Origin of the sequence: Phytoactinopolyspora mesophila (assembly GCF_010122465.1) — a bacterium.
Classification (GTDB): Bacteria; Actinomycetota; Actinomycetes; order Jiangellales; family Jiangellaceae; genus Phytoactinopolyspora; species Phytoactinopolyspora mesophila.
In genome coordinates this window covers 338419-395289 of the sequence record NZ_WLZY01000006.1, presented here as the reverse complement: position 1 = coordinate 395289, position 56871 = coordinate 338419, and the positions used below count along the sequence as shown (strand labels likewise).

Annotated in this window: 55 protein-coding genes and 1 pseudogene (1 of these 56 only partly in view); 12 read left to right on the top strand and 44 right to left on the bottom strand. The window is 66.3% G+C overall.

Annotated elements, in window-relative coordinates:
* The 4 genes from F7O44_RS18930 to F7O44_RS18915 form a co-directional block, all read right to left on the bottom strand.
* On the bottom strand, positions 1-415 hold the 5' end (the start) of the coding sequence (locus F7O44_RS18930; protein ID WP_162451816.1) for a RecQ family ATP-dependent DNA helicase. Its footprint begins 1691 nt before the window's first position; the window shows 415 of its 2106 coding nt (coding positions 1-415); its start codon is at positions 413-415; the stop codon falls past the left edge of the window.
* Positions 416-506: 91 nt separating this feature from the next.
* Positions 507-1634: a CapA family protein gene (locus F7O44_RS18925; RefSeq protein ID WP_162451815.1), complete on the bottom strand. Its 1128-nt coding sequence runs from the start codon at positions 1632-1634 to the stop codon at positions 507-509.
* Positions 1635-1710: 76 nt separating this feature from the next.
* On the bottom strand, positions 1711-4047 hold the full coding sequence (ligA, locus tag F7O44_RS18920) for an NAD-dependent DNA ligase LigA (RefSeq protein WP_343073893.1): 2337 nt from the start codon (positions 4045-4047) through the stop codon (positions 1711-1713).
* An 11-nt stretch (positions 4048-4058) separates the two neighbouring features.
* Positions 4059-5069, bottom strand: a complete 1011-nt coding sequence (locus tag F7O44_RS18915) for a uroporphyrinogen decarboxylase/cobalamine-independent methonine synthase family protein (RefSeq protein ID WP_222851495.1) — start codon at positions 5067-5069, stop codon at positions 4059-4061.
* Between the two features lie 123 nt (positions 5070-5192).
* Between F7O44_RS18915 and F7O44_RS18910 the strand changes: the two genes are divergently transcribed.
* Positions 5193-5816 (top strand): TetR/AcrR family transcriptional regulator, encoded by a 624-nt coding sequence (locus F7O44_RS18910; protein WP_162451812.1) that lies wholly within the window; start codon positions 5193-5195, stop codon positions 5814-5816.
* A gap of 78 nt (positions 5817-5894) precedes the next feature.
* Positions 5895-6755, top strand: coding sequence for an alpha/beta hydrolase (locus F7O44_RS18905; RefSeq protein ID WP_162451811.1), 861 nt, complete (start codon positions 5895-5897; stop codon positions 6753-6755).
* Positions 6756-6835: 80 nt separating this feature from the next.
* Here the strand turns inward: F7O44_RS18905 and F7O44_RS18900 are convergent.
* The 4 genes and pseudogenes from F7O44_RS18900 to F7O44_RS18885 all read right to left on the bottom strand — a co-directional run.
* A pseudogene (locus F7O44_RS18900) lies at positions 6836-7252 on the bottom strand (arsenate reductase ArsC); the annotation flags it as partial.
* A 40-nt stretch (positions 7253-7292) separates the two neighbouring features.
* Positions 7293-8039, bottom strand: a complete 747-nt coding sequence (locus F7O44_RS18895) for an arsenate reductase/protein-tyrosine-phosphatase family protein (protein WP_162451809.1) — start codon at positions 8037-8039, stop codon at positions 7293-7295.
* Between the two features lie 72 nt (positions 8040-8111).
* Positions 8112-8681 (bottom strand): GNAT family N-acetyltransferase, encoded by a 570-nt coding sequence (locus F7O44_RS18890; RefSeq protein WP_162451808.1) that lies wholly within the window; start codon positions 8679-8681, stop codon positions 8112-8114.
* A gap of 15 nt (positions 8682-8696) precedes the next feature.
* Positions 8697-9125: a nuclear transport factor 2 family protein gene (locus F7O44_RS18885; protein ID WP_162451807.1), complete on the bottom strand. Its 429-nt coding sequence runs from the start codon at positions 9123-9125 to the stop codon at positions 8697-8699.
* Positions 9126-9206: 81 nt separating this feature from the next.
* Between F7O44_RS18885 and F7O44_RS18880 the strand changes: the two genes are divergently transcribed.
* The gene (locus F7O44_RS18880; RefSeq protein ID WP_162451806.1) at positions 9207-9776 is read left to right on the top strand and encodes a hypothetical protein; all 570 of its coding nucleotides are present in this window, start codon (positions 9207-9209) and stop codon (positions 9774-9776) included.
* Positions 9777-9853: 77 nt separating this feature from the next.
* On the opposite strand, the gene F7O44_RS18875 is transcribed toward F7O44_RS18880, so the two are convergent.
* The 3 genes from F7O44_RS18875 to F7O44_RS18865 all read right to left on the bottom strand — a co-directional run bounded on the left by F7O44_RS18875 (position 9854) and on the right by F7O44_RS18865 (position 13164).
* Positions 9854-11548, bottom strand: a complete 1695-nt coding sequence (locus F7O44_RS18875) for an alkaline phosphatase D family protein (protein WP_162451805.1) — start codon at positions 11546-11548, stop codon at positions 9854-9856.
* Between the two features lie 105 nt (positions 11549-11653).
* Complete coding sequence (locus tag F7O44_RS18870) at positions 11654-12601, bottom strand: alpha/beta hydrolase family protein (protein WP_162451804.1); 948 nt, start codon at positions 12599-12601, stop codon at positions 11654-11656.
* A gap of 5 nt (positions 12602-12606) precedes the next feature.
* The gene (locus F7O44_RS18865; RefSeq protein ID WP_162451803.1) at positions 12607-13164 is read right to left on the bottom strand and encodes an ArsR/SmtB family transcription factor; all 558 of its coding nucleotides are present in this window, start codon (positions 13162-13164) and stop codon (positions 12607-12609) included.
* Between the two features lie 142 nt (positions 13165-13306).
* Between F7O44_RS18865 and F7O44_RS18860 the strand changes: the two genes are divergently transcribed.
* Positions 13307-14074, top strand: a complete 768-nt coding sequence (locus F7O44_RS18860; RefSeq protein WP_162451881.1) for an endonuclease/exonuclease/phosphatase family protein — start codon at positions 13307-13309, stop codon at positions 14072-14074.
* A gap of 24 nt (positions 14075-14098) precedes the next feature.
* On the opposite strand, the gene F7O44_RS18855 is transcribed toward F7O44_RS18860, so the two are convergent.
* The gene (locus F7O44_RS18855; RefSeq protein WP_162451802.1) at positions 14099-14515 is read right to left on the bottom strand and encodes a pyridoxamine 5'-phosphate oxidase family protein; all 417 of its coding nucleotides are present in this window, start codon (positions 14513-14515) and stop codon (positions 14099-14101) included.
* Positions 14516-14849: 334 nt separating this feature from the next.
* Positions 14850-16079 (bottom strand): NAD(P)/FAD-dependent oxidoreductase, encoded by a 1230-nt coding sequence (locus tag F7O44_RS18850; RefSeq protein ID WP_162451801.1) that lies wholly within the window; start codon positions 16077-16079, stop codon positions 14850-14852.
* 97 nt (positions 16080-16176) lie between these two features.
* Here F7O44_RS18850 and F7O44_RS18845 point away from each other — a divergent pair, with 97 nt between their 5' ends.
* The gene (locus F7O44_RS18845) at positions 16177-16938 is read left to right on the top strand and encodes an SGNH/GDSL hydrolase family protein (RefSeq protein WP_162451800.1); all 762 of its coding nucleotides are present in this window, start codon (positions 16177-16179) and stop codon (positions 16936-16938) included.
* A gap of 21 nt (positions 16939-16959) precedes the next feature.
* Here F7O44_RS18845 and ligD read toward each other — a convergent pair whose 3' ends face one another.
* From ligD to F7O44_RS18825, 4 genes are all read right to left on the bottom strand, one after another.
* Positions 16960-18171 (bottom strand): non-homologous end-joining DNA ligase, encoded by a 1212-nt coding sequence (gene ligD / locus F7O44_RS18840; RefSeq protein ID WP_162451799.1) that lies wholly within the window; start codon positions 18169-18171, stop codon positions 16960-16962.
* Positions 18172-18243: 72 nt separating this feature from the next.
* On the bottom strand, positions 18244-18699 hold the full coding sequence (locus tag F7O44_RS18835; protein ID WP_162451798.1) for a PIN domain-containing protein: 456 nt from the start codon (positions 18697-18699) through the stop codon (positions 18244-18246).
* Positions 18696-18917, bottom strand: coding sequence for a type II toxin-antitoxin system VapB family antitoxin (locus F7O44_RS18830; RefSeq protein WP_162451797.1), 222 nt, complete (start codon positions 18915-18917; stop codon positions 18696-18698). The genes F7O44_RS18835 and F7O44_RS18830 overlap by 4 nt, the downstream gene beginning before the upstream one ends.
* 92 nt (positions 18918-19009) lie before the next feature.
* Positions 19010-20014: an AIR synthase-related protein gene (locus tag F7O44_RS18825; RefSeq protein WP_162451796.1), complete on the bottom strand. Its 1005-nt coding sequence runs from the start codon at positions 20012-20014 to the stop codon at positions 19010-19012.
* A 35-nt stretch (positions 20015-20049) separates the two neighbouring features.
* Between F7O44_RS18825 and F7O44_RS18820 the strand changes: the two genes are divergently transcribed.
* Positions 20050-20799: a hypothetical protein gene (locus tag F7O44_RS18820; protein WP_222851492.1), complete on the top strand. Its 750-nt coding sequence runs from the start codon at positions 20050-20052 to the stop codon at positions 20797-20799.
* A gap of 5 nt (positions 20800-20804) precedes the next feature.
* Positions 20805-21236: a helix-turn-helix domain-containing protein gene (locus F7O44_RS18815; protein ID WP_162451795.1), complete on the top strand. Its 432-nt coding sequence runs from the start codon at positions 20805-20807 to the stop codon at positions 21234-21236.
* Between the two features lie 12 nt (positions 21237-21248).
* On the opposite strand, the gene F7O44_RS18810 is transcribed toward F7O44_RS18815, so the two are convergent.
* The 7 genes from F7O44_RS18810 to F7O44_RS18780 are packed head-to-tail and all read right to left on the bottom strand — an operon-like array spanning position 21249 to position 29298.
* Positions 21249-22433 carry a phenylacetate--CoA ligase family protein gene (locus tag F7O44_RS18810; protein ID WP_162451794.1) on the bottom strand — a complete coding sequence of 395 codons (1185 nt, stop codon included), beginning with the start codon at positions 22431-22433 and terminating at the stop codon, positions 21249-21251.
* 15 nt (positions 22434-22448) lie between these two features.
* On the bottom strand, positions 22449-23234 hold the full coding sequence (locus tag F7O44_RS18805; protein ID WP_162451879.1) for an ATP-binding cassette domain-containing protein: 786 nt from the start codon (positions 23232-23234) through the stop codon (positions 22449-22451).
* A 56-nt stretch (positions 23235-23290) separates the two neighbouring features.
* Positions 23291-24481, bottom strand: a complete 1191-nt coding sequence (locus tag F7O44_RS18800) for an ABC transporter substrate-binding protein (RefSeq protein WP_222851491.1) — start codon at positions 24479-24481, stop codon at positions 23291-23293.
* Between the two features lie 26 nt (positions 24482-24507).
* A complete protein-coding gene (locus F7O44_RS18795) occupies positions 24508-25560 on the bottom strand; it encodes a branched-chain amino acid ABC transporter permease (RefSeq protein WP_162451792.1) in 1053 nt (350 codons plus the stop codon).
* Entirely contained in the window at positions 25560-26432 is an 873-nt protein-coding gene (locus F7O44_RS18790; RefSeq protein WP_162451791.1) for a branched-chain amino acid ABC transporter permease, read from the bottom strand. The genes F7O44_RS18795 and F7O44_RS18790 overlap by 1 nt, the downstream gene beginning before the upstream one ends.
* On the bottom strand, positions 26429-28456 hold the full coding sequence (locus F7O44_RS18785; RefSeq protein ID WP_222851490.1) for an AMP-binding protein: 2028 nt from the start codon (positions 28454-28456) through the stop codon (positions 26429-26431). Before F7O44_RS18785 ends, F7O44_RS18790 begins: the two co-directional genes overlap by 4 nt.
* The gene (locus F7O44_RS18780; protein ID WP_162451789.1) at positions 28453-29298 is read right to left on the bottom strand and encodes an ABC transporter ATP-binding protein; all 846 of its coding nucleotides are present in this window, start codon (positions 29296-29298) and stop codon (positions 28453-28455) included. The genes F7O44_RS18785 and F7O44_RS18780 overlap by 4 nt, the downstream gene beginning before the upstream one ends.
* Before the next feature lie 144 nt (positions 29299-29442).
* Between F7O44_RS18780 and F7O44_RS18775 the strand changes: the two genes are divergently transcribed.
* Complete coding sequence (locus F7O44_RS18775; protein WP_162451788.1) at positions 29443-30186, top strand: helix-turn-helix domain-containing protein; 744 nt, start codon at positions 29443-29445, stop codon at positions 30184-30186.
* Entirely contained in the window at positions 30179-31999 is a 1821-nt protein-coding gene (locus F7O44_RS18770; RefSeq protein WP_162451787.1) for an AMP-binding protein, read from the top strand. The genes F7O44_RS18775 and F7O44_RS18770 overlap by 8 nt, the downstream gene beginning before the upstream one ends.
* Before the next feature lie 16 nt (positions 32000-32015).
* Here F7O44_RS18770 and F7O44_RS18765 read toward each other — a convergent pair whose 3' ends face one another.
* Positions 32016-32804: a thioesterase family protein gene (locus F7O44_RS18765; RefSeq protein ID WP_162451786.1), complete on the bottom strand. Its 789-nt coding sequence runs from the start codon at positions 32802-32804 to the stop codon at positions 32016-32018.
* A 268-nt stretch (positions 32805-33072) separates the two neighbouring features.
* On the opposite strand from F7O44_RS18765, the gene F7O44_RS18760 reads away from it, so the two are divergent.
* A complete protein-coding gene (locus F7O44_RS18760; RefSeq protein ID WP_162451785.1) occupies positions 33073-34407 on the top strand; it encodes a multicopper oxidase family protein in 1335 nt (444 codons plus the stop codon).
* Between the two features lie 31 nt (positions 34408-34438).
* Here F7O44_RS18760 and F7O44_RS18755 read toward each other — a convergent pair whose 3' ends face one another.
* From F7O44_RS18755 to F7O44_RS18705, 11 genes are all read right to left on the bottom strand, one after another.
* Positions 34439-35131, bottom strand: a complete 693-nt coding sequence (locus F7O44_RS18755) for a response regulator (protein WP_162451784.1) — start codon at positions 35129-35131, stop codon at positions 34439-34441.
* Positions 35128-36378, bottom strand: a complete 1251-nt coding sequence (locus F7O44_RS18750) for a sensor histidine kinase (protein ID WP_162451783.1) — start codon at positions 36376-36378, stop codon at positions 35128-35130. The genes F7O44_RS18755 and F7O44_RS18750 overlap by 4 nt, the downstream gene beginning before the upstream one ends.
* Positions 36379-36475: 97 nt before the next feature.
* Positions 36476-37567, bottom strand: a complete 1092-nt coding sequence (mnmA, locus tag F7O44_RS18745; RefSeq protein ID WP_162451782.1) for a tRNA 2-thiouridine(34) synthase MnmA — start codon at positions 37565-37567, stop codon at positions 36476-36478.
* A 10-nt stretch (positions 37568-37577) separates the two neighbouring features.
* A complete protein-coding gene (locus F7O44_RS18740; protein WP_162451781.1) occupies positions 37578-38768 on the bottom strand; it encodes a cysteine desulfurase family protein in 1191 nt (396 codons plus the stop codon).
* An 84-nt stretch (positions 38769-38852) separates the two neighbouring features.
* Positions 38853-40106 (bottom strand): phosphodiester glycosidase family protein, encoded by a 1254-nt coding sequence (locus F7O44_RS18735; RefSeq protein ID WP_162451780.1) that lies wholly within the window; start codon positions 40104-40106, stop codon positions 38853-38855.
* A 126-nt stretch (positions 40107-40232) separates the two neighbouring features.
* Entirely contained in the window at positions 40233-41177 is a 945-nt protein-coding gene (locus F7O44_RS18730; protein WP_162451779.1) for a nucleoside hydrolase, read from the bottom strand.
* Between the two features lie 2 nt (positions 41178-41179).
* Positions 41180-41926, bottom strand: a complete 747-nt coding sequence (locus tag F7O44_RS18725) for a glutamine amidotransferase (protein ID WP_162451778.1) — start codon at positions 41924-41926, stop codon at positions 41180-41182.
* The gene (locus tag F7O44_RS18720; RefSeq protein ID WP_162451777.1) at positions 41923-42969 is read right to left on the bottom strand and encodes a phosphotriesterase family protein; all 1047 of its coding nucleotides are present in this window, start codon (positions 42967-42969) and stop codon (positions 41923-41925) included. The genes F7O44_RS18725 and F7O44_RS18720 overlap by 4 nt, the downstream gene beginning before the upstream one ends.
* Positions 42970-42979: 10 nt before the next feature.
* The gene (locus F7O44_RS18715) at positions 42980-43999 is read right to left on the bottom strand and encodes an ABC transporter permease (protein ID WP_162451776.1); all 1020 of its coding nucleotides are present in this window, start codon (positions 43997-43999) and stop codon (positions 42980-42982) included.
* Positions 43996-44754, bottom strand: a complete 759-nt coding sequence (locus F7O44_RS18710; RefSeq protein ID WP_162451775.1) for an ATP-binding cassette domain-containing protein — start codon at positions 44752-44754, stop codon at positions 43996-43998. Before F7O44_RS18710 ends, F7O44_RS18715 begins: the two co-directional genes overlap by 4 nt.
* A gap of 14 nt (positions 44755-44768) precedes the next feature.
* Positions 44769-45743, bottom strand: coding sequence for a substrate-binding domain-containing protein (locus tag F7O44_RS18705; protein ID WP_162451774.1), 975 nt, complete (start codon positions 45741-45743; stop codon positions 44769-44771).
* Positions 45744-45923: 180 nt separating this feature from the next.
* Between F7O44_RS18705 and F7O44_RS18700 the strand changes: the two genes are divergently transcribed.
* Entirely contained in the window at positions 45924-46934 is a 1011-nt protein-coding gene (locus tag F7O44_RS18700; protein WP_162451773.1) for a substrate-binding domain-containing protein, read from the top strand.
* Positions 46935-46938: 4 nt separating this feature from the next.
* Entirely contained in the window at positions 46939-48036 is a 1098-nt protein-coding gene (locus tag F7O44_RS18695) for a M20 family metallopeptidase (protein WP_162451772.1), read from the top strand.
* 189 nt (positions 48037-48225) lie between these two features.
* On the opposite strand, the gene F7O44_RS18690 is transcribed toward F7O44_RS18695, so the two are convergent.
* The 8 genes from F7O44_RS18690 to F7O44_RS29685 all read right to left on the bottom strand — a co-directional run.
* Positions 48226-49173, bottom strand: coding sequence for an electron transfer flavoprotein subunit alpha/FixB family protein (locus tag F7O44_RS18690; RefSeq protein ID WP_162451771.1), 948 nt, complete (start codon positions 49171-49173; stop codon positions 48226-48228).
* A gap of 28 nt (positions 49174-49201) precedes the next feature.
* A complete protein-coding gene (locus F7O44_RS18685) occupies positions 49202-49981 on the bottom strand; it encodes an electron transfer flavoprotein subunit beta/FixA family protein (RefSeq protein ID WP_162451770.1) in 780 nt (259 codons plus the stop codon).
* A gap of 142 nt (positions 49982-50123) precedes the next feature.
* Complete coding sequence (locus tag F7O44_RS18680) at positions 50124-51170, bottom strand: HTTM domain-containing protein (protein ID WP_162451769.1); 1047 nt, start codon at positions 51168-51170, stop codon at positions 50124-50126.
* Positions 51167-51961, bottom strand: a complete 795-nt coding sequence (locus F7O44_RS18675; RefSeq protein ID WP_162451768.1) for a DUF5819 family protein — start codon at positions 51959-51961, stop codon at positions 51167-51169. Before F7O44_RS18675 ends, F7O44_RS18680 begins: the two co-directional genes overlap by 4 nt.
* Before the next feature lie 118 nt (positions 51962-52079).
* Positions 52080-53876 carry a choice-of-anchor G family protein gene (locus tag F7O44_RS18670; RefSeq protein ID WP_162451767.1) on the bottom strand — a complete coding sequence of 599 codons (1797 nt, stop codon included), beginning with the start codon at positions 53874-53876 and terminating at the stop codon, positions 52080-52082.
* Positions 53877-54262: 386 nt separating this feature from the next.
* Positions 54263-55363 (bottom strand): HTTM domain-containing protein, encoded by a 1101-nt coding sequence (locus F7O44_RS18665; RefSeq protein ID WP_162451766.1) that lies wholly within the window; start codon positions 55361-55363, stop codon positions 54263-54265.
* Positions 55360-56094, bottom strand: coding sequence for a DUF5819 family protein (locus tag F7O44_RS18660; RefSeq protein ID WP_281353601.1), 735 nt, complete (start codon positions 56092-56094; stop codon positions 55360-55362). Before F7O44_RS18660 ends, F7O44_RS18665 begins: the two co-directional genes overlap by 4 nt.
* Positions 56095-56251: 157 nt before the next feature.
* Positions 56252-56871: hypothetical protein (locus tag F7O44_RS29685; protein ID WP_222851489.1), on the bottom strand; the 620-nt coding region annotated here is incomplete at its 5' end.

Genomic DNA, 56871 nt, shown 5'->3' with positions numbered 1-56871 from the left:
GCGCCGGGAGCTGCTCCTCCCGGAACCGCGGATTGTTCAGCCGTTCCGGACTGACCAGTAGAACGTCCACGGCGTCGTCGGCAAGCTGTTGGGCGACTTCGCCCCATTGATCGGCGTTCGCGGAGTTGATGGTGACCGCTCGGACGCCAGCCTTCTCAGCAGCAGCTATCTGGTCTCGCATCAGCGCGAGCAGCGGCGATACGATCACCGTCGGGCCGCGTCCACGAGCCCGCAGCAGGCCGGTAGCGACGAAGTACACGGCAGACTTGCCCCAGCCGGTGCGCTGCACGACAAGCACACGACGCTGATGATCCACGAGATCGCGGACGGCCTCCCACTGGCCGTCGCGGAACGCCGCGGCGGGGTTACCGACCAGCCGCCGCAGAAGGGCCTCGGCCTCGTCTTTGAGATCCATGTTCTTCCATTCCGTCGCCGTTCCAAGCGACCGTAGCGCACGGCACCGACAGCACATGACCATGAGAACAATCAGGTGCGCGACGCCAGACTCATCGGGTGACGACGTCCAACGCAGGAAGCGCGCCTACCGCCATTTCCAGCGAGATCACGCGTACGTCCACACCATGAGCGGCGCTGAGCTCGCCGAGAGTCGCGGCGAGCCATGCCGTGTCCACGGCAGCGGCGTGTTCCAGCCGCATCTTGCGTGCCTGCATGATGATCATCCGTAACGTGCGCAGTGCTCCAGTTTCCGGATCGAGCGCGGCGAGGTACAGGGGCCGGAGGTCGTCGCGGTATTCGTCCCGGCCGGCGATGCCCTCGTAGTCATTGATCAGGTCGCCGCAGCCATACAGGATGAGTCTGTCCCGGTAGACCTCGATCGGGCGTGGATGGTGCGACGAGTGCCCATGCACCACGTCGGCCCCCGCATCGATCAGCCGATGAGCCAGCTCAATGTGCTCTGGTTCTATCTCGTATCCCCAGTTGCCGCCCCAGTGCACGGAGACGACGACGATATCGCCGGAGTTCTTGGCCGCTCCGATCCGCTCGCGAGGGACGTCGCTGGCATCGTCGAGCTCCCCCATCGCAATGCCCGGGTGATCGGTGCCGGCGCGCCAACCGGCTGGTATACCGCTGGTCTGGCTGCCGAACGAGAAGACTGTCACTCGCCGGCCACCTGAAGTGCGCACGACGGCGGGCCTGCTCGCCTCCCGGGCGTCGCGCCCGGCCCCGGCCGAGTGCAGCCCGGACGCGGCCAGCACCTCCAGCGTCTCCACCAGGCCGGAGCGGCCGAAATCCAGCGTGTGGTTGTTGGCCAGCGCACACACGTCCGGCTTGCCGGCGACCAGACTCGCGACGTTGCCCGGGCTCATCCGATAGTGCACGGACTTGCTGGGATCGAACTCGGAGCTAGTGGTGACGCTCGTCTCGAGGTTGACAATGCGCACATCGGGCCCCAACTCCACCAGCACCGGCAACGCCTCGCCCCACGGCCACTCGAACTCGGCAGGGCGCGGAATCGGACCGTTCACCTTCTCGGCGAGGTCGACATAGGCCCGGGCGTCGCGCACGAAAGGCTCGGCCAGTCGCGGATCACCAGCGTTGGGCAATATCTGGTCGATACCACGGCCCAGCATCACATCGCCGCTGAGAAACACGGTCAGGTCTGGCTCGCCCACAACACCACGGTAGGACGCTCGCGCAGTATCCTGCCGCGGGTGCTCATGAACACCGGCGGCGGTGATTGAGTGGCGTCTACTCGGGTTGCCGCACGTGGGCCGCCGCGGCGTCGGGACCGCCGTCGAGCAGCGCACGGAAACCTTCCTCGTCAAGTACTGGCACACCGAGTTGCAACGCTTTGTCGTGCTTGGAACCAGCGTTGTCACCGGCGACGACGAACGAGGTCTTCTTCGACACCGACCCAGACGCCTTGCCGCCGCGCACCAGGATGGCTTCCTTGGCCTCGTCACGGGAGAAACCTTCCAGCGAGCCGGTGACGACGATGGTCACCCCCTCCAGCGTGCGCGGCACGGACTCATCGCGTTCGTCTTCCATCCGCACGCCCGCCTCGCGCCACTTGCGCACGACTTCGCGGTGCCATTCGACCTGGAACCACTCCGTGATCGACGCCGCGATGGTGGGCCCGACACCGTCGACGGCCGCCAGCTCCTCCTCGGTAGCGTTCTGGATCGCTTCCATCGAGCCGAACGCCGTCGCCAGTGCACGAGCCGCGGTAGGGCCGACATGCCGGATGGACAGCGAGACAAGGACCCGCCAGAGCGGTTGATCCTTCGCCTCCTCGAGCTGGCGGAAGAGGCGCTCGGTGTTCTTGGTAGGCACCGACGGCTTTCCCGGCGTTTCCTTTGTGTAGAAGTACGGCACCAGCTCGGTCTCGCCGGTGGACTCCCCTTTACGGCGTATCTCACGGCGGATCATCACGTCACGGACGTCCTCGACGCGCAGCAAGAAGAGGTCACCTTCGTCGGTGACCGGAGGCGTATCCGGGGTGTCCGGAGCGGTCAGGGCCTGCGCGGCCTCCCAGCCCATCGCCTCGATGTCGAAACCGCCCCGCCCGGACAGGTAGAACAGCCGCTCCACCAGCTGCGCCGGGCAGGAACGAGTGTTGGGGCATCGGATATCGACATCGCCCTCCTTCGCCGGCGCGAGCGTCGTCCCGCACGACGGGCATTCGGTGGGCATGACAAAGGGCTGCTCGGTGCCATCACGAAGATCGCGCACCGGACCGAGGATCTCCGGGATGACATCACCCGCTTTGCGCAGCACCACGGTGTCACCGATGAGCACACCCTTGCGCTCCACCTCGGATGCGTTGTGCAGCGTGGCGTTCTCGACCGTGGAGCCGGCCACCTTCACCGGTTGCATCACGCCGTACGGGGTGACCCGGCCGGTGCGCCCGACGCTGACCCGGATGTCGAGCAGCTTCGTGGTGACTTCCTCCGGCGGGTACTTATAGGCGATAGCCCAGCGCGGCGCCCGCGAGGTAGAGCCGAGACGCCGCTGCAACGGGACCTGATCGACCTTGACGACCACACCGTCGAGCTCGTACTCGACGTCGTGGCGGTGCTCACCGTAATAGCCGATGTAATCCTGAACTGCGTCCAAGTCCGGCACGACTCGCACGCGATCATTGACCGGCAGGCCCCACGCCTTGAGCGCGTCGTAGGCCTCCGACTGGTACGCCACCTCGAACCCACTTCGCTGCCCCAACCCGTGGCAGATGAGGATCAGCGACGACAGCATGCGCCGGGCACGATCGAACTCCTCTTCGAGGCGTTCCAGCGCAACCTGCGAACGTCCTTCTCCGCCGGCCGCCGCGGCGCGCGCACGGGCCGCCTCGAGCTTCTCCTGCCGACGGTCGAGCCGTTGCCGGAGCACACCGGCGCCGGAGTTGCGCGCGTTGGCGAACAACGGCAGGCCAAGGCGGCCGCGTTCTTCGTTGATCGCTTCGAACGCCTCGGTGGGAAAGACCATCTCGCCGCGGATCTCGACGACTTCCGGCACTGGATACTCGGAGGTGCCGGTCAGCTCTTTGGGGATGGCATCGGCGAACTGGGCGTTGAACGTCACGTTCTCGCCGGTGCGGCCGTCGCCGCGGGTGGCGAGCGTGGAGAGACGTCCGTCGCGATAGACGATGTCGACCGCCAGCCCGTCGATCTTCGGTTCGCAGAGATAGCGTGCGCCGTCGCCGACCTCACGCTCGACGCGCGTGGCCCATTCGGTGAGCTCGTCGAAGGTGAAGGCGTTGTCGAGACTGAGCATCCGTTCCAGATGATCGATAGGTGGCCACGAGCCTTCGGCAATGGCGCCGGGCTCGGCCACCGGAGCACCGACCTTCTGGGTCGGCGAATCCGGGGTGCGCAGCACCGGGTACTGGTCTTCGATCCGTTCCAGTTCCCGCACCAACAGATCGAACTCGGCATCGCTGACGGTCGGGCTGTCCTCAATGAAGTACCGATGCCGATGGTTCTCGATCTCTTCCGCGAGGGTGACGTGACGCTCACGGACGTCGGCGGGAACCTCGGCGAGATCAACGGGCTCGGCGCTCACGGACTCAGCAGATTCGGTGCTCACAACCACAGACGTTACTGCTCCAGACCGACAATGTCCGCGAAGGCGCGGGCCGTCGTCCGCGCGAGCCGATAGGCCTGGCGCGCCCAGGTCGGACTCGATCCCGCGAGACCACATGTCGGTGTGACGACGATGCGCGGCGCCATCCGAGCCGGGTCCTGATCCAGGCGGCGGCACAGCCCGACGATCCGTTGCGCAAGTTCACGGTCCGCCGGCGGTGTCTCCGGCGCCGCCGATGGCACAATGCCCGGCCACAAGCCAAGACCAGCATCCACCGCTTCGGCAAGATCAGTCAGGTACTCGCCTTCCACCAAGTTGACGTCGATGGCCACCGCCACCGCACCAGCCCGGTGCAGCAGCGAAACCGGCACCCTGGTCGCACAGCTGTGCACGACCACCGGCGCGCCGACGGCACCGATTACCGTGCTCAATAGGGTCTCGGCCTCGCTCGGGTCCACCGAGCGCAGCCGTCCCCATCCGCTGATCGTGGGGATCTCGCCGGCCAGCACCGCGGGCAGGCTGGGCTCGTCGATCTGCACGACGAGCGATCCGCCGGGCACCCGTTTGGCGACCTCGGCGACATGTTCGGCCAGCCCTTCGGCCAACGACGCCGCGAGATCCCGACGCGCGCCATGGTCGCTGACGGCGCGATCGCCCCTCGTGCGCTGGAGCGTGGCCGCCAGCGTCAACGGCCCGCCCACCTGGATCTTGAACGGCCCGCTGTAGCCATGGGCGGCAATCTCCAGAGCGTCGAGGTCGGCCCGCAACGTGGACCGCGCCCGTCGTTCGTCAGCGCCGGCCCGGTCAATCAACCGCCATCCGGACGGCTGCAGATCGACATGGATGTCGACGAGGAGTGTGGCGGTACGACCGACGATCTCCGAACCCGCCCCACGCCACGGCAATTCCGGCAGGTGCGGCAAGTCCGGCAGCTCGCCGAACACGATACGGGCCGCCTCGTCACGATCTTCGTAAGGCAAGGACCCGACGCCTGTGGCGACGGCCGGTTTCCAGGGGAAGCTCACGCTCCAGAGACTACGACCAGCCGTCTCTTCGCCGCTGCCCCGGCATGACTCCTGCATTCGGCCCGTGATCCCCGGGTCTACACATGCCGCGACGAAGCGTACGGTCGTGCTATTCTCCCCACTATGAGCAAGGGTGCCGACACCCGGCGGATCATCCTCCGCCGTGGTGTGCAGACGGCCTATCAAGTTGGCCTCGGCGGGTTGACCATCGGCAACCTGGCGTCATCTACGGGCATGTCCAAGAGTGGACTGTTTGCCCACTTCCAGTCGAAGGAGGCTCTGCAGCTGGCCGTCCTGGCCGAGTCGCGCGCCGAGTTCATCGACTCCGTCATCCGCCCCGCCCTCGCGGCGCCCCGAGGCGAGCCCCGCGTGCGCGAACTGTTCGACCGGTGGCTCGACTGCGGGCTGTTCCGGATGCCGGGCGGCTGCCTGTTCGTGAAGGCCGCAACCGAGCTGGACGAGCAGCCCGGCCCCGTTCGCGACCAATTGGTCCAGGACCACCGAGACCTGCTCGACACCATTGCCCAGGTCTTTCGCACCGGCATCACCGAGGGCCAGTTCCGCGAGGACGCCGACGCCGAGCAGTTCGCGCACGATCTCAACGGCGTGATGCTCGGCTTCTACCATGCCCACCGCCTGCTCGACGACACCGCGGCGCAGCCCCGGGCACGGCGCGCGTTCGAAGCCCTGCTCGACGCCGCGCGAGCCCCCGATCGAGCCACCCCACCTCATTCCGCCTCCGACTGACTCGGCACCACCGCGAAAGGACCACAGATGTCGACCTCCTCCACGACCACGAAAAGCACGACCGTTCGTTCTGTTAGTATGCGGCTGTCGGCACTGCGGGCAGCCTTCACGGTGCTGGACCGAACGGCGCCACGACTAGCTGGCCGATGGGCTTTCCGGCTCTGGTGCACGCTGCCCGACACATCCGGACGCCGCCAGGACAACCGGCCGTTCCCGGGCACCAGATCCGCCGTCCGCCTGGGCGACGGACGCGAGATCGCCGTCGAAACCTGGACCCCCACCAACGATTCAGCCGCCAGGACGATCTATTTGATCCACGGCTGGGGCGGCTGGCGCGGCCAGCTAGGCGCATTCGTCGAGCCATTGCTGAACGCCGGTTGCCGTGTCATCGCCTTCGATGTGCCGAGCCACGGCGATTCCCCGGCCGGCATGATCGGCCGCGGCCGGGCAACGGCCCTGGACTTCAGCGACGCACTGACCGGAGTCGTCACCCAGCATGGCGAACCGGCCGGCATAGTCGCGCATTCCATGGGCTCTGCCGCCACCGCACTGGCAGTTCGCGATGGACTACCCGCCAAGCGCGTCGTGTTCATAGCCCCCGAGGCCAACCCGATCAGCACCGTCGAACAAGTCGAGCAGCTGCTCGGATACGGCCCCCGATCGCGGCAGTTCCTCTACGAGCGCCTAGCCCGGCTGGCCGCCCGCCCGCTGGACGACTTCAACGCTCTCAGGATCGGCAGTGACGAGGTGGTTCCGCCAGCCTTGATCATTCACGACCGTGACGACAAGAGGCTGCCCTACAAGGGCGGGGTACGGCTGGCGGAAGTCTGGCCGGAGTCGGAGATGGTGACCACCGAAGGCCTCGGCCACCAGCGCATCCTCATCGACAACGACGTCGTCAAGCTCACCGCCGACTACCTCACGTCGCCGCCTAGATGATCATGTTTGGTGGGTCTTCTCGGGCGTCACCATGCCTGCAGTCCTGTTGATGCTCGGGGAAACCCACCAAACATGATCATCTAGCTGGCGGGGGAAGCGGCGGGGACGCCGAGGCTGTCGAGCAGGCCGCGGACTCGCCGTTCGATCTCGTCGCGGATCGGGCGCACGGCCGGCAGGTCCTGCCCAGCAGGATCGGCCAGCGCCCAATCCTCGTAGCGCTTCCCCGGGAACACCGGACAGGCGTCGCCGCACCCCATGGTGACGACGACGTCGGCCTCCCGGACGATCTCGTCGGTCCACGGCTTCGGGAACTCACGCGAGATATCGATCCCACGCTCGGCCATGGCCGCTACCGCCATCGGGTTGACCTCCGCGGCGGGCTCGGAGCCGCCGGAGCGTGCAACAGCGCGACCATCGGCCAAGTGCTCGAAAAATCCCAAGGCCATCTGCGAGCGACCCGCGTTGTGCACGCACAGGAACAGCACCGTCGGCGTGCCCCCGGGGGCCACTTGGGAATCTCCTGATCCGGGCGGCGTATCAGTCATGATCTCCTCCAGCTTGACGTCCTGACGTGGCTTCCAAGCCGCTGCCGGACCGGCCGGATCCGTGCGGCTGGAGTATTCCGGCCAGCCGGGCCACTCGCCCGGCCAAGACGCTGAGAGTCTCGTCGAAGGCCGCATCCGTACCGGTACACACCGGGTCGCGGACCGACCAATGCACGTGGCGCAGTTCGCCTAGCTCCTCGCCCGCCGCATCACAGACGGTCACCAGGAGGTCGTCGGCACGCGCCACTCGGGACACGTCGCGGGGCCTCCCGGGCCGGAAGGGCATGCCGTGCCGGCGGGCCGCGGCGACGGCACCGGGATGCACCCGGTCCGCAGGATGGGTTCCAGCCGAGCCCACCGGCAACGTGCTGCATCTCCCCCACAGCGCCGCGGCGATCTGAGACCGGGCCGAGTTCCGGGTGCAGACGAACAGGACCCGGCTCGCGCTCAGGTCCGGTTCAACCGGACCGGCAGCGGTGATCGCGTCGTATGCGTCCGGCTCGAGGGTGACGTAGGAACGCCGGCGGTCCGCTTCCGAGCGGATCCGGCGCACCAGCCCCGAACTCTGCAGCACGTTGATGTGGTGCGCCAGCAGATTCGAGGGGATTCCGAGCCGGCGCGCGAGCTCCCCGGGCGCAGCGTCACCGACCAGCAGAGCGTCGACCACAGCCAGCCGGCCGGGATCACCAAGTGCGGCGTGAATCGCGGCACGACGCTCGACCGATAGCTCAATACTCATTGACTCAATGATGATTGAGCCATCCAGCTCCGTCAACCGCGGCCACACATTCGGTCTCCAGGCGCTATGCGATCAGCGCAACCGTTCCCATTCATGGCGCAGCAGGCCCATATACACGTCGTCGTGCCAGACTCCACTGCGGTAAACGGCAGCACGGCGCCGGCCTTCTTCGACGAATCCAGCCCTCGCATAGGCGGCGATCGCTCGCTCATTGAAACCGAAGACACCCAGTTCGATCCGGTGCAGACCGAGCTCGGCGAAGCCGTAGGAGACCATCAGCCGAGTGGCATCGGTGCCGTAACCGCGGTCCTGGTGTTCGGTGCCGATGATGATGGCGAACTCGGCGCATCGGTCTTTGATGTTGGCACCGAACAAAGTCACATGGCCCACGAAGGCGGCGTCACCCTTCGCCTCCACCGAGAATCCCCAGCGGCTGCCGTCGTTCTTGCTCCATCCGCGGAACATCTCGATCAGGTCCGCCGAGGGACGCGGCGTGGGAGCATGCGTCGTCTGATAGACCGCCTGGGCGGGATCCGACCACCACCGGCACAGATCCGGAAGGTCGTCGTCGCGCAATGCTCGAAGCCGCACCTTTTCGCCGGTCAGCGACGCGTGGTTGATGTCCGTGGATCTCTCTGCCATGGCCAGCAGCGTAACTCAGCCCTCTCGACCGGGTGACGCACCAGGAGCTGCGGAGATCTCAGTCCCGTCCTGCGCGGGACGTCGCTCCGCCGGCACCTCCAACCCCACTTCGGTCCACAACTCGGTCAGCGCGACGATCCGGCCACCGCGCGCGGTGGCGAACGAGGCCACCCTGTACTCCTGCCGCCCATCGCTGACCCGGACGTGCGCAGCCGCGCGTTCGCCTTGGCAGACGAGGTCAAGCACATCCGCACGCCATTGACCGGGATACTCCCGGTTGAGCCGCACGAAGGACGAGCGGTCGAGGGTTTCACCGGTATGCGTGTACTCCACAACCAGGTCGGCGTCGAGGATGGCCCCGAGAGCATCCCACGCCCGCGCGTCGATGTACTCCCAGAACGTCCGGACAACGGCGTCAGCATCATTTTCTGGCGTATCGCCCATCTTGCCTCCCGGCACTGACAAGCCTGTCGTATGATCAGTCGGCCGCGGGCTGGGGGCCCGCACTTACTCGAGGGGGACACCATGATCACGCTTGACCGCCGCCTGGCGGCCGTCTTCGCCGCCGTCGCGCTCGCCGTCGCCGCGTGCGGAGGGGACGACGCCGATACCGCCGCGACGTCCGACGACGACGCTCCCGTCATCGAAGAGACAGTCGACGACGCCGACGATGAAGACGACGCCGGCGACCCAGACCTGGACACGACCGCCGACGATGACGACGCACCTGACGCCGCCCCGGACGACCTCTTCGGCGAGGTCGATTGGGACGCCTTGTCGGGTCTCGGATTCGAGTTCTCCCGATGCATGGAACTCAGCGGCGCCGCCATGGCTGTCGCTAGCCTTCCGCTCACCATGTTCGGTGAGGAGGAAGAGGTCGACTATGCCGAGATCAACGCCGAAGTCACCGAGATCATCAACGACCTACCGGACGAGTTCCATCCGGAGCTGCTGTTCGTCCTCGACATCATCAACGAGTCGCGGGACCACAGCTGGGCTGACCCGGACCACCCCTTGCTCAGCGACGAGTACCAAGCGGCGTGGGACAGCTACTTCGACAAGCTGGACGCGGCTTGCGAGCTCGACACCGACTAAGACTCCACGACCGCACGTTCATGAAGCGGTGCCCGATCGGCCATGGCGGCGCCGGGTGGGCACCACTTGCTCCCTGCCTATCCTCCATCCACTGCAGGAGCAGCGACGGTGAAGGTATGAGACATCAGTTCGGCACCGGTCCAGTCGTAGCCGGCTAGTACGACGGCCAGGTGGCCACTTCCGTCATCTTCGACGGTGAGAGTGCCGAATTGCCCACCACCCGGTTCGGTTCCATGGCTGTAGGGATCGCCCTTGACCGATCCGCCCCGGTCAAGGGCGGCGGCATGCAGCACCGGGAAGCCCTCGCCGGAAGGCCCGTAGCCACTATTGCTGCCGTCGTCGATCGCGACCATATGGGCGTCACCGGCCAGCATGACGACGTTCTCGACCCCGGCTTCCTCGATGATTTCGGCCACCCGCTGGCGTTCCTCGGGGTAGCCGGTCCAGTTGTCACGGGACTCACCCTCGGGTCCGATCCAGGGCACGGCGTTGACCCACACGATCAGCGCGTGGTCATCGGCCGCGCCGAGCATCTCCCCCTCGAACCACTCCAGCTGCCGCGTGCCAAGCATGGAGTCGGCGGTGCGTTCCGATCGGACGTCGGTCAGGATGAAGCGCACTCGCCCGGCGGTGAACGCGTGGTAGATCGCGCCGTCCTGCGCACCGGCCGGCAGCTCGTAATGCGGCACGTTCTCGCGGTACGCGGCCCGGGCGGCGGACCGGCTCGGAGAGTGCGCGTCGGCGTCGTTGGCGCCGTAGTCGTGATCGTCCCAGACGTATGCGGTGGGCACGCTGCGATACAACGCGCTCTGTCCTGGAGAGCCGAGCGCGTCGGTGTAGCGGGCGCGGAACATGTCGACGTCGTCGAAGTCGATGTTGCCGTAGTGAAAGTCGCCGGTGTGGATGAACAACGACGGGTCAACAGCCCGGATGGCGTCGAAAACCGCACCGTTCGAGCCGGTGCGGGCGCAGGCTCCGACGGCGACGGTGAACGACGCCGGCCCGTCCGGGAAGGTACTCACCTCGCCTCGACCCCGAGTGGTGTCGGCGTGATCGTCCACTATGACGGTGTACTCGTACGACGTGTCGGGCTCCAAGCCGTCGACGGTCCATGTGACCACTCCGCTGTCGGGCACCGGATCCGGCCCGACGGCGTCCACCGGCGCCGGCAGGGCGGCTCGCTGCGGCGACGTTCGAGCATGCTCGACCACCAACGTCGCCTGCTCGGCAGCGGCGTCGTCGATTTTTGCGGTCACCCGGAACGACGTGTCGGTCACCGCCCCGCTCCAGATCCAGTTGACTCGGTCGACGGGCAGATGGAGAGCTTCCGACTCGGGGTGAGTGGCCCCGGCCAGCTGGTGATAGGCAACGCCCGCGCCCGCGCTCCAGACCGCCAGCGCCAAACCCGCCACGACGCCATGACGCACGACGGCCCGGCGGTCGCGGCCGCGCGCCCACAGCACCCAGAACGCGACCGCGGGCACGACGAAAACCACGACAATGAGTGCGACGAAGACCGGCGAGTGCAACCTACTCGACAGCCCGGCCAGCCCGGCGCCCGCGAGGACGAGAATCACGGCCGTGGCTGCCTCGCTCCATCGCGACAGAATCAGGCCCGCCAACGCGACACCCAGCAGAATCAGCTGCGCCGGCAGCTCAACGGTTCCGAGCATTCCGTGGCTGGAGAGGTCGCGCGGGAATCCCGTGGTCAGAGACACAACACCGAAGACGGCGACTACCGCCAGCGTCCATGCCCATGCTGCCCGGCGCATACGCGACACGATACAAAGCGGTCGTGGCCCGGACCACCGAATCGGCAAAGCGACCGCTCAGGACACATCGCCAGCAGCCGGCGAGAGCGCAGGACCCGGGAAGCCCTAGAGCCGGACGCCGGCCTGCCGCTGGTCCCGCAGAAACGCCGCCAGCATCTCCTCGTAGCCTGAAGCGAGCTGGGCGCGGCGGGGCACGCTCGGGTCCGGCTCCGCCGTGTACAGGCCATGATCACCACGCGGAAACACCGCCAAACCGTGGCGGCCTGGCCGCTCGGGCAGATTGGCCGCGAACGCCGCCACGCTGGCCTCGACCGGAATGAGTTCGTCGCTGCCGCCGAAGAGAGCGAGGACCGGGCAGCTCACCTTGGGCAGCACGGTCACCGGATCGAAGTCGAAGATACGGCCGGCAAATGCCAATACCGCGGCGGCGTCGTACGCGCCGGAAGCGATCGCCGGGTACCACGACCGATCGGAGTGGCGTGACTGGTCGGCCAGGATCGTCTCCGGCGCCTCGCCACTGATCAGGCGGGCGGCTCGCTCATCGACCCAGCTCATGGCCTCGGCGATCACGTCCGGGGAATGACCTGCCGCCGCAAGGTCCCGCTCGAGCCTGATCCGCTCCTGGGCGGCCGGGGTAACCCCTGGCCCGGAGTGGCTGACGACGAAATCCACCTGCCCCTCACCCAACACGGCCGCAAGCAGCGCGACCCACCCGCCCTGACTGATGCCGTAGAGCCCGACCGGCTCTCCCGATACCGCTGGATGACCGCGAAGCACCTCGACGGCGGCCAGTGTCTCCTGGGCCCGGTCGTGCAAGGTTTGTTCGGTCCAGTGCCCGGGTGAGCCCCCGCACCCAGGTTTGTCGTGCCGTAGAACCACCGCCCCAGCCTCGCTGATCCACTCCGGCCAACCGCCCCAGTCCCAGCGGTCACCATCACCGGCGCCGTCGACCAGCACGACGCCAGGCAATGGACCGGTCAGCTCAGGCACGCGGACCACGGCATTCAGCGCTCCGGCCGCACTCGGGACGCTGGTCTCCTGCTCGACAGCCATTTCACTCACCGCTCTTCGTCGAGGTTCGCGACCGGTGTGCCGGCCAGCAAGACCCGCACGAACCGGCAGTCTTCCGGCCAGTCAGAGCGCTCGGAAAGCCGCTGGATGTAGGGTTCGAGCACCGCTCTGAGCTGAACGGCAACACTGCTCAGCTCCTCAGTGGTCATCGGAATGGTCGCGCCGCTGAGGAACGACGCATCCCGCCAAGACTCCGGCTGCTGGTCCACTCCCGCCCGCCACGAGAGCATCCGCTCGGCCTCGCGCTGGATGAAGACCCGCTCCAGCTCCCGGGTGGCCGGCCCGCCGTCGCCGGACGACCAGCTCTGCTCCAGATCGGTGAGCTGCCACGGATTCTCCCGGCCGTCGCCGCTCGAGGGAGCCTTCTCGACAAACCCATATTTCGCCAGCTGTCGCAGGTGAAAAGAGCAGTTCGCCTGTGTGCTGTCGAGGTGGCGGGCGCATTGCGCGGCGGTGGCCGGCCCAACTGTGCCGAGAAGCTCGATCAGACTGAGCCGCAACGGGTGCGCGAGCGCCCGGATGGTGGTGGGATCGGTCAGCCGCATATGCCAAAGATATCTTTGACATCGGCAGAATGTCAAAGATATCTTTGGCTTCTTGGCGCTTGCTTTCCACCGGGCCGTCATATGCCCAGCACCGCAATCGCCGAGGTTGGTTCCTGCACTAGTGTGCGGCAGTGTGGAGCAGTTGCGATTCGGCACGTACAACTTGTTGAACGGTCTCATCATCACCTCCGGGACAGTCCGCGAAGGCACCCTTGCCGCGGCCGTATCCTCCCTCGAGGCCGACGTGCTGGCACTTCAGGAAGTGGACTACGACCAACGCCGTAGCGGCGAGACCAACCAGGCGGCCATCGCCGCCGAGGCCGCGGGCGCTGATTGGTGGCGTTTCGCGCCAGCACTCACCGGCGACCCAGCCGGCCGTTGGGAACCCGCCGATCCGCTGGTTCAGCCCGACGGCCCGGCCTATGGTGTCGCGCTGCTCTCCCGGTTGCCCGTTCTGACGTGGTCAGCACGCTGGTTTCCCGCTTCGCCCGTCCGGGTCCCGCTGCAGGTGCCAGGCCGGCGTGGACTAGTGCCGGTGAAAGACCACCCCCGCGTAGCGCTCGCCGCCATCGCGATCGGGCCGGCGGGGCCGTTCACCGTGGCGGCCGCGCATCTGTCATTCGTACCGGGCTGGAACATCCGCCAGCTCAGGACCATCACCCGGTGGCTGTCGGCGATGCCGGCACCGCAGATTCTGTTGGGCGACTTCAACCTGCCGGGCCGGGTGCCGCACCTCGTCACCGGCTGGAACCAGCTCGCCCGCGTGGGGACCTATCCCGCGTGGCGTCCACGTGTGCAGTGGGACCACGTGATCACCCACGGCGCCGGCCACGAGTCAGTACGGGCGGTGACCGCACACCGGCTTCCGGTCAGTGACCACGCAGCCTTGACCGTCGACATCGAACTGTGACAGCCGATCACTACGACGAGATGCTCAGACCGCCGCGGCAAACCGGCGCCCGCTGATCTGCCGCGGCGTCACCTGGACGAACCACTGCTTCGGGCGTTCGTCCCACGGAACCAGCGCCAGCTCCTCCAGTTGGTAGATCCGGTTGAAGTCGTCAACGCGTTCTGCCACGCCCTTGAGGACGACGCTCCACGCTAGACCCGTGCCACGGTCATGATCATCGGCTTCGATGACGACCTGCCTGGCCATCGTCGCGGCGGCGAGCTTCGTCCCCTCAGCTGTGCGGAAGACAACGGTGTGGCCGTCTACCACCACGTTGATCGGAAAGACTTCCAGTTCGTCACCTACTACGGCGGCCAGCCGCGCGACGTGCGCACCGCCGAGCAACTCCCAGCACTCTCCCTCGGAGAGGACCGTCATGCCGGTCTTCGGATGGGTGAACATGGACCCAGCCTAAACTCGCCGCACACGATTGCCTCTAGCCCAACGGCCACTGTGACCAGGACGTTCATCCCGAAGTGGAGGGCCCTTCGACCCACCGGAATGACGATGAGCACCACAACGCGCTGCCTGGCCTGCAACAATCGGAAGACATGCCGCTGCTCCGGATCGTCTACCCGCCCAGCCGCACTGGCCATGACGCTACCGCAGGCGCGGGGGCTCGTCGGCTGGGCTGCTGATCGCCGGCACGATCACCCTGGCTCTCCGCCACCGTGGCCGGGCGCCCGGCGGCGCGTATCACGATCATGGCTAAGAGCTCAGGTACGCTCCGCCGGCCTCACACCTCTTCCAACGGGACGGCCGGATCGGCGAGGCGGGCGGCATCGACCGCTCGTCCAGAACGGATCAGCTCCTCGATGGGGCCGATGCCGGTGTCCCACAGGTTGACGTGCATGCCGGCGAGCACGCGGTTGTCATCTGTCCAGAACGCCTGGAAAGCCCGGCCTGGAACGTCGCCGCGGAGGACGACGTCACCGTAGGCACCGGGCGGCGCGTGCCCGACGTATTCCATACCGAGGTCGTACTGGTCGGTGAAGAAGAACGGGAGACGGTCGTAGCTGACGTCGTGCCCGAGCATGGAGCGGGCCGCGGCGGTGCCGGTGTCAGCGGCGTTCGACCAATGCTCCACCCGGATCCGCGTGCCGAGCAGCGGGTGCTCGATGCCGGCGATGTCTCCGGCAGCATAGATGTCCGGGTCGGAGGTCCGCAGCGCCGCATCCACCAGCACGCCGTCGTCGACGGTCAACCCAGCGGCGGCGGCGAGATCAACGAGCGGACGCGCCCCGACGCCCACCACCACCGTGTCTGCCATGATCTCCTCGCCCCGGGTGGTGATCACGGCGACCACCCGGCCGGCGTCGCCGATCACCTCACGGACGCCGGTGCCCAAGTGCAGATCCACTCCATTCTCACGATGCAGGTCGGCGAAAACGGCCGCGACCTCGGCGCCCATGACGTCGTGCAGCGGCTGGTCGGCGATCTCGATCAGATCCACGTCGGCGCCGTGAGTACGCGCGGCGGCGGCGACCTCCAAGCCGATCCAGCCACCACCGACAACGACCACCCGGTGCCCGACGTCCAGCTGATCGAGCAGGTGATCGGCGTCGGAAAGCTCGCGCAAGTAGCGGACGTCATCCAGCTCGGCGCCGGGCACCTCCAGCCGTCGCGGCTGCGAACCGGTGGCCAGCAGCAGCTTCTCGTAGCCGACCCGTTCACCTCCGGCGATCTCGACCACGTGTTCCGCCGGGTGCACAGCCTCTACCGGTGAGCCCAGCTGCAGGTCGATCCCATGCTCGGAGTACCACTCGGACGGATGCACGAACGCCGACGCCCGCTCATCGCTGCCGAGCAGATAACCCTTGGACAACGGCGGACGCTCGTACGGCGGCTCTGTCTCCGCGGCGAACAACACCACTCGACCGTCGAACCCCTCCGCGCGCAGCGTTTCCGCGGCTTTTGCGCCAGCTAGCCCGCCACCGACGATCACGAAGGTACGCTCGGCACTCATGTCGCCGACCCTGTCCGATCGCGGCGATCATGTCAACGGGGAACACATAATTGCCCGGACCACGCCAACCGGCGCGGCCGGCACCGATAATGGGGCAATGCGACTGGTTTGCCTGGGAGACAGCTTCACCGAAGGCGTCGGCGACGAGCTCCAAGACGGCAGCATACGAGGCTGGTCGGATATCGTGGCCGCCGGTCTGGCCATCGACCAGGGCGGCCCGATCGAATACGCCAATCTCGCTGTGCGAGGCAAGCTGATGGAACAGATCGTGGCCGAGCAATTGGAGCCGGCGCTGGCACTAGAACCGACCCTGCTCACCTTCAACGGCGGTGGCAACGACATGCTGCGCCCGGGCGCGGACCTCCGCCGCATCCGGAGCCAGGCCGAATATGTAGTCACCCGCTGCCTCGACGCGGGCGTGCGGCCGGTGCTTCTGAGCGGCGGAAACCCCACCCGCAACCTGCCGATGGGACGACGCACCCAGCGCAAAGGCGACCTCCTCACCGCCGCGGTCAAGGAACTGACCGCCGAATACGACATCCCGTTCGTCAACGTGTGGGCCGACACCGAACTGGCCCGGGCGGACTACTGGGCCGACGACCGGCTGCACCTGAACGCCATAGGACATCACCGCGCCGCGGCACACGTGCTGCGAACCTTGGGGGCACAGTTCCCGCAAGAATGGCTGGCTCCAGTCCCCCGAGTGGTTTCTCCGCCGAGCCTGATGACCAACGCCGTGTACTACCGGCGCTACGTCGTCCCGTGGATCCGTCGCCGACTCACCGGGCGTTCCTCGGGCGACGGCCGCCTCCCGAAGTACGCCCGGTGGCGGGTCGTCGAGCCGTCCGCCGCGGACTGATCGTTCGCACCGGATTCAGCCCTATTCGCGGCCCCAAGGGGTGCCGGCCCAGGGGTCATAGTCGACCTCCAGCGGCTCCTGCTCCGGCCGCTCGGGTTCGGGAACGTGATGCAAGTTGATCCGGATCCGGTACCAGAGCGAACTCCTACCCCGCATCCCATCGACCAGCACGTCGGCCGGCTTCAAATGCGGAACCACCGCCGGGTGCCGGCCTTTCCACCGCTCCAAGCCGTCGAGCGCCTCTTTCTTGGTCTTGGCCCGTGCGATCTCGATGAGCGGCATCGTCTGCTGCCTCCGGCCCGCACCCTTCGGCGGCTTTTCGGCCGGGCCGAGCTGCTTCGCCAAGCCCAGCAGCGCATCCAGCGACCCCGGCGCGTCGTCGATTCCCGCCCACGGATCACCGATCTCGGCGAATCGGTTCCGAACCGAGGCCAGCGTGTAATCTTCCGGCCGGCAATCGGCGACCTCGTCCCAGCTCAGCGGCGCGGACACACGTGCATCCGGGGTGGGGCGCACCGAGTACGCCGACGCCACCGTCCGGTCCTTGGCATTCTGGTTGAAGTCGACGAACACACCTTCGCGTTCTTCTTTCCACCACCTCGCCGTGGCGATCTCCGGCGCGCGGTTCTCGACCTCCCGCGCGACCGTCTCCGCGGCCAGGCGGACCTCGCGGTATTCCCAGCTCGGCTCGATGCGGGTGCAGATGTGGAAGCCACGCGATCCCGACGTCTTGGGCCATGCCGTCAACCCGTGATCCTCCAGCACCTCTTTCGCCACGAACGCAACGTCGACAATCTGCTTCCAATCGATGCCCGGCACCGGGTCCAGATCGATGCGCAGTTCGTCCGGGCGGTTGAGGTCCTCTGCCCGCACCGGATGCGGGTTCAGATCGACACAGCCGAGATTGACCACCCACGCCAGCGCGGCGGCATCACGGATGACGACCTCATCGGCGCTGGTCCCCGACGCGTACCGGAGCGTCGCCACCTCGATCCAGTCTGGCCGCTTCGACGGCGCCCGCTTCTGGAAGAACGCTTCCTCCTCGATCCCTTTGACGAAACGCTTCAGGATCATCGGGCGTCCGACCACGCCGCGCAGCGCACCATCGGCAACCGCCAGGTAGTACTGCACCAAATCAAGCTTGGTGTAACCGAGCAACGGAAACAGCGGCTTGTCCGGGTTGGTGACGGTCACCTCACGCCCGGAAACCTCCAAGACCTGCGACGGCGCCATGTCATCACGATAGTCCGCCCTCCCATGATCGTTGGCTTTTTACCCCCTGGTCACGGGGTGAAAAGCCAACGATCATGGGTTAACGACGATGGTGGTGCCGTCGTCCGGCGATGCGGGCGGGGTATCCCGCACTCTCCGCTCGGCCACATCCGGTAGGTGACGCGCCGCGGTGGCAAAGTCGTTGTTGTCATGAAGGACGACCACACCGTGATGCGCGGCGGTTGCGCAGATCAACAGGTCAACGGCCGACATCGCCCGGTGTGCTCCGTGCCGGAGCAGGCGACGCTGAGCTGCATCGGCCCATCTCCACGCGCTCTTGTGAACAGTGACATCAGGGTAGAGGTCCTCGAACATGTGCGTCATGTCGTCGTATTCATCGGCGTTGCGCGCCGAACGGCAGAACTCAAGACGTTGCGGATGGCACGATCCGATCGCCTGGACTGACAGCACCTCGGACCACGCAGCGCGCAACCGCTCGTCCCGCATAATGCGCCATAAGCCAGACGAGTCGATGAGGTAACGAATCACGCGCCCAGGTTCTTTTCGGCGTCACGTGTCTTTTGCCAACCGTCGTAGTCCCATCGCGCCGCTAGGGACCCGTAATGCTCAATCGCGGCGACCCGACGGTGCCGGGCCGCCAGCTCGCGCAACGCCAAGTTGACCGTTTCCTTCTTCGTCTTGGCGCCAGACAATCGCATCGCCTCCGCCAGGGCATCATCGTCGAGATCGATCTGCGTCACCGACATCCCGCCACCCCTTAAGCCAACAGCATGTATGAAACATACACACCTTATCAACATTGTAGTGAGCCGCGCTCAAAACGGATTGACCTCGCGCCCTATCGTTGCTGTCCCATCACGCGGAGGGCTTCGTCTCGTTCAGGCCACGGCACGGCGTCGTCGTCTATGTCGTGAACTCCGGCGCCGGATTCGACGACGCCGATGGCCGCCGCCGGAACGTCATTGGAGCGGAACGCGTCCACCGCGGCTTCGGCCTGTTCAGGCGCGAACGTGGCGAGCAGACACCCCGAGGCGAGGGTGCCCCAGGGATCGGCGCCGAGCGCGCGGCAGACCTGTAGACCCGGCTCGAACCATCGAACCTGGTCCCGGTCCACTCGGATGGCCGTTCCGGCAGCGGTGGCGAGCTCGTGCAGACCGGCAGCGAGGCCGCCCTCGGTGGGATCGTGCATCGCCGTGGCCCCAAGATCGCGCGCCATTAGTGCGCTCTCCACCACGGAGATCCCGGGATCGTGCGCGGCCCGCAGGGCGTCGTCGAGCACGTCAGCCGATAACGCGCCCAACCGGTCGCTAGCCTCGCTGGCCAGTACCGCTGCGCCCTCGACCGGTGCGGCTGCGATCTGTACGACGACGTCCCCGGGTACCGCCCCAGACGTCGTCACGAAGCGCCCGTCTTCGGCGATGCCGAGCATCTGTCCGACGATCACCGGCTGATTCACCGCACTCGTGACCTCGGTGTGCCCGCCCACCAGCGCGGCCCCGACCTCGTCGAGTGCCGGTCGCATGGCAGCGAACACACTCTCAACCATCTCGGCGTCGGCACCAACAGGCAACAGAACGGTGGCGAGAAACCAGCGCGGCCGGGCACCACTCACGGCGATGTCGTTGGCGTTGATGATCACGGCGTAACGGCCGATGTCCCGGGACGTCATGGTGATCGGATCGGTCGCCGCGAGGACGACGTGGTCCCCGACGTTCAGCGCACAAGCGTCTTCACCGACCGCGGGCCCGAGGCGGACGTCGTCCGGGGCTCCTCCGAAGTCATCGAGCAGCCGCGAGAGCACATCGGCCGGTAGCTTCCCCGCCGGGAAAATATATGGGGCCATAGCAAGCAGATTATCAGATCTGATATAGTCAATGCATGTCGGCGCACGATTCAGCAGATCACCATCAATCTGGGGCCGAGCAGATCGAAGGCGAGCTCGCCGAGCGTGATCCAGATCTGCTTGATGTGCTTGATTCCGCTGCCCGGCTTCAAGAGCTTGTCCCCGATACCGTCTTGGTGGGTGGTTCGGCCGCGGCGCTGTATGCCGGACACCGGGCCTCGTATGACCACGATCATGTCGCAACTGACCTGCGCCACAGATTCGACGCGATTCTTGACGCACTGGAACGCGAAGGCGACTGGGTCACCAATCGTGCGACACCCGGGAAGATTGTGCTCGGCAGCCTCGGCGGCATCGAAAGCGGCATACGGCAGTTAATCCGCACAACCCCGCTGGAAACGACCCTCATCACTCTTCCGTCAGGCCAGACGCTCACTGTCCCGACGGCTGAAGAGACTCTGCGTGTCAAGGCCTTCCTGATCGTCAAACGCAACCAGGTCCGCGACTACCTCGACGTCGCCGCTTTGAGCGCACGTTACGGCGCCGGGCCCAGTGCACGCGTTCTCTGCGGGATCGATCACTACTACGCGGACACCCGGGCGGACGGGCGTCGGGTCGCAACACAGCTAGCACGGCAACTGGCAGACCCATCCCCGCGCGACACATCCACACTGGAAAGGCTCGCGGAGTACAAGGCGTTACGTTCATGGTGGCATTCGTGGAACAACGTCGTCGACGAGTGCCAGGAGTTAGCACGGCGTATGACCAGCAAGGAATGGAGGTGAGACGTATGGCGCTGACATTTCGCAACCTGACCATCACGCCGGACAGTCCAGTCAACGAATGGGGTGTCGAGGGAATCCTGGCAGCCATCGATCGCGGCGGGATCGATGACTGGCAACGTGTAGCCGCAGAGGTGATCGCGCACCCGCACGGATCGGTCGCTGACGACCTCGCGGTCGCTATTGAACTGGCCGAATCCACGTCGAGTGCAGCGGTACTCCGGTCTGTGCTCGTGCACGCACGTGAGACGCCCAGGCAGCGCGTGGCCAGAAGGGTACGCGAGGCGATCCGGCGCTCGGGCGCCACACAGGCGGAGTTCGCGGAACGTTTGGGCACGTCAGCTTCGCGGCTCTCCACCTACGCGACAGGCAAGGTGGTGCCATCGGCGGTGATGCTGGAGCGCATCGAACACCTAGCCCACCAGGCCGGAGCGGCGTGAATCAATGGTTCGTCATCCCGAGTCCCAGAGACGGACGTCGACCAGCACGCTGGTGTCTTCGACGTGCTCCACCAGCTCCACCTCGGTGGTCAGCCGGAGCTCGGCCTTCACCCGATCCCGCACCTCGGCGCCTACCTGCTCGGGATGAGCGCCGGGGCTGGGAAGGACTTCACAGCGCAACGTGTCGCGGTGGTCGACCCGGTCGACGACGAACCGATACGCCGCAACCCCGTCCATACTCCGCATCGTGGCCTCGACCTGCCGCGGATGCAGGAACATTCCCCGTACCTTGACCGCGGCGCCTACCCGGCCGAGCACACCGGCCAGCCGCCGCTCGCCGGCCGGACCAGGGAGCCATGCGGACAGGTCTCCCGTGCCGAAACGCACCAGCGGATACTCCGGGCGCAGCAGAGTGACGACGATCTGGCCCTCACCCTCGTCGAGTGGCTCGCCGGTGTCGAGGTCGCACACCTGGACGAGCACGCCGTCCGGAACGACGAGGCCGGCGCCGGGCTCCACCTCGTAGCCGAGCAGTCCGGTCTCGGCGGTGCCGTAGGCCATCCGAACAACCGGAACCCGCTGCTCCAGCCAGCCGCGGAGGTCGCCGGGCAAGGGCTCGGCCGTCACCAGCGCCTTGGTGAGCTGCCACCGGGCGGGGTCCAGTCCGGCGGAGTTGTACCGCTCGACCAGCGACTTGAGATAACTCGGCAAGCCGGCGTACGCGGTCACGTCCAGATCGGCGATCGCCTGGGCCTGCAAATCCAGGTTTCCGACGCCCCCGGGCAGGACGGTGCAGCCCAGCGCCAGCCCGGCTTCCTCGAACATCGCGCCCGCCGGTGAGAGGTGGTAACTGAAGCAATTGAGCAGGACGTCGGACCTGGTGATGCCGCACGCGGCCAGGGCCGATCCCCAGCGCCACGGATCGGCGCCGGTGAGCTGCGGTTCATAGATGGGACCCGGGGATTGGAATACACGCCGCACGTCGGCGCCGGGATCCAGCAGCCCGCCGAACGGCGGCCTCTCACGCTGAAGTTCCAGGACGTCGTCCTTGCTCAGCACCGGCAGGGCATCGAGATCACGCACACCCTGAATTGACGTCGCCGAGATACCCGCGGCACGCAGCCGGTCGGCGAAAGCCGGCACCCGGTCCGCAGCGCTGCGGATCACCCCGGCGACCAGTTCGTCCATGTCGGGCATGGAGTCCCCTCTCGTTCACAGCCACCGCTTGCGGCGCTTGTAGTGTTTGACTTCGCGGTAACTCTTGCGGGTGCCTCCCTCACCAAGCCCCAGGTAGAACTCCTTGACGTCCGGGTTGTCGCGAAGTTCTGCGGCGGGGCCGTCCAGGACCAGCCGGCCCTGCTCCATCACGTATCCGTGGTGAGCCACTTCCAGCGCCCGGGTGGCGTTCTGCTCGACCACGAGCACCGTGGTGCCGAGTTCGGCGTTGAGCCGGGCGATGTAGCCGAAGATCTCCTGGACCAGCTTGGGCGCCAAACCCAGCGACGGTTCGTCGAGCATGAGCAGTTTCGGCTTGGCCATCAACGCGCGTCCGATGGCCAGCATCTGCTGTTCGCCGCCGGAGAGGAAACCGGCGGTGCGGGCCCGCAGGTCGGACAGCAGCGGGAAATACTCGTACACCAGGTCCAGATCTTCTTGTGGCGCGCGGCCGTGGATGTAGGCACCGGCGATGAGATTCTCGTGCACCGTCAGGTGCTCGAAGATGTGCCGGCCCTCCATACACAAGGAAATGCCCAGCCGTACGCGGTCGGCTGCGTCCACGCGAGTGATGTCACGGCCGTCGAAGCTCACCGACCCGTCGGTGACCTCGCCCTGTTCGGTCGGCAGAAGGCCGGACACGGCCTTCAGCGTGGTCGACTTGCCAGCGCCGTTGGAGCCGAGCAGGGCCACGATGGCTCCTTCCGGAACGACCAGCGACAGGCCCCGCAGCACCAGGATGACCTCGTTGTAGATGACCTCGAGGTTGTTGATGGTCAGCAGCGGGTGGCCGGGCACGGGGGTCACACCGGCCGCCCGCTGCTGGTCTGGGGCCGCCGTCACGGGCGGACGTCCTGGGCGATCTCTACGAGCTCGCCGCCCTCGACCTCGTAGATTCCGGTGCTGTCAGCACCTTTGTGGCTGTCGGGGCCGAACTCGATCGGCGGCGTGACGCCTCCGGTGTCGACCGGGCCGAGGCTTTCGAGGGCGTTCTTGAGATTGGCTCCCGTGACGTCCTCGTCGTTCGAGATCAGGTGCCGGACACCTTCGGCCATCACATGCATGGTGTACCAGCCCTGGGTGTAGTGCAGTCCTTTGGCTTCGAGACTCGACCCGTTCTCCTCCAAGAACGCCGCCGGCACTTCCTGACCGCTGGCCTCTACCGTGGGCGGCGCGAACGGCTGCACCATGATGTGTCCTTCGGCGGCGTCACCGGCCAGGGTGATGAACAGCTCGTCCGCACACCAGTTCAGGCAGACGATGGTCATGTCGAGGTTCTGCTGGGCGATGTTGCTGGCGACGATCGCGGCCGGACTGGACACGTTCTGGATGACGACGTACTCGGCTCCTTGGGAGGCGGCCCGGCCGAGCTGGGCCACATAGTCGGTGGCGCCGGTGGGCATGGCATAGGCCCGATACCCCAGGTCGAGCTCGTTTTCTTCGATGTAGCTCTCGCCATCGGCTACCGGAGACTGCCCGAACGGGCTGTCGTGATGGAAGACCGCGACGTCGGCGGTGCCGCCGGAGTCTTCGGCGATCCACTTCAGCGCTACTCGCATCTGATCGGAGTAGGTTGCGGCGACCACGAAGTTGTACGGCGTCTCCTCCGGGTCGACCAACGTCTCGGCGTAAGAGGCGGACATGAACGGCAACTCATCTTCGGCGATCTTCTGCCGCAGCGCTTCGGTGTCGGCGGTACCCCAGCCCTGGATCGCCACCACGCCCTCGTTCACGTACTGCGAGTACAGCTGCTCGGCTCGGGCGACGTCGTAGGCATAGTCGTTGAGCTTGAGGTCGATCTCACGACCCTCGATGCCTCCGTCGGTGTTGATCCACTCGACGTAATCCCGCATGCCCTCGCTGTAGGGTGTGCCGACGTCCGAAGTGGCTCCGGACAGATCGGACAAGACGCCGATCGAGATGGGGCCGTCGTCCGAACTGTCACCGCCGGGACCGCCACAGCCGGCTGTCGCCAGCGCCAATCCAGCCACTGTCGCGAGGACAGCCCGGGTTCGTATGTGTCTTTTCACGGCAGACCTGCCTTTCGAGGATCCGGTCAGTATCGGAAGGGCCAGAACCTGACGTAGTCCTTCATGCGCTGCCATATTCGGTTGAGCCCCCTCGGTTCGAAGATCAGGAAGAGGACGATCACCAAGCCGAAGACGATGACCTGCACGGCAGGCACCTTCTCTGCCGCCTGCGGCCACACGGACTGGAAGTCCTGACCGAACCGGGTGATCAGAGCCGGCAGAGTGATCATGAAGATCGCGCCGTACACGGTGCCCGCGATAGAGCCGAGGCCGCCAACGATGATGATCGCCAGGTAGAGCACCGACACATCCAGAGTGAAGCGCTCCCACGTGACGATGCCGGTGTAATGCGCCATCAGAGCACCGGCTAGACCGGCGTAGGCCGAAGAGATCGCGAACGCCAGCACCTTGGTGCGCGTGACATCGACGCCCATCGCCGAGGCCGCGATGTCTTGGTCACGTACGGCCATGAACGAACGCCCCAGTCCCGTGCGGAACAGGTTGCGCCCGGTGAATACCGCCAGGACGGCGAAGACCACGATGATCCAGTACCACTCGAAGTCGCGGCGGAAGACGAATCCGGCAACTTCGAGGCGCGGCAGCGAGATCGCGTCGACACCGCCGGTCAGCCAGTCCCAGGTGCGGACGGCGAACAGGATGATCTCTTGCGATGCCAGCGTGGCGATGGCGAGATACAAGCCTTTCAGCCGCAAAGCGGGCATCCCGAACAGGGCCCCGATGGCGGCCGTGGTCAACACCGCTAGTGCGATGCACACCGGAACCGGCAGGTCCGCACGGATATGCAGCAACGCCGAAGTGTAGGCGCCGACGGCCAGAAAGCCCCCTTGCCCCAGGCTGATCTGTCCGGTGTAGCCGACCAGGATGTTGAGACCTATCGCGCCGATGACGGCGATGCCGATCTGGTTGGCGATGGTCAGCCAGTACGGCGTCACGACGAACGGCACCGCCACCAGCGCGAGCAAGATCAGTACCAGACGGAGCCGTTCCGCGCGGGTGTGCCTCAACGACAGCTCGCTGGCGTAGCTGCGGTGGTGGATGCCGGTGGCGGTCGCTGGCATTAGACCCTCTCAATCCGGACTTGGCCGAAGAGTCCGTACGGACGGACCATCAAAATGCCGATGAGGACGATGAACGGGATGACCTGTTCGAGCCCGCCGCCCACGTAGCCGGCGGTGTACTGCACCAGCAGCCCGATGATGATGCCACCGGCGATGGTTCCCGGTACCGAGTCGAGCCCGCCGAGAATGACGACCGGGAACACGACGAGGCCGAAACCGGCCAACGCCGGGGATACACCGGTGAGGTTGGCCAGGAGGATGCCGCCGATGACCGCGGTGGCAGCGGCAAGCGCCCACGCCAGGGCGAAGACCCGGCGGACGCTGATGCCGATGGTGAGCGCGGCCTGCTGGTCGTCCGCGACGGCCCGCATGGCGATTCCGTGCCGGGACCGGGTGAAGAACAGCGTGAACGCGGTGAGGACCACCGCTGCGATCGCGATCGCGGCGATCCGGCTCCACGGAACGGTCGCACCGGCGAGCTCCATGGAACCAGGCGGCAGGAACCGGGGTGTCTCCTTCGGCGAGGTGCCGAACATGAACTGCACCCCACCGGCGAACATCGAGGAGAGCCCGATGGTGACCATGATGACGGCGATCGCTTCCTCACCGATCATCGGCCGGAGGACGAAACGCTCGACGACGACGCCCAGGGCGATGGCGATGACCACCCCGAACAGAATGCTCAGTGTCCAGTGGAATCCGAACACCACCATCGCCGCGTAGAACACGTACGCGCCGATCAGCAGAAAATGGCCCTGGGCGAAGTTGATGACGCCGGTGGCTTTGTAGATCAGCACAAAACCGAGTGCGGCCAGCGCGAGGATCGCACCGTTGGACAGGCCGAACAGCGTGAGCTGGAGGAATTCGCTCATCGGCGACCACTCCAAACCGGCCGGCGCAGGTCAGCAGTGGGTGCGGCCAATCCGGCGAGATCAAAGATCCGCAGCGCGATCTTGCGCTCGACGCTGCTGCCGTCCTGGTAAGTGACAGTGCTGCTGATGGTGACGTCCTGGTCGCCGCGGGCGAGCGCGGAGATGATGTCGGCGTAACGCTCGGCGATAACGCCACGTCGCACCTTGCGGGTACGGGTGATCTCGTCATCGTCGGGATCGAGCTGCTTGTGCAGCAGCAGGAACCGGCGGACCCGGATGGCTTCCGGGAGATCGTCATTGGCCCGCGCGACGTCGTGGGCGACGAGCCCGTAGATCTCGGGCTTGGCCGCGAGATCGGTGTAGGTGGTGTACGAGAGGTGCTGGTGCTCAGCCCACGCGCCGGCGGTAGCCGGGTCGATGGTGATCATCGCGGTGACATCGGCCGCCACCGGGCCGTCTTCGCGTACTTCTTCCCGCTCCCCACCGAAGACCACCGCTTCCTCGACGTACGGGCTGAACTTCAGCTTGTTCTCGACGAAGGCCGATGAGAACAACTGACCATCCGGAGCGCGGCGGACGTCCTTGGCACGGTCGATCACCACGAGATGGCCGTCGTCGAGATAGCCGGCGTCGCCGGTGTGCAGCCAGCCGTGGTCGTCGAGTGCGGCGGAGGTGCTCTCCGGGTTGCGGTGATAGCCGCGGAAAACAGCGGCTGAGCGCAGCAGGATCTCACCGTCGTCGGCAATGTGCAGCTCAGTGCCTGGTATCGGCCTGCCGACGGTGTGGAACCGGATGTCGTCGTCACTGTGCAAGACCGCGATGCCGCAGATCTCGGTCTGGCCGTAGATCTGTTTGAGGTTGACTCCGATGGCGTGAAAGAACCGGAAAACGTCCGGTCCGAGTGGCGCGCCACCGGTGTACGCCCGCTTCAGCCGCGCCAGCCCGAGCTGGTCCCGTACCGGCCGCAGGGCCAATGCGTCGGCGATCAAGTGTTTGACCCGCAACCTTGCACCTGGGCGACGACCCTGGACACGAAGGCCGGCCATCTGGTCTCCAACGGAGTACCCCCACCCGAACACGGCCCGTTTGAGCTTCCCGGCCTCGTCGACCCGGACCTGGACGTCGGAGAGCATCGACTCCCAGATCCGCGGCGGGCTGAACATGACATCCGGCCCGATCTCCCGGAGGTCTGCGCGCTGAGTCGACGAGTCTTCCGGGAAGCTGAGCGTCAAGCCGAAAGACAGCCCGCATGCCACCGCGAGCATCTGCTCGCCGATCCAAGCAAGGGGAAGGAAGCTAACGTACCGGTCGCTCTTGACCAGTGGATCCACCTGGGCGAGATGACGGGCCATGCTGAGCAGGTTGGTGTGGCTCAGTTCGGCGAGTTTGGGCAGTGCGGTGGTGCCGGACGTGGTGCAGATGATCGCGATGTCATCCGGCGACGTTGCGTCGAGCTGCCGGTCAAGCCACTCGGGCTGTTCCGCGCCTCGTTGCCGGCCCGCGGACTCGACCTGGACGAACTCCCGCAGGTAAGGCTGATCGTAGTTCTCGAGGCCGTGGGGGTCGTAATAGACGACGGTTTCGACCCGAGGCAGCCGACTCTTCAGCCGGATGATCTTGTCGACCTGTTCTTGGTCTTCGGCCACAACCACTCGCACGCCGGCCAGGTCGAGGATGTGCACGACCTCATCGCCGATACTGGTGGGGTAGATCCCGACCACCGAAGCGCCGAGCGACTGCGCGGCGAGTTCGGCGATCAGCCACTCCGGACGGTTGTCTCCGATCACCGCCACCACGTGTCCGCGTTCGACACCGAGATCGGCGAGACCGTGGGCGAAGTCCGCGACCCGCCGCGCGTATCCGCTCCAGGTGATCGGCTGCCAGATGCCGTAGAGCTTCTCCTGCAGCGCGACCTCGTCCGGCCGGTCGGACGCGAGCCGGCGCAGCAACCTGGGGAAGGTCTCACCGGCTCGCGCCGACCCGGCCGAGTGGCCGACGGAAGGCTCGGACGCCGAGGGCATCATGCGCTCAACTCCTCGCCGAGGTAGGCGTTGATCACCGCGGGATCGCCACTGACATCACCAGGTGTGCCGTCCGCGATGAGTTTGCCGAAATCGAGCACACTGACCCGGTCCGAGATGTCCATCACGACGTTCATGTCGTGCTCGATGAGGACCACGGTGACGCCGGCAAGCTCATGGACGTCGAGCACGAAACGGGCCATGTCCTCTTTCTCTTCGGTGTTCATTCCCGCCATCGGTTCGTCGAGCAGCAGCAACGCAGGCTGCATGCACAGCGCACGGCCCAGCTCCACACGTTTCTGGAAGCCGTAGGCGAGGGCGCCGACCGGTTTGTGCCGGACGGACTGGATCTGCAAGAGGTCGATGACCTCTTCGACCAGCCCTCGGTGGTGGATCTCTTCGCGCCGAGCCGGGCCGAACCAGGCCAGCGAGGCGAACAATCGGTGCCGCATGTGGACGTGCCGTCCGAGCATGAGGTTCTCGAGCACGGTGAGGTGCCGGAACAGCTCGATGTTCTGGAAGGACCGCGCGACGCCGAGCCGCGCGATCCGGTGCGGGCGCATCCGGATCAGATCAGCTTCACCACCCTGTTCTCCGCCGGTGTGCAGAAGCACCTGGCCTTGTTGCGGGCGGTAGAGACCGCTGATGCAGTTGAGCAGGCTCGACTTGCCTGCGCCGTTGGGACCGATCACCGCATGAATGTGTCCCTGAGTGACGGTGAAGCCGACATCGGCCAGCGCGGAGATCCCGCCGAACCGCAGGCTGACGCCCTTGACCTCCAACAACGGCTGCCCTGGCGCCAGGAGACTGCCGTTGAGGGAATGCCGGTACGCCCGCGTGATCATGCCCGCTGCACCTCTCGTTAACAGGATGTGACAGACAATACGTTTCCGATATGCGGAAGGCAATACCTCTTTTCAGAGTCTGGCTCCGTGTAGAGTGATCCCTGCACACGAAACGGAACAGAGTGTCAGAAACAGGGGGAGCGTGTGACTGAGCCGGAGGCCCGTGGAACGCTCGGAACGGTCCGCAACGCCGTGGTGCTGCTGGATCTGCTGTCAGAAGGCCCGGCATACCAGCAGCTGACCGATCTCGCTGAGAGATCCGGACTGGCCGTGCCCACCGTGCACCGGCTGCTGCGCTCCCTGGTCCTGGCCGACCTCGTCGAGCAGGACCGCAACTCCTCGCGCTACGGGCTCGGACCCGAGGTCGCCAGGCTGTCGCAGCGTTACCTGGCCCGCCTGCCCATCCTCGGTGCGCTCTCGCCTTACCTGGTGCCGCTGCGGGACACCATCGGGCATACCGTGCATGTCGCCGTGCTGACCCGGGGCCACGTCGTCTATGTCGACCGGGTCGACGGTTCCGACGGCGGTCTCTACCGCGACACTCACCGGGTACACCCAGCCGCCGAGACAGCGGCGGGCCGCGTCCTGGCAGCGCGGGCAGACGAAGAAACCTGGCGCCACGTACTAGAGTCCGCCACGGCCGAGCTGCGGAAGATCTGCGAGAACAACGCGGAGCAATGGCGCACGGCCGGATACCTCGTCACCGCCGGCCACTCACCGGATGAACCCACCGAGATCGCCGTGCCGGTCGTCGACGGCGCCGGGCGGGCCGTCGCCGCCTTGGCCGCCACACCTCCCGGCAGCACGTCCGACACTCAGCTCGCCGAGATCGCCAGCCATCTCTCCCGGGCCGGGCGCGCGGCAGGAAGGACACTGAGCCATGGCTGAGCAGCACCGGGACACCGCCGGGCTCGATGCCTGGGCCGCGGTCGCCGACGAGCTCGAATGGCATGACCCCTGGACCACGTTGTACACGCCGAAAGGCCGTTACGGCCGGTGGTTCGACGGCGGCCGGTTCAATCTCGCGGTCAACTGCGTAGACCGGCACCTGCGAACACGCGGTTCGCAACCGGTCATCCTCTGGGAAGGAGAACCCGGAGACCGCCGCGAACTCACCTACGAGCAGTTGCATGCCGAAGTCGTCGCCCTGGCCGGATCGCTACGCGGGCTCGGCGTCGAAGCCGGCGACCGGGTCGCCTTGCACATGGGCTGGCTCCCGGAGACCGTCGTGGCCATGCTCGCCTGTGCCCGCATCGGCGCGGTGGTCGCGATCCTGCCCACCCCGCTCCCGGCTGAGGCCCTCGCGCTGCGGCTGCAGGACTTCCAGCCGCGCGTGCTGTTCACCCAGGACGGAGCCTGGCGGCACGGCACCATCCTGCCGCTGAAGGCCCGGGCCGATGAAGCCCTGGGCGCGGTCGGCGGCGTCGAGCACACCGTGGTGGTCCGGCGCACCGGGATGGACGTGGCCTGGTACGAGGGCGATCGCTGGCTACATGATCTCGTTGCGGAGCCGCGGCCGAGCGGCCCTGAACGCGACACCACACCCGCGGCTCTCGACCCGGAGCACCCGATCCTCGCCGGCCACCTGGCCAACCGTCGAGGCCAGCCAGTGTCGATCCTGCATGGCGCCGCCAACCTGGCCGCGTCGTCGCTGGCCATTCACCGCTATGCGGTCGCCGAGGGCGGTGTCTTCTGGTGCGCGGGTGATGTCTCGTGGATCGGCGCCCAAGCCCACGGCGTGCTGGGACCGCTGCTCGCCGGCACTACGACCGTGATGTTCGAGGGCATGCTCGACGTCCCCACCAGGCATCGCACCTGGGACATCGTGAGCCGATACGGCGTGTCCACACTCGTCACCACGCCTACGGTGATCCGGCTGCTGCGAGGCTGGTCGCAACGGCCACCGGACCCGGAGACGGTCGCCACACTGCGCCGCGTGGTGATGATCGCCGAACCGAGCGGCCCGGAACTGGTCAAGTGGCTGGCCGACGAGGTCGGCGACGGCCGGATCACGGTGGGCGACGGATGGGGCCAGGTCCAGCTGGGCGGCATCGTCAGCGTCGAACCACCGCTTGACCCGAAATCCTTGCCAGACCCCGGATTCGCCATTGTCGCCGACGACGGCACGGAACTACCCGACGGTCAAGGCGGCGAACTGGTCATGCGACAGCCGTGGGCCGGCACGCTGCGCGCCATGGAAGGCAGCGGCGTCGACGATGTCATGCGCAACTACCATTGGCACCGCGAAGGGGTCTATTCCACGTACGACGTCGCCCGCCGCTGCCAAGACGGAACGTTGGAGTTCCTGGGTCGCATGGATGAGGTGGTGAGCATCTCCGGTCAGCTGGTCTCACTCGGCGAAGTACGCCAGGTGCTGCTCGAGCATCCGTTCGTGGTCGCTGCGGAGGTCTTCGAACGCGCCGACGCCCGCCTGGGCCGGTCGCTGGCGGCGGCAGTCGAGCTCACCGAAGATGTGCCGGCCGACGCCACGGCAGCCGGCGAGTTGCTGGACACGGTCCGCGAGTTGCTCGGCGGATTGGCCCGGCCCCGCGCGCTGGCGTTCATCGACCGTTTCGGAGACCAGCTCACCCGGAGCCAGCTCCGGGAAGCGCTGACGCTTCTCCTCGCCGGCGCCGGCGAGGAACCCGCGCACCTGACCTGGAAACAGATCCTGGCCGCGTCGGTAGCGACGAAAGAGTAGGTGAAGAGCCGGCCCGTCATGCACGCGGCGCGACGAACAGCGATTGCGTCACCATACCCACCGGGCCCGTGGAGTCGGCGATCTCAGCGTGGCTCAGGCCCAGACCGCTCGAGCCGATCCGGCTGTGGGCGTCGAGCAACATCCACTCGCCTTCGAGTTGACGATGTACGGTCAACGCGAGCGACGTCGGGACGAACAGCCATCTCGTGAACTCGAGTTCGGCCGAGAGGCCGTTGGCCGAATCCGCGACGATCATCATTCGCTGCAGCCCGGTCGGTTCCTCACCGGGCACCAGTGACGGTGCCACTCGTGTCCATACCGAGACGGCGCCCAGCTGGTCGAACGCGCCGGTCACGAATCGCCAGTCGATGGCCTTTGCATAGCCCCACTCATGGTTGAGTCCCGGGAAGTCCTGCGGCCGAGCGGCCGGCGGAATGCTGGGCAGCTCCTTCACTATCCCGATAGGCGGCGTACTCTCCGGGCGGCTGTCAATGCGCCAAGCACGGGCAACGGCCACGATGCGGCCATCCGCTTCGATGTCGGCTTCGAGCAGTTCGACCCGGCGACCGCGACGTGCGACGCGGGCCGACACCACCGCCTCGCCCTGTGGGACCGTGCTGAGGAAGTCCACGGTGACTCTGGAGATCACCTTGTGATCGGTCGGCTCACACTGCTCAACCGCGCGGGCCAGCAAAGCCGCGACCGGACCGCCGTGTTGTTCGTCCTTGCTCCACGGGCTGGTAGTGGCCGGGGTGGAGCGGAAACCACCCTCGCCGGTCGGGACGTAGAAACTCGACTCGATCATGGGCTCGCCTTCCCGGCAGCATGACGCAGCTGCCTGCTTGATCCGCGCGTCAACCAACATAGCGGGTGGGCCGAGCGGATCCAGCAGACGGAACCTTCGCGGCCCATCAGTGGCGAATCAACGCGCTCCCGAAGGCCGCTCCGCGCATTTCATATGACAACCGCCTAAACCGAGGCGACATTCACCAGTCGTGATCGGCAAAAAGCACCACGTCTTTTCCCTATGACTGTTAACGTCCGTCAGGGACACGATTTCTGAGGGGAACTCCATGGCGATCACCACCAATTCACGTCGCACCGGCACGCCCAAGCGGCCCCAGGCGCTGGACTTCGTTCCACCGCCACGCAGCGGCGCGACTGCGCTCGAAAACCCCCGCTCGGTATACACCGGCATCCCGGCCGTCGGCCAGCCGCTGCAGGAGATTGCCGTGGTCCAGAGCATGGGTGGCGTCCTCGAATACACGCTGCCGCCAACCGACATCAGTGCCTCGGAGCACACTGTGCCGAGCCAGATCGTCCGGGTGTCTTGTGGTGACCGAGTCCGGTTGCGTGCCGAGTCCCCGTCCGCCACCGGCCCTGGACAGCAGCACACTTATACAGTTCCCGCTGATCATCCGGCCGGCTTGCATTGGCCGCACCCGCGCTTCCACGCCAGCTCCACCCGCAGGTCCTGGCTGGGCCTGCCGGGTGTGGTGGTCGTCGAAGGCGATATCGACCAGGTCCCCGGCATCGCCGGCGCGCGCGACCGAATCATGATCTTGCGCGGATCTACGTACGAGGCCGCCGGTGCCACCGCTCCGCCGCCCCCACCACCGCCGGCCGATGGAACGCATCGACTGGCTCCCCGGCCGAGCATGCCGACGGCGCTCACCGCTACCGTGAACGGCCAGGTCCTTCCCGACATCGACATCCAGCCGGGCGAAATCCAGCGCTGGCGAATCCTCAATGCCGAACCGCACCGCGAGATGTGGTTGCACGTCGAGGGACACACACTCCACCAGATCGGGCAGGACGGGATACCGTTCACACACACCCGCCCGGCACAGTCGATCATGCTCAGCCCGGGCAACCGCGCCGAACTCCTGATCCGCGCCACCAAGCCGGGACGGTATCGCGTCTACGCCGAGGCCTACAACACCCGCCACCCCGGATCAGCCCAGCCAACCGCCCTGCTGGCCACGATGACGGTCGAGGGTAGACCGGTCTTCAACCGGCTACCGAGGCAACTGGTCGAGTCGCCGGCCTTTCCGGCCGGTCCCATCATGACCCGCCGCACGCTGCGCGTCGGAACCACGCCCAGCGAGCACGACACGGGGACACCTCGCATCGTGATCGACGGCCGGCATGTCGAGAAGAACCGGCTCGGCACCCTCGCCACCGCCGGCACGGTAGAGGAATGGACATTCGTCAACGACGACGACGTCCAGCACCCGATTCACGTCCAGGGCAACCCGTTCCAGGTGGTCGACGTCCAGGGGATACCGGCGGGCGACCCGTCCTGGCAGACCGACTCGGAGATCTGGTGGGACACCTACCGGCTGCCACCGGGCGGCCAGGTCACCATCCGGACGTATTTCCTTCCCGAGTCCACCAACACCCGGTAGTCCCGGCCGCCGGCCCGATGGCGCTTCCACGTTATGGTTGCGCGCTGACCAGCCCTGTCCGGTAGGCGATGACCACAAGTTGAGCCCGGTCCCGCGCACCGAGTTTCACCATCGCGTGGCTGACGTGGGTACGCGCGGTGGCCGGGCTCAAGTGCAACTCCGCGGCGATCTCGGCGTTGTTCAGCCCCTGGCCCACCAGCATCAGGACCTCACGCTCTCGCGGAGTCAGCACCGCAAGGCGTTCCTCGGCGACCCGATTGGCCGACCGCACGGCGGCGAACTGCCCGATCAGACGGCGCGTGATCCGCGGAGCGAGCAGCGCATCGCCTGCCGCGATCACCCTGATGGCGTGTAGCAATTCGGCGGGCCCGGCGTCCTTGAGGAGGAATCCACTCGCGCCGGCCTGCAGCGCCCCGAATACATACGCATCCGTGTCGTAGGTCGTCAAGATCAGCACCCTGACGTGTTCGAGGCCACGTATCCCGGCGATCTGCTCAGTGGCTTTGATACCGTCCAGCCCTGGCATCCGAATGTCCATCAAGACCACATCGGGCCGGGTTGCCCGGGCAAGCTCCACCGCTTCGGAGCCGTTGACGGCCTCTCCCACCACGGTGATCTCGTCCTCGACATCGAGCAATACCTTGAACCCGGCTCGCACCAGTGCCTGATCGTCCGCCAGGAGTACCTTGATCGGCGCACGCTCGGGCAGGGGCGAGGCGTTCATTGCGTCACCGACTCGGCACCGGCGTTCATCCCCGTCCCGGTCAGCGGAAGACTTGCCCGGACCTCGAATCCGCCACCGGGGCGCGGCCCCACGTCGAGATGACCGCCCAGGAGTTCGCATCGCTGGCGCATCCCGATGATGCCCCGGCCGGTCGTGGACAGCCCGTCCGGCTGGTTGTGGCGCACACCCCCACCGGGCCAATCACCGGCGCCGGGCCCGTTGTCGGTGACCCGGAGTTCGAGCGACTCCTCGTCGAATCGGACCGAGATCGTCACCCGCGCGCCTCCGGCATGACGGATCACGTTGGTGACGGACTCCTGGAGGATGCGATAGGCGGCGGAATCGACGGCACTGGGCAACGGCACCGGCGGCGAGGTCATCTCGAGCTTGAGATCGAGGCCGCTCTCCCGGGCCATGGCGGTGAGCGCCTCGACCTGGTCCAGTCCAGGTTTCGGCGCCCGGGCGTCGTCGGCGTCACACAACACTCCGAGCACCGCTCGCATCTCTTGCAGCGCCTGGGCGCTGGTCTGTTCGATGGTCAAGAGAGTCTCGCGAACTCGCTCAGGCCGTTTGTCCAACACGTGCGCCGTGACTCCGGCCTGCACGTTGATGATCGCGATGGCGTGAGCAACGGTGTCGTGGACCTCCCGGGCGATCCGGATCCGCTCCGCGTTCACCCGGCGCACCGCCTCCTCTTCCCGGCCACGCTCCGCGCGTTCGGCTCGGTCCACGGCCTCAGCCGCGATGACCCTCCGCGACCGGATCGATTCTCCCAGCGCGGCCGCCATGATCGACGCCCCGATCCGGAAGAACACCCACCCTATTGCCGCTTCAGGTTCGATGTCGGCCGCCGCGACCAGCCATCCGGTAGCCAGCACGGCAATGCCGCCCGCTGCGATCCGCAGTGAGCGGCGGCCGTCGCCATAGGCGGTCAGCGTGTAGATGGCGATGAACAGACTGAGCCATCCGGGCCCGTCGGGGAAGCCGATGGCGAAGTACGTAAGGCTGATGGAGGCGGTGACCACAAACACGACTGCCGGCCACCGACGGCGCGCCGCCAGGACGGCGCCGCTGAGGACCAGCAGCACCAGCCCCAGGTGACCGAAGTCAGCCAGCGGCCTGGACACCACCTCGGATGTCCCCGAGACCCGATAGGTGCCCTGGACTTGCATCACCGTGACGAACACCGCGAGCAACACATCCTGCACCGGCGCCGGCACCCGCGGGAATGCCACAGAGCGGATCATCTGGCGATCCTAGCCGCAGCGTAGGCCCGGCCGGCTCGGCTGTGGTGCGTATTCACCTACGACGCCAAGCGCGGTCGAGGAACGACGACCCGAGCCGTCAGGCGGGTGACGCCGCCCGCGCCGACGTCCGATCGATCGTGGCCGAGCCGATGACCCGGTCACCGTCATAGAGGACGATGGCCTGTCCCGGGGCCACACCTTCTTGCGGCACGCTGAAACGAACCGTGAGTATTTCGTCGGACACATCAGCTCGCGCCGGAACCGCCTCGCCGTGAGCACGGAACTGAGCGGCACATTCGACGACACCGTCCGGAGCCGGCCCGCACCACCGTGGCGATACGCCTACCAGCTCATCCACCGCCAGCTCCTCGCGTGCTCCCACCGTGACCGTGCGGTCCACCGGCGAGATGTCCAGCACATAGCGCGGCCGCCCGTCCGGCGCCGGAGTGCCGATACGCAGACCTTTGCGCTGGCCGATGGTGAAGCCGTAGGTTCCGTCGTGGCTGCCGACCACCTCTCCCGACGTGTCGACCACCTCGCCCGGAGCTTCACCGAGCTGCCCCCGGAGGAACCCGGCGGTATCGCCGTCGGCGATGAAGCAGATGTCGTGACTGTCCGGTTTCCTCGCTACCGCGAGACCACGCCGCTCGGCCTCGACCCGGACGTCGGTCTTCTCGGTGTCGCCCAGCGGGAACATGGCATGGGCCAGCTGTGCGGCCGTCAGGACTCCCAGCACGTATGACTGGTCTTTCTCCGGATCGACGGCGCGATGTAGCTCGCGTCCGTCCGGGCCGTCGACAACGCGGGCGTAGTGGCCGGTACACACGGCGTCGAACCCCAGCGCCAACGCCCGGTCCAAGACCGCGGCGAACTTGATCTTCTCATTGCAGCGCAGGCATGGGTTGGGGGTGCGGCCGGCGGCGTACTCGGCGACGAAGTCGTCGACCACATCGGCCCGGAACCGCTCGGCGAGGTCCCAGACGTAGAACGGAATGTTCAACACGTCTGCCGCCCGGCGTGCGTCGCGGGAGTCCTCCAGCGTGCAGCAACCCCGGGCGCCGGTGCGGAACGACTTCGGATTGGACGACAGCGCAAGATGAACGCCCGTCACGTCATGTCCGGCATCAACCATACGCGCCGCCGCCACGGCGGAATCCACGCCGCCGGACATCGCCGCCAAGACTCGCATCGTTACCTCATCATCGCTTGCTGGTACCTGACAATCCAGCCTTCCGGGCCCGCGACACGGCGGGGCCGATCGACTCGATCAGGGCCTCGACGTCGGCCCGGGTGGACGTGTGCCCCAGAGAGAAACGCAATGAATCTCGCGCGACTTCCGGATCGACGCCCATCGCCAAGAGTACGTGCGACGGCTGCTGCACGCCTGCCGTACATGCGCTGCCCGTCGAACAGTGGATCCCCGCGGCGTCGAGTAACAGCAGCAGCGAGTCGCCATCACAACCGGGGAATGAGAAGTGCGCAATGCTGGGCAGCGACCGGTCCGGGACGCCGTTTCGGACCGCGTCCGGTACGGCCGACAGCACACCCTGGGCCAGCAGGTCACGCAACTGACCCAGGTGTTCAGCTCGCGCCGCGATGTTCCCGGCGGCAGCGTCCACCGCGGTGGCCAGGCCGGCAAATGAGGGCGCGTCCAGCGTGCCGGAGCGGACGTCGCGTTCCTGGCCGCCGCCATGCTGTACGGGTGTCAACTCGATCTCGCGGCGCACCAGAAGCGCGCCGACACCGATCGGCCCGCCGATCTTGTGCCCACTGATGGTCAGCGTGTCCAGCCCGCTGGCCGAGAAGTCGACCGGCAGGTGCCCGACAACCTGGACGGCATCGGAATGCACGGGGATGCCGTACTCGGCTGCGATGGGGACGATCTGGTCGATCGGTTGCACAGTGCCGATCTCGTTGTTGGCCCACATCACCGTGATCAGGGCTACCGACTCGGGCTCGCGGGCGACCGCTTCTCGCAGCGCCGCCACCTCGAGCGCGCCGTGAGCATCGACCGGCAGCCATTCGACCTCGGCCCCCTGGGCCTCCCCCAGCCACTGCACGGCATCCATCACGGCGTGATGTTCGACCGCCGAGGCGAGGATGCGTACCCGGCGCGGATCGGCCGCCCGCCTGGACCAGTACAGCCCCTTGACGGCGAGGTTGTCCGCCTCCGTGCCCCCGGAGGTGAACACAACCTCGCTCGGCCGCGCGCCCAGCGCACCGGCCACGGTCTCGCGGGATTCCTCGACTATCTTGCGAGCCTGACGCCCAGCAGCGTGCAACGACGATGGGTTGCCGACGGTAGCCATCACCTCCGCGACGACCTCGATGACCTCGGGAAGGATGGGGCTCGTCGCTGCATGGTCGAGATAAACCTGTCGCTCCGACATATCGCAACCAGTCTACGTGCGCTCCCGCACACCCCGGTGATCATTGGCTTTTCACCCCCGAATCCGGGGGTGAAAAGCCAATGATCAGCGGGCGAAGATGCCGATTCCGTTCGGTACCGGCGTCTGCTGCCCGCCCGACGGCGAGTTGATCACGCTGACCGAACTGCTGCCCCGCTCTCGCGCCACCATGGTGGTGGAGCCACCGCCGTCGAGGTTCACCGCGGAATCGGCTCCGAGATCGCTCATCAGCACGGCCAGGTCGTGAATCGAGATCCCGGCACTGTGATCCTGCCGTCCGTCGATGGTGACCAAATAGATCGTGGAGCCGTCCGCCGCTGCGCCCGCCGCCGTCCGGGGCTCACGCACACCGGTTTGCAGACCGGCGAGGGGTTGTCCTTCGCGGAGGATGGGGGTGCCCCCGATGGCGAAGTCGAAGCTCGCCTCGACGTTCGGCACGAGTCCGTACTCGATCTCGACGGGGTCGCCCGGCGCCAGGTGTTCGAGGCTTCCGGCGCCTGCCTCACGCCCCACCAGGACGAAGCTGTTCTCGGCGATCGCGCCGGCCCGAGGCTCATCGTGCACCTCGGTGACGACATTGTCCGTGACCACGACCTCGATGGTCTCTTCACTGCACGGAGCGTTCCGGACGGTGTCCGTGCCACACGTCGCCCGCCGGCGATCGGCCACACCCCAAACCGGCGTGAAGACTCCGACGCCGCCTACCTTGATCGCGTACTGGTTGAGCGCGTCGAGCTCCCGAACGCCGGCAGGGGTGGTCAGCTTCCCTTCCAAGGAGAGTTCAGCGACCTGCCCACCATGTTCGCTGACACCGAAGACGGTTTTCACATGTGTGGTCTCGGGGGCGAGCGGCGGGCCCCATCGCTGACCCAGCGGAACCGCACCGGTGAGGTCCTGCCCGGCGGCCATTGCCGCTCCGACCGGAGCGTTGCTGCCGTCGGTCTCCGAGGTGCCGCCCACGTCGAAGAAGTCGCCGTTCACCCCGGCCACCGCGCCCTGATTCCCGGCCAGCGTCGTCAACGGCTGGCGGGCGGAGACGACACCTGGATACAGCAGATCGAGGGTGACATTGGGGTTCTTGAGGTTCACCTTCAGCAGGTTTCCCTCGACCCGGTCTCCCGCCGCGTCGAACATCTCGAAGCGCTGGTGTTGTACGCCGGGCGCTATCGGGCGCGTCTCCTGGAACTCCGGTCCGCTGTGACCCACGGCCGGGTCCGCGGCCTGGGCGCCGGTCGCGGCGAGGCCCGCCACGAGCAACGCACCGGCCGACACCGCCACCGCCGCACGCACGTTGCGCCGCAGCCCTCGAGGAATCGTCATTCGCACTCACTCCAACCAGTCATGAACGTCTCTTGCGCACCTGGAACTCAAGCGAGCGCCGGAGGACGTCGTGGGCGGGCAGTTGATCAACGTGCCCTGGAGTGTACCGGTCTAGGCCAAAGTGGTCTAGGCCAAATTTGCGGGATAGTCGGCGACCGCGTCGATCATCAGGTCCCAGAACCGCGGCTGATCGAGTTCGACAGCCACCCGCGCGTTGTCCGGACGTCCGGACAGATGGTGCAGGTCGGTCACGGTGGCACCAGCGGTGTACTCACCGCGTGTCTCGATCCGCACCGGGGCGTCCACACACCGCACCAGTGATGGGTCGATCACTCGGGCCACCGCGACCGGGTCGTGCAACGGGGGTGCCGGCATGCCCCACAACTCCCGGTAGGTCGACCCGAAAAAGGTCATCATCTGCACGCAGGTGTCGGCCAACGGCGTGCCGATCTCCCGCAGCCGGGCCACCACATCGCCGGTGACCAGGGCCTGGTGAGTGACATTGAGGCCCACCATGGTGATATCCAGACCAGACTCGAAGACCTCGGCCGCGGCCTCCGGGTCGACGTAGATATTCGCCTCCGCGTACGGGGTGACGTTGCCGCGCCCGGTGGAGCCGCCCATGAGCACGATCTCGTGAATCCGGCCCCGCACGTCCGGGTGCTCGCGCAACAGCAGCGCGATATTGGTCAACGGGCCGGTGGGGATCAGAGTGACCGGCTCGGGATGGGCACGCAGGGTGTCGTAGATGAGCTCAACCGCGTGCCGGTCATCGAGGTCCACCTCGGGCTTGCCGAACTGCGGACCGTCGAGGCCGGACGCCCCGTGCACGTCGTCAGCGATACGCAGCGACCGGGCCAGAGGACCATCAGCGCCGGCAGCGATCGGAACGTCGTCGATGCCAGCGATGGTGCAAACGCGCCGGGCGTTGAGTGCGCACTTGTCGAGCGTCTGGTTGCCGGCGACCACAGTGAGAGCCAGCAGGTCGACGCGCGGGTCGGCCCGCGCCAGGAGAATCGCCATAGCGTCGTCGTGGCCAGGATCGACGTCAAGGATCACCGGTGTCGGCATGCTCACTCCCCTTTGGCCAGCCAGGTCACAGCCTGCCCGAAGAGTGATCGATAACCGTGCCAGCCGAGGAATTCTTCCGGGCACCAGTGCGGCGCGATGTCAGATGCCCATGCAAGGGTCCGCCCGGCATCGACCGTCCGGACCGCCAGCAGCGGATCGTCGCCGACCCGCGCCAGCACGGTGGCGTCGTCGGTGGTAGCGAATCGGTTGTATCCGAGCAGCGCCGGCCAGGAACCGTCCAGCCCGGCCGTGACCGGATGGTCGACGCCGGCCACCGGCATGATCCCTTCCGGAGTCTCCACCCGGTCGTCGTACGGCGAGATCAGACTGGGCAGCACGGACTCCACCGCGGTACCGCGCCACATCGCCTTGCCTTCGAAGCCCTGGAAGCTTAGATACCCACCGGCCATCATCAGCCCGCCGCCACCGCGCACCCATTCCGCCAGCATGGCCAGCCGGTTGGGCGTGCGCTTGCCATGCAGCCAGGTATCCGGGTGCAGCAGGACGCTGTTGGCTCCGATGTCGGAAAGGATCACCACGTCGACTCCGGCCAAATCGGCCTCGGTCGCGGGAAACCGCTCAGGAACCTCGTGCGCGGGGATGTAGTCCACGTCGATGCCTTCGGCGCGTAGCGCGTTACGCAACGGGTCGACGCCGGTGTGGAAGGTCACCGTAGTGAAGGCGTCGTAGCCCTTGTAGTGAGTGGACTCACTCACCCACGACTCGCCAGCGATGAGCACGCGCGTCATCCGGAATCTCCTTTCGCGGCCGCCTCGAAGACGGCACGGGGGTTGTCGATAAGCAGTGATGCCGCCTGGACATGGGTGAGGCCGTGCCGGGTGAGCATCGGAAGGAACGACGCCTGAACGTGGCCGTAGCCGGGCCCGCCGTACGCCGCCAGCAGCGTCTTGATGAAGATGTCGTGTGAGAGCAGCACCTGCCCGGCCCGTCCGTCCTTGGCCAGCTGCGCGATCGCCGCCGCCACATGATCGTCGGCCGGCGCAGCCCCCTCACCGGGAAAGCGGTGATCCATCCCGATCATGTCGAAGGACAGCCATGCGCCGCGGGCAGCCAGCCGCTCGAGGTAGCCGGCGTCGTCGCATGCGGGGTTGAGATGCGACAAGACGACGCTCGACGCCGGGCAGCCCTCTTCGGCGGCGACGTCGAGCACCCGCTGCCCGAGCCGCTGCCACCCCGGGAGATGGACCGACAGCGGCACCCCGGCCACGAGCTGCGCCCGGGCGGCCGCGCGCAACACCTTCTCCTCGGCCATCGTGAAGTCTGGGCCGATCCCGATCTCGCCGATCAGCCCGGGCCGCACCCCGTCGATTCCCTCGGTCAACTCAGCCACCAGCCGGTCAGCCAACTGGGCCACACTCGCCCCGGCCACGAAAGCCGGATGGCTGCGCTCGAGGTAGTAGCCGCAGCCCATGACGATCCACACCCCGCTGCGCAGGCTGATCTCACGCAGCGCCCGGGGGTTCCGGCCGATCCCGTCGGTGGTCTGCTCGACGACGGTGCGACCACCTCGCCCGGTGTACAAGTCCAGTTCGGCGACCGCGACGTCGACGTCGTCCAGCGAGCAGTTGTCCTTGCAGACGTAAGGGTCGGTGCGCAGCTTCTCGCGCAACGCGGCCGTCACCGGGACATCGACCAGTTGCCATGCCGCGGCTTCATCTGGTCCCGGGCGCCGCCACGCGCTCGCATTGTTGTTGATCAGATGTTCATGGAACAGGGTGGGGCCCAGCTCGGCCGAGTCGACCGGGCCGGTGACAGTGATGACGTCAGTCACGGGTGGTCCGCTAAGCCCTGGTCGCGAACCGGCTGAAGATCTTCTGGTTCAAGAAGATCGCGAGCAGCAGGATCGCGCCCTGCAGGATCTGGATGTAGAACGGCGAGACGTGCATGAGCACTAGTCCGTTGGCGATCACGCCCAGTACCAGCGCACCCAGCACGGTGCCGACGATGCTGCCCCGCCCGCCAAAGAGGCTCGTGCCGCCGAGCACAACGGCGGTGATCACCTCCAGCTCGAACATCACCCCGGCGTTCGCCGATCCTGATGCCAGCCGGGTGGCCACCAGCACACCGGCCATCGCGGCTGCCGTGCTGGTCAGCACGAACACACTCAGCCCAACTCGCCGGACTGCGACGCCGCTGCGGCGCAGCGACTCACCGTTCGATCCCAGGCCGACAACGTAGCGCCCGAACGGTGTCTTGGCGAAGACGAACCACCCGGCCACGGCAACGACGAGCGCGATGATCGCTGGCAACGGGATACCCAGCAGCCGGCCCTGGCCGAGCGTAACCACCCACGTGTCGCGCGAGATCGGCGTCGAATACCCCTCTGTGGCGCGTAATGCGGTGCCCCGGAGGATCGACAGCATCGCGAGCGTCACGATGAATGCCGGTATGCCGTGATAGGCGCTGAACCAGCCGTTGACGAAGCCGATCACCGCGCCCAGCAACACCACGGCGGCCAGCGCCAGCGTCGGGTCCCAGCCCGCGGAGATGGCGATGGCGAGCAACGATCCCGACAGCGCCACCGTCGATCCGACCGACAGGTCGATGCCTCCGGAGGTGATGACGAAGGTCATCGCCACCGCCACGATCATGGTGGGAGCGATCTGCCGGAGCATGTTCAGGATGTTGTTGACGGTGAGGAACTGATCTGCTGAGAAGGCGAAGACCAGCAACAGCACCAGCAGGACCCCGCCAACGGCGACGGTCTGCACATGGGTGGTGAGTTTCGCGGTCAACCGAGTCTGCCGGGTCACCACCAGACGCTCATTGGGGGCGGATTCGGTAGCGAGCGGGGTGTTCATGCCGCGTGTCCCCTTCCGACGATCTCCTCGACCAGCGATTCCAGCGATGTAGTGCGGGCATCGAGGTCAGCGCGCAGCGTTCCCTCGTACATGACGCACAGGCGGTCACACACTTCGAATAGGTCTTGCAGCCGGTGCGTGATGAGGATGACGCTTACGCCGCGGGTGGCCACCGTGCGAATCAGTTCGAGAACCGTTCGCACCTCGCTGACCGCGAGCGCCGCGGTGGGCTCATCCATGATCAGTACCCGCGGGCCGAAGGTGACCGCACGGGCGATGGCCACTGCCTGTCGCTGACCGCCGGACAGCGCCCGCACCGGCAGGTTGGTGAGTGGAATCCGGATCCGTAGCGCGTCGAGATGTTCGCGGGCACGCGCGTGCATGGCCCGTTCGTCGAGCATCAGCCCGCCGCCCCTACGCGGCTCGCGCCCCAGAAAGAGGTTGCCGGCGACGTCGATGTCGTCGCAGAGCGCCAGATCCTGGTAGACCATCTCGATCCCGAGGTCATGTGCCTCCTTTGGCGAGGCGTAGCGCGTCACGGCGCCGTCGACCTGGATCTCCCCGGAATCGGGCAAGACGGCACCGGCCAGGATCTTCATCAGCGTCGACTTTCCGGCGGCGTTATCGCCCACCAGACCCATGACCTCGCCGGCGCCAAGGCGGAGGGTGACCCCGCGCAGCGCGTCCACCATGCCGTAACGCTTGCGGATGTCCCGCATGACGATCCGGTCTGGCGTGCTCTCCCGTTGCGACATCGTCGGCTGTCCCCCTACTCGAAGATCGAGCGGAACTCGTCGACGTTGTCACTGGTCACAATGGCGACCGGCACGTCGATCGGTGACTCCACCGCACCGCCCTCGACCAAGGTCTTCGCCGCCTGCACGGCCACGACACCTTCCGCGCGGGGATCCTGCTGGACGACCGCCTCGACGAATCCTTCGTCAATCCCGGAGATCGCCTCCGCGGTGAGATCCCACCCGAAGACCCGGATCCGATCCGCGGCGTTCTGTGAGCGCACCGCGGCAACCGTTCCCAGCAAGGCCGGCTCACCGGTGGCGTAGACGATCGAGGTCTCGTCCTGCGCCGTCACCATGTTCTCGGCCGCCGCCATGGCCGCCTCTTGGCGATTCTCACCGTCGACGGTCTGGGTGATGACGCCACCCGCGGCTTCGACGGTCTCGACGAAGCTATCCATGCGGATGTTCTGGATGAACGAGTTCAGCGCACCGACCACGCCAATATTGGAGTCAGCGCCGTTCTCCTCGATCCAGGAGTTGACGTACTCACCGATCTGCCGGCCCGCCTCGTCGTTGTCCACGCCCACCTGCACGTCGACGTTCGGGTCGTCGACGATCGCATCGACGGCTATCACGGCCATGCCGGCGTCCTTGGCCTCAGCCAGCGCCGGCTTGATTCCTTCGACGTCGATCGCCACGACGATCAGCGCGTCGAACCCTTGGGTCACCATATTGGCGATGGCCTCGTTCTGGGTGGAGGCGTCGTCGTTGGCATTGAAGATCGTCAGGTCGACGCCCTCGTCCTCGGCAGCTTCCTCGGCGCCTGCGTTCATCTCGTTGAAGAACAAAGCTTGCTGGTTGATCTGGACGAGGCCGATCTTGATGTCGCCGTCCCCGTCGCCGTCGTTACCACCGTCGTCGCCATTGCCGCCGCAAGCGGCGAGCGCCAGCATGGAGCCTGCAAGCGCAACGGCCATGCCCGTACGGGCCGCCCTGACGTGGGTCATCGCATCTCCTTCAAACGGTCCATGGCGGGCAAACGATTGCCCATTGCCGAGCAAAGTTACGCCGACTCCAGGAGGCGGTCAAGGGTCGAATCAGAGATTAACCGTAGTGAAACACTGGATCATGCACATGCTTGGTGGGCTAGAATCGGGAAAACGTTTGGCCGATTTAGGGAGGAACTGGTGGCTGTCACCATCCACGACGTCGCCCGGGAGGCGGGGGTATCGGTCTCCACAGTCTCGCGTGCACTGTCTGGTGCCCGGCGGGTCGGGCCGGAGGTGGCCGAGCGTGTGCACGAGGCCGCTCGCCTGGTCGGCTACCGGCACAATGCCGTGGCGCGAGCCCTGCGGGCACAACGCACAGGCGTCATCGGGATGATCGTCCCGGAGATCAGCAATCCGTTCTTCCCAGCCATCGTCGAGGCCGTCGAGCGCACACTTCAGGAGTCCGACCGCGAGCTGATGCTGTGCGACGCCCGGCTGTCCGCGGATGTCGAGCGGCGGCGCATCCATGCGCTGCTCGGCCGGCAGGTGGACGGCCTGCTGATCAGTCCGGTCGACTCCCAGGCAAGCGCCGAGGGCCTGCGCGAAGCCATGCGGCACACTCCCGTCGTCCAGCTCGACCGGTATGCCGACCAGGTCCGGTTGGACTGGGTAGGTGTCGACGACGAAGCTGGAATGGCGCACGTGGTGAACCATGTCCGCGAACTCGGCGCCCAGCGCATCGTCCTGGTCAGCGCCGGACAGCAGAGTTCGAGCGGCCGGGACCGGCTGGACGCGCTGCGGCGTGCCACCGCCTCCGCCGGGATCACCGAGTGCGTCGAACTGCTCGGAGAGTTCAGCATCGAATGGGGCGAGTCGGCCGCTCGACAGCTCCTCGCCGGCGGCGAACTGCCGGACGCTCTGGTGTGCGGCAACGACGAGATCGCCGTGGGAGCGATCCGCGAGCTACGCAGGCACGGTGTGGCCATTCCGGAGCAGGTGATGATCACTGGGTTCGACGACATCTTCATCGCCAGCTACGTCGAACCCGCACTGACTACGCTGCGGCAGCCACGCGAGGCGATCGCCACCGAAGCCGTGCGGCTGCTCGACGCCCGCCTGGCCGACACCGACCTTCCGGTGCGCAAGCTGGCGCTGGAACCCGAACTCGTCGTCCGGGAGAGCACCGTGTCCAGCGCCGAACCGGAGTGAACCAATGGACGCCCTGACGCTGACCCGCGAACTAATCCGGCTGAATACCGCTCTGGACGGAGAGGCCGCCGCGGCGGCTCTCATCGCCAGGCGCCTGGAGGCTTCGGGGACCGCCACAACGGTGCTCGAATGGCGGTCCGGCCGGCATCAGCTGATCGCCCGGCACGGCGGCGACCTGGACGGAACCAACCGGCCGGTCATACTAACCGGGCACCTCGACACCGTCGCCGTCGACACCGGTTCCTGGACGGCCGATCCATGGGGCGCGGACGTCACCGACGGCTGGGTTTACGGCCGTGGCAGCAGCGACATGAAGGCTGGCGTCGCCGCCCTCACCGTCGCCTTCATCACCCACGCCAGCCGCCCGCATCGCTGCCGCGGGGTCCATCTCCTGCTCACCGCTGCCGAGGAGACGGGCTGCGAGGGCGCGCGCCAGCTCGCCGACGCCATGCCTGCGGACCCGTGGGCGGTGATCGTCGCCGAGCCCACCGCCAACCGGCTGGTGCTCGGCCACAAGGGCGCGTTGTGGTTGCGGCTGAGCGCACACGGCCGGGCAGCACATGGCTCCCGGCCCGAGCTCGGGGACAACGCTGCTCTGCGCCTGGCCCGGGCGGTGCAGGACGTCGTCGCCGCGGACATCTGGCCGACCCACCCACAACTCGGCGCGAGCACCGTCAACGTCGGCACCTTCCACGCCGGCCAGCAGGTGAACCTCGTGCCTCACCACGCCGAAGCGGGCCTCGACATCCGATCCGTGCCTGGTGTGCAGCACGCGGCGCTGGCCCGCGCCGTGGGCACGGCTGCCGGCGCCCACGTGGACGTCACACCGATGCTGGACCTGGCGCCTGTACTCACCGACCCTGCCCATCCGGCGGCCGAGAGCATGCGTGCCGTGCTCCGTGAGCTCGGCCTGACCGACGACCCATTGCCGGGCGCGACCTACTTCACCGACGCCGCCGTACTCGGCGGGCCCGCGCTGATCCTCGGCCCGGGCGAGCCCGAGCAGGCACACGTCACCGACGAGCGGTGCCGGGTCGAGAACATCTACGCCGCATGTGACGTTTACACAAGCCTGCTAGACAAGGCCTGCGCACAGCACTGAAGCACTCCGGCACATGAGGTCTCTCCATGGTGTGGCGGGCATGTCGAGCGGCGAGCCGGCGGACGAGGCACGAGGGAGCCGGCAAGCGCGACCATCAGCTGGTGAGGGAGGACAATGGCGCAGCCTCCCTCCGACCGAGTCTGCTGGGCGAGGAGAGACCTCATTTGCCGGAGCATTAGTGCTCGGCGATCAGCCCTTACGCTTCAGGATCTCCTCGGTCGCCTGCGGCAGGATGGTGTGCAGATCGCCGACGACGCCGAAGTCCACCATCGAGAAGATCGGCGCCTCCGGGTCTTTGTCGACCGCGACGATCGTCTTCGAGGTCTGCATACCGGCACGGTGCTGGATAGCTCCGGAGATGCCGGCCGCGATGTACAGCTGCGGCGACACGGTCTGGCCGGTCTGGCCCACCTGGTGGCTGTGCGGGTACCAGCCGGAGTCGACCGCGGCGCGCGAAGCGCCGACTGCGCCGCCCAGGGCGTCGGCCAGGGCTTCTACCGGGGCGAAGTTGCCGCCGGTGCCGCGCCCTCCGGACACGACGATGGCAGCCTCGGTGAGTTCCGGCCGCCCGGTCGCCTCGCGCGCACTCCGGGAGACGATCCTCGCGGCCTTCGAGGTATCGGACACCGACGCGGCGACCTTCTCCTCGACCGGCGTGGTGGCAGCCTGCTCCGGTGTCGCGGAGTTCGGCTTGACGGTGATGACCGGTGTGCCGTGGGTGACCCGCGCGGTCACGCTGTAGCTGGCGGCGAAGGCCGACTGGGTGGTCGTCAGGTCAGCCCCGACGTCCACCGCGTCGGTGATGATGCCGGACTCGAGCTTGACCGCCAGCCGCGCCGCGATCTCTTTGCCATCCGGGTTGGAAGCGATCAGCACCGCCGCTGGGTTGACGTTGGCGGCGATCTGCGCCAGGACTTCCGCCTTGGGCGCCACCAGATAGTCGTCCAGCTCCGGAGCGTCGGCCACATATACCTTCTCGGCGCCGAACGCGCTCAACGTCTCTTTGGCAGCTTCATAGCCCGAACCGAGGAAGACCGCCGAGGGCTCGCCGGCCCGGCGAGCGATGGTCAGCAGTTCGGTCGTGGTCTTGCGTACCGCGCCGTCAGCGTGGTCGACGAGGACGAGGATCTCAGTCATATCTTCTCTCCCTAGGGACACGCACGCGTCAGACGAATTTCTGGCTGGCAAGGTACTCGGCGAGTTTGACGCCGCCGTCGCCTTCGTCGGTGACGATCTCACCCTGAGTGCGCTCGGGGCGCTGATCAATGGCGTCGACCACGGACCACGCGGCAGAGAGGCCCACTGCCTCGGACTCGATACCGAGGTCGGCCAGAGACCAGGTCTCGACCGGCTTCTTCTTCGCCGCCATGATGCCCTTGAACGAGGGGTAACGCGGCTCGTTGATCTGGTCGGTCACCGAGACGACGGCCGGCAGCGATGCCTCGACGGTCTCGGTCACATCCGCGTCGCGGCGCGCCGTCACGGTGGCGCCATTCAGCGTCAGCTCACCGACGAACCCGACATGTGCCAGCCCGAGCCGTTCGGCGACCATGGCCGGGACCACGCTCATACCGCCGTCGGTCGAGGCCATGCCCGACAGCACGAGGTCGACGTCACCTACCTTCTCGATGGCCGTCGCCAGCACTCGCGACGTCGCCAGCGCGTCCGAACCGTGCAAGGCGTCGTCGACGATGTGAACACCCGAGTGGGCGCCCATCTGAAGCGCGCGCTTGACAGCATCGACGGCGCCTTCTGGACCCATTGTGACCGCGATGACCTCGGCGTCTCCGGATTCAGCGATCTTCAGCGCTGCTTCAACGGCATACTCGTCGAGTTCGGACAAGATTCCGTCCACACCAACTCGGTCCGTGGTGTTGTCAGCGTCGTTGAACGTCCGATCCGCGGCAGCGTCCGGCACGTGTTTCACCAGGGCGATGATTTTCATGACCGGGCGACGACCTCCTGTGCGTTATACGGCCCGTCAAGAGGATCAGCCAGAGTTGGCCTCACCTCTACTGAACGCACCGATCGTACCTCTTGTTACTGGCGAGTAACACCTGGAGTGCGGTTCTTCACAATGCAACATCTCACAGCGGCCGCAGCTGCTCCTCGGGCCTGACGACAGGCACCGGCTCAGCCGGGCCGAGTCCGCCCGGATCGGCCCGCCTCGCACGGCTCAGCCATCGCATCGCCGCCCGATAGGAATCGTCGCGGATGAAGATGGCATCGGCGGCCAGAATCGCCAACGAGAACCACGGCAGCGCCATGGTCACGGCGATGCCGACATGCATGAAGAAGACGAGCACGAGCGCCATGATCCGGGTGCCGCGCCGGAGCAACAGCAACGGGAAGAAGACCTGAACGAAGACCGTGACATAACTGCCGACCGTGACGAAGAACGCGCTGGAGTAAACCAGTTCATTCAACGCCGGCCAGGCCTCGTACTGGGCGATCCGCAAGGGATAGTAGAGGCCGACTCCTTCTTGCCACATCGACCCCTGCACCTTCGACAACCCGGACACGACATAGACGACGAACACCTGGCCGGCGATCGCGATCAAGGCAACGTTGTGGAACAGCACGCCGGGCCAAGCCGGAATACGGCGGCGCGGCGGCCCGGCGGCGGCACGACGCCGGGCGTCTAGCGACCATCGGGCGCTGACATCGGCGAAGCACATGAAGAGCAACATGATTCTGGTCAGGTTGTCACCAGCATCGGTTGCCACCGGGTTCAGCCGCATCAGGCTGGCGAGCATCAGCAGCAGCAGCGGAGTGATCACGCGAGTGCGCCAGCCAAGCGTGAAGAGTACGGCGACAACGCCCAGGCAGAGGTACTTCACCGTGAACATCACTGTTGAGTCGTCCGGGGTGAAGATGACGGTGAACGGGAACCCCCAGTCGTCGATCACCAGCCAAGGCTGCAGCCAGCGGGCACCAGGGCCCCATACGTAATAGCGATCGACGAAGTTGACCGTGAGCGAGCCGACGATTGCGACGCCGAGGCACATTCGCATCACCGACAGGCCGTACGTGGCTTTCTTGCGATCGAACAGCCAGCGCTCGCCCTGATCGATCACTCTTCCGGCAGTGGATGCGACCAGCCGGAAGAGGTCACGGGCCAGCGAGCCGATCATGACGCCACTCCCCGAACCTGGTCACGCAGGCGCAGCAATGTCCGCGCGAACGCATCGTCATCCTGGCCGTCGTTGACCAGCACCGGGCGCCAGCCGAAGTGGCGATATGTCCGGTCGGGGTTGTCCGGCTCCGGCTCCATGCGATCTTCCCATCGGGGCACCGGCGTGCGTTGCAACTGGAACTGGACGGCCACGATGTTCTCGCCCCACATTGCCCGAGCCACCTGGGTGGCGTAGCCGGTCAGCACCCGGTCGGCACGCACCAGGTTGGCCACCCGCGACGATGTCTCACCACCCTGCGCTTCGATCAGGTCGTCAGCGAGTGGCGACCAGACGGTCATGTCGTCGTAGTCGTCAGCCACGATGTCCTTCTGTTCATCGTTCAGCCGGTTCCACGCCGTGTTGAGCCGCCGATGAAGATTGGACGAGAGGCGGCTGACGCGTGACGGCGCCGGGTTGTCCCGCACCACGCTCCACTCGAGTTCAGTGGGCGAGATCCATTCCGTGGTCCGGACATCACCGGTGACCGGGTCTTCAGTCCGCGCCCGCAGCAGCACCTCCCCTTCACTGCTCACCGGATTCGGCGCGAACAGGCTCCAGTTCTGCTGAAAGAACGGCTGGATATAGCTGCGCATCTCGTCCCGGACGGAGTCCTTGATCGGATTGTCCGGTGCATTCCACAAGAAGGTGGCCGCGAAATGGATGCCAAGGAGCCCTACGAGGAAGAAGGCTATCCCCCGGGCGATAGGTGGTACGTAGTCTGAGCGTTGCTCGTCCTGCTTGTCGGACACCCCGCAAGATTAGACGACCGCACCGGCTCGCGTCTGCCGACGACAAAACGGTGGGCCGGCGCCGTGTGGCGCCGGCCCACCTGGCTAGGCACGAGACCTAGTTAAGGGGAGTACGTAGTTACCCCTGTGCCGCCGCCTTGCGGTTGCGGCTCGTCATGTACATCGTGTAGCCACCGGCAGCCAGCAGGCCGACCACAAGAAGCAGCCACAGGATGTTCGAACCGGTGTCGGGCAGGCCATTACCGTCGGCGTCAGCGTCGGCGTCGACCTCCGCGTCAGCGTCGGCATCCACGTCCGCGTCAACATCAGCATCCACGTCCGCATCGACATCCGCGTCAACATCAGCATCCACGTCCGCATCGACATCAGCATCGACATCCGCGTCAACATCAGCATCCACGTCCGCATCGACATCCGCGTCAACATCAGCATCGACATCCGCGTCAACATCAGCATCCACGTCCGCGTCAACATCAGCATCGACATCCGCGTCGACGTCGACCTCGACCTCTTGCTCCTGGGCCAGGTTCGGTCCGACCTCGGAGCGAGCCAGGTCGACAACTGCCAGGCTGTCGGCCGGCAGCACGTCGATGTAGAGAGCCGACACCCGGAACGGGCCTCCGGACTCGAGGTCGGCCGTGTCGGCGCCCGCGAGCGGGATGCTGCGCAGCATCTCGGCCTGGGCGCTGTTGTTCATCGGCTGATCGGGCTGGTAGTTCAGCTTGATGGAGATCACCTTGGCTAGGACGTCACCGAGATCGTCGATCAGCTCGTCGAGGTTCAGCAGGCCCAGCAGGCCATCGAGGATGTCACCGAGGCCAATAGCGGCCTCGAGCGCCTCATCAGCCGCGGCGTCGTCGGCCTGGGCCTGCTCAACAGTCTGCTCGACGGACTCCTGCACCAGGCCCAGGATGTCACCCAGCAGGTCGTCCAGCAGGTCCGTCAGGTTGCCAAGGAGACCTCCCAGCACTGCGGAGCTGAGCAGTTCGGTGTTCGGCGGCTGACCGTTCAGGCCGCCGTCGAGCAGCTCGTTGAGATCGATGATCAGAGTGCCCGCGCCCAGGTCCAGCTCGATCGCCGACTTGGCCACCGGCTCACTGAGCATCTCTGCGACCGCGCCCCGGGCATCGCTGGCGACCTCGTCATCGTTCGAGCCCAGCGATCCGAGCGAGTTGGTCAGACCCTGCTCGCTCAGCGACGCGTTGACCTCGTCGTCGACCTCGCCGACGCTGTTGAGAATGTCCGGCAGCAGACCACCCAGCAGCGGAAGTTCAAGCTTCAGGTAGCCACCGGCGATCTCGTAGTCGCGAGTGAGGGTGAAGCCGTCACCGACATCCTCGGTGTCCTGCAACTCCAAGTCGGTAGGACCAACCAGATGCGCCTCCGACGAGATCGCGCCGAGTTCGAGCTCGAGATCGGCGATCAGGTCGGTGAAGTTCTCACCGAGCAGGTTGGTGAGGTTGAAGTTGGCGTTACCCGGGAAACCGGCGTCCACACCGGTGCCGACGCCGCCGTTGTCGGCGACAGCGCCGGTAGCCGCGCTCGACGTACCGTTGTCCCTGGCGTCCGCCCACTGGTTGACCGCACCGAGTTCGATGATGTCGCTCAGCGGCAGCTGGATGCCGCCCGGGATGTCGATGTCGATGGTGTCGAGGATGGTGATGTCCAGCGGGTTAGCCTCGGTGACTGGCTCCTCGGTGCCGAAGTTCTCGACCTCGACGCCGGCCAGCTCGACGATTTCGTCGAGGTCCACACCGAGGACCTCGCCCGCCAGGAATCGGGCTTCCGCCCGCGAGTAATCTCCCTCTGCCGCCGACGCTGGCATCGCCAGCGCCGTCGACGTCAGGGCCGCTACGGCCCCTGCGGCGACGCTGCTGCTAAGCAGCTGTCGGCGCTTTCTACTGTCAAACGTCATGCCTTCTCCCCTACGGCAGTACCAAAGTGGTTGTCGCAGGCACTACTAATTCGCTCTGCGACGTGACCCCGACACTATCGGCATGAAGTTCGCTTGTCGTAGGCAGAACGATCATACGTTTGGACATAATTTGTGACCGTCCAGGCGCTAGGCAGGCGCGTATGTATCAATTGAATACACGAGGGGTAAGTTGCCCAAATCGGGCATATAGTCCGACGGTGCCCACGGCATGATTTTCCATCCCACTACTATGAGTCATAGATGAAGCCATAAGCCGCATATCGTGGCTCGCCACTCCCGGCCACCAGGCTCGCGGCAGCACTCCAGGACGCGCCTCGGCCGGCCCTCGGACACAAGGGCCGGCCGATGATCTTTTGCCGCCCGAGTCAGCCGGCGCGAGCCGCGGAAGACACGGACACCGGCTCCTGCTCGGACTCCAGCCCGGGTTTCAGCTCAGCCGCCTTCTTGCTCTCACGCTGGTCACGCCGTTGCCGCCATCTACCACGAGCCCAGCGCTGGATGCTGACGTACGTGGAGTCCCGGATAAATACCATGTCGCCGGCCAAGATGAACAAGGAGAAGAACGGCAGGCCCATGATCACGGCAATTCCAAGATGCATGCCCGCCACGCTGATCAGAGCCAGTACGCGCGTCGTGCGCCGCAGGAGCATCAACGGGAAGAAGATCTGGATCAGCACGGAGAAATACGTGATGACCATCACGCCGAGGGCACTTGAACCCAGGAAATCGTTGAGCGCCGGCCATGGGGCGTACTGGCCAACCTGCATGGGGTAATAGACCGCCGTGCCGTCCTGCCAGAATTCACCCTGAACCTTGTACAGACCTGAAGCGACATAAATGATACAGATCTGTGCGCCGACGGCCAGGATCGCCAGATTATGAAACAAAATGGCGACCATCGACGCGTTCGAACGTAGCTCGGGTGAGATCTTCAGCTGTATGGGGCTCTGCCATTGGCCGGCGGCCTGTTTGGCTCGCCGGCGGGCGTCAAGCGACCATCGCCCGGATGTATCAGCAAAGCACATGTAAAAGAAGAGGATCCGGAAGATGTTGTCGCTTTGGTCGCCATAGATCGGCTGTGCCTCGATCAAGCTCACCCAGAGCAGGAGGATGATCGGCGCAAGCATTCTGGTGCGCCACCCGAGCACGAGCAACACCAGGAGCACGGCCACCAGGCCAAGCTTCAGATTCAGCTCGAGCTGACTACCACCACCGTGGAAGAACGTAAACGGCCAGGTGAAGCCACCGTTGTCATCGATCGGCTCCAGCCAGCGCGCGGCGTCGCCCCAGAGATAATGTCGATTCAGCCAGTTCGCAGCCAGGAATCCCAGAGCAGTCAAGCCAAACAAGATCCGGACAAGGGCGATACCGTAGGTGGCGCGTTTCGCGCCCAGCAGCCATTCCTCACCGAAGCGCAGCTTCGGCGACACATGTTCATTCCACAGCGGCGGAGCTGGCGCACTCATTTGGCGAACCTCTCAATGGCGGCGGCGAACGCCTCACGGTCCTGCCCGTCGTGCTCCAGTAGCGGCCGGCGTCCGAATTCGCGGGTGGTCACTCTTGGGTCTAGATCGCGATGCCGGTCGGCGAAGCTGATGGCTCGTTCTTCTTCGGTCTTGAACTGCACGTACTTGATTCCGGCATCCTCGCCCCACCAGGCGTAGGCAAACTGGGTCGCATAGGCGGTGATCGCGCGATCGTATCTGAGCACGTAAGCGATGCGGCTTGCCGGCGAGCGGTCTTCCTCTCGCATCAACCGGGCATTAAGCCGGTTCCACGCATCGTCGTGATAGTGACTGGCCAGCGCGCGCCGTTCCTCGGTGGTCATGCGCCCGTGCTGCTGGCCGATCCGGGTAGCGACTCGCCGGGTGACAATCCCAACTCTCGAGGGCGTCAGGTTGTGCAAAACCGCGGCGTCGATTTCCAGTTCCGTCACATCCACCCACTCGGTGTGGCGTTGGTCGTCGAACCAAGCCCGCACCAGCAACGATCGTTCGGTTCCTATGGGGTTCGGCGCGAAGAGGCTCCAGTTCTGCTGAAACATCGGGAGCATGTACGCGTTCATCGGCTCCTTCAACGCGTCCTTCGCAGCGTTGTCAGGACCCACGAATAACGCGGTCACAGCCAAATGTGCCGCGACAGCTAAGCCAGCTATGCCAGCCAGGAACTTGAGCCAGACCGGCCTCGTTTGCTGCATCCACTTGCCCCTAACCCCGCAGGTCCACCAGCCTGCTCCCGAGCTTCATGCCCGCACTGTCTGTGCTGCCTCAAGTAGAGGTATCACGAGAATCGGTGGGTCCACACCGGCCATTCGGTGCGGACCCACCGGTCCGTTCGTCGGATAGACGGATCGTCTACTCGATCGTTGCCTGGCGCCTGTTGCTCGCGGTGTATGCGATCACACCGGCTCCGAGCAGCAATGCGACAAGCATGGTGATGAGAACCATGCTGCCTACACCGGTGTCAGGCAGGTCATCACCGTTGGCGTCCTTGTCGCCGTTGGCGTCTTTGTCGCCGTCCGCGTCCGCGTCAACATCAGCATCGACATCCGCGTCAACATCAGCATCCACGTCCGCGTCAACATCAGCATCGACATCCGCGTCAACATCAGCATCGACGTCCGCGTCAACATCAGCGTCCGCGTCCGCGTCCGCGTCAACATCAGCATCGACGTCCGCGTCAACATCAGCATCGACGTCCGCGTCAACATCAGCGTCCGCGTCCGCGTCCGCGTCAACATCAGCATCGACATCCGCGTCAACATCAGCATCCACGTCCGCGTCAACATCAGCATCGACATCCGCGTCAACATCAGCATCCACGTCCGCGTCAACATCAGCATCGACATCCGCGTCAACATCAGCATCCACGTCCGCGTCAACATCAGCATCCACGTCCGCGTCAACATCAGCATCCACGTCCGCGTCAACATCAGCATCCACGTCCGCGTCAACATCAGCATCCACGTCCGCGT

Bases quoted from the DNA above. Each gene is read 5' to 3' on its own strand.
- F7O44_RS18880 (WP_162451806.1), top strand. From the start codon at position 9,207: ATGATCACGCTTGACCGCCGCCTGGCGGCCGTCTTCGCCGCCGTCGCG.
- F7O44_RS18685 (WP_162451770.1), bottom strand. From the start codon at position 49,981: ATGAAAATCATCGCCCTGGTGAAACACGTGCCGGACGCTGCCGCGGAT.
- F7O44_RS18865 (WP_162451803.1), bottom strand. From the start codon at position 13,164: ATGCGGCTGACCGATCCCACCACCATCCGGGCGCTCGCGCACCCGTTG.
- F7O44_RS18830 (WP_162451797.1), bottom strand. From the start codon at position 18,917: ATGTCGGTGACGCAGATCGATCTCGACGATGATGCCCTGGCGGAGGCG.
- F7O44_RS18755 (WP_162451784.1), bottom strand. From the start codon at position 35,131: ATGAACGCCTCGCCCCTGCCCGAGCGTGCGCCGATCAAGGTACTCCTG.
- F7O44_RS18790 (WP_162451791.1), bottom strand. From the start codon at position 26,432: ATGAGCGAATTCCTCCAGCTCACGCTGTTCGGCCTGTCCAACGGTGCG.
- F7O44_RS18725 (WP_162451778.1), bottom strand. From the start codon at position 41,926: ATGACGCGCGTGCTCATCGCTGGCGAGTCGTGGGTGAGTGAGTCCACT.
- ligD (WP_162451799.1), bottom strand. From the start codon at position 18,171: ATGGCGCCGTCGCAGGTCTTGGAGGTTTCCGGGCGTGAGGTGACCGTC.
- F7O44_RS18910 (WP_162451812.1), top strand. From the start codon at position 5,193: ATGAGCAAGGGTGCCGACACCCGGCGGATCATCCTCCGCCGTGGTGTG.
- F7O44_RS18895 (WP_162451809.1), bottom strand. From the start codon at position 8,039: ATGAGTATTGAGCTATCGGTCGAGCGTCGTGCCGCGATTCACGCCGCA.
- F7O44_RS18715 (WP_162451776.1), bottom strand. From the start codon at position 43,999: ATGAACACCCCGCTCGCTACCGAATCCGCCCCCAATGAGCGTCTGGTG.
- F7O44_RS18765 (WP_162451786.1), bottom strand. From the start codon at position 32,804: ATGATCGAGTCGAGTTTCTACGTCCCGACCGGCGAGGGTGGTTTCCGC.
- F7O44_RS18870 (WP_162451804.1), bottom strand. From the start codon at position 12,601: ATGGCTGTCGAGCAGGAGACCAGCGTCCCGAGTGCGGCCGGAGCGCTG.
- F7O44_RS18850 (WP_162451801.1), bottom strand. From the start codon at position 16,079: ATGAGTGCCGAGCGTACCTTCGTGATCGTCGGTGGCGGGCTAGCTGGC.
- F7O44_RS18875 (WP_162451805.1), bottom strand. From the start codon at position 11,548: ATGCGCCGGGCAGCATGGGCATGGACGCTGGCGGTAGTCGCCGTCTTC.
- F7O44_RS18665 (WP_162451766.1), bottom strand. From the start codon at position 55,363: ATGAGTGCGCCAGCTCCGCCGCTGTGGAATGAACATGTGTCGCCGAAG.
- F7O44_RS18710 (WP_162451775.1), bottom strand. From the start codon at position 44,754: ATGTCGCAACGGGAGAGCACGCCAGACCGGATCGTCATGCGGGACATC.
- F7O44_RS18845 (WP_162451800.1), top strand. From the start codon at position 16,177: ATGCGACTGGTTTGCCTGGGAGACAGCTTCACCGAAGGCGTCGGCGAC.
- F7O44_RS18750 (WP_162451783.1), bottom strand. From the start codon at position 36,378: ATGATCCGCTCTGTGGCATTCCCGCGGGTGCCGGCGCCGGTGCAGGAT.
- F7O44_RS18760 (WP_162451785.1), top strand. From the start codon at position 33,073: ATGGCGATCACCACCAATTCACGTCGCACCGGCACGCCCAAGCGGCCC.
- F7O44_RS18770 (WP_162451787.1), top strand. From the start codon at position 30,179: ATGGCTGAGCAGCACCGGGACACCGCCGGGCTCGATGCCTGGGCCGCG.
- F7O44_RS18740 (WP_162451781.1), bottom strand. From the start codon at position 38,768: ATGTCGGAGCGACAGGTTTATCTCGACCATGCAGCGACGAGCCCCATC.
- mnmA (WP_162451782.1), bottom strand. From the start codon at position 37,567: ATGCGAGTCTTGGCGGCGATGTCCGGCGGCGTGGATTCCGCCGTGGCG.
- F7O44_RS18735 (WP_162451780.1), bottom strand. From the start codon at position 40,106: ATGACGATTCCTCGAGGGCTGCGGCGCAACGTGCGTGCGGCGGTGGCG.
- F7O44_RS18885 (WP_162451807.1), bottom strand. From the start codon at position 9,125: ATGGGCGATACGCCAGAAAATGATGCTGACGCCGTTGTCCGGACGTTC.
- F7O44_RS18780 (WP_162451789.1), bottom strand. From the start codon at position 29,298: ATGATCACGCGGGCGTACCGGCATTCCCTCAACGGCAGTCTCCTGGCG.
- F7O44_RS18905 (WP_162451811.1), top strand. From the start codon at position 5,895: ATGCGGCTGTCGGCACTGCGGGCAGCCTTCACGGTGCTGGACCGAACG.
- F7O44_RS18695 (WP_162451772.1), top strand. From the start codon at position 46,939: ATGGACGCCCTGACGCTGACCCGCGAACTAATCCGGCTGAATACCGCT.
- F7O44_RS18795 (WP_162451792.1), bottom strand. From the start codon at position 25,560: ATGCCAGCGACCGCCACCGGCATCCACCACCGCAGCTACGCCAGCGAG.
- F7O44_RS18660 (WP_281353601.1), bottom strand. From the start codon at position 56,094: ATGCAGCAAACGAGGCCGGTCTGGCTCAAGTTCCTGGCTGGCATAGCT.
- F7O44_RS18730 (WP_162451779.1), bottom strand. From the start codon at position 41,177: ATGCCGACACCGGTGATCCTTGACGTCGATCCTGGCCACGACGACGCT.
- F7O44_RS18690 (WP_162451771.1), bottom strand. From the start codon at position 49,173: ATGACTGAGATCCTCGTCCTCGTCGACCACGCTGACGGCGCGGTACGC.
- F7O44_RS18810 (WP_162451794.1), bottom strand. From the start codon at position 22,433: ATGCCCGACATGGACGAACTGGTCGCCGGGGTGATCCGCAGCGCTGCG.
- F7O44_RS18785 (WP_222851490.1), bottom strand. From the start codon at position 28,456: ATGATGCCCTCGGCGTCCGAGCCTTCCGTCGGCCACTCGGCCGGGTCG.
- F7O44_RS18855 (WP_162451802.1), bottom strand. From the start codon at position 14,515: ATGTTCACCCATCCGAAGACCGGCATGACGGTCCTCTCCGAGGGAGAG.
- F7O44_RS18890 (WP_162451808.1), bottom strand. From the start codon at position 8,681: ATGGCAGAGAGATCCACGGACATCAACCACGCGTCGCTGACCGGCGAA.
- F7O44_RS18705 (WP_162451774.1), bottom strand. From the start codon at position 45,743: ATGACCCACGTCAGGGCGGCCCGTACGGGCATGGCCGTTGCGCTTGCA.
- F7O44_RS18825 (WP_162451796.1), bottom strand. From the start codon at position 20,014: ATGGCCCCATATATTTTCCCGGCGGGGAAGCTACCGGCCGATGTGCTC.
- F7O44_RS18680 (WP_162451769.1), bottom strand. From the start codon at position 51,170: ATGATCGGCTCGCTGGCCCGTGACCTCTTCCGGCTGGTCGCATCCACT.
- F7O44_RS18820 (WP_222851492.1), top strand. From the start codon at position 20,050: ATGTCGGCGCACGATTCAGCAGATCACCATCAATCTGGGGCCGAGCAG.
- F7O44_RS18670 (WP_162451767.1), bottom strand. From the start codon at position 53,876: ATGACGTTTGACAGTAGAAAGCGCCGACAGCTGCTTAGCAGCAGCGTC.
- F7O44_RS18815 (WP_162451795.1), top strand. From the start codon at position 20,805: ATGGCGCTGACATTTCGCAACCTGACCATCACGCCGGACAGTCCAGTC.